Raw genomic sequence first — 56,734 nt, 5'->3', positions numbered from 1 at the left:
CTCGGGTCCGTCCTCGAAGCCGCCGACGGCGCCTTCAACACGCTCCTGGAGCTAGGTTTCGCCTCCGCGATCCGCAAGGAGTACGCCTGGCGGGTGTCCCGTGGCGAGTCCACGCGCAACCTGGACGCGTTCGCGAACCTCACCCAGAGACCCTCGGCCTGATCCCGGGCCGCCCGCCCGCGGCACCGACGCCGAGGAACTCACGAGCGCCCGTACCGTCCCGGCGGCACCCCCACCAACCGGCGGAAATGACGGGTGAGATGGGACTGGTCGTAGAAGCCGGTCAGGGCCGCCACCTCGCCCGGCGGCCGTCCGTCGAGTAGCAGGCTGCGGGCACAGTCCACCCGACGGGACATCAGGTACTGGTGCGGGGCGATGCCGAACGCGCCGCTGAACGCCCGGACCAGGTGCGCGGGGTGAGCGTGTACGAGCCCCGCGGCCTCGTCGAGGGCGATCCCTTCCACGATCCGTTCGTCGAGGAGTTCGCGCAGCCGGCGGGCGAGCGGCCGGTCGGCGCGCGATGCCTCCACGGCCGGGCCGGGGGCGAGCAGTCCGCGCAGCCGGTCCGCGATCAGCGTCAGGCGGCTGTCGGCCTCCAGCTCGTCCCCCGGATGGGTCAGCGCCGTGTGCAGCCGGGCGACCCGGTCCCGCAGTACGGGATCCGCCAGATCGGGTCCGTCCACCGCGGGTCCGATGAGGTCGTCGGCGAGGCGTGAGCCGTCGAGGTAGAGGACCCGCTTGCGGAAACCGTGCTCCGTGGCGGGCTCGCCGTTGTGCGGGATGTGCGGCGGCAGGAGCGTCACCGTGTCGCGCGGGGTGCCGTGCTCATGCCGGTCGAGGTCGTAGCGGACGGCGCCGTCGTCGACGATCAGCAGGGTCCAGGCCTCGTGGACGTGCATGGGGTACGCGTACTCGGTGTAGTGCGCGTGGAAGACCTCGACGATGCCCGGGACGCCGGGGCGCCACGCGGACATCTCACGCTGAGGGGTCACGCAAAGAACGTACAAGACGACGGCGGGCGCCGGTCGGCAGTCTCATGACATGAGCAGCGAGTACGAGACGAGCCCTTCCGGCGGCGGCGCGGTGGGCGGCGAGAGCCTTCCGGCCGCCGCGCCCGTCCGCTTCGACACCAAGATCACCGTCGTCCTGCGGGACGATCTGGAGCCCTGGCAGCGGCTCAATGTGACCGCCTTCCTCGTCAGCGGCCTGGGAACGGTCGTCCCCGAGGTGATCGGCGAGCCGTACGAGGACGCCGACACGGTCTCCTATCTGCCGATGTTCCGGCAGCCGGTGCTGGTCCTCGAGGCGTCGAAGGAGACGCTGACCGCCGCCCACGGCCGGGCACTGTCCCGGGCGCTGCCCCGCGCGGTCTTCACCTCGGACCTCTTCGCCACGGGCAACGACCGCGACAACCGCGCGGCAGTACGGGCCGTGCCCACCGCAGACCTGGACCTGGTGGGACTGGCGGTGTACGGACCGCGGAACGCGGTGGACAAGGTGGTGAAGGGGGCGCGGATGCATCCGTGAGGTGCGGTGCGCTGTGGCCGCGGGGCTGCCGGGGTGGGGGTTTTGTGGCCCGGCAGGTCCCCGGCCCGGAGTGTCCATGGTCAGGCCGGGGACCCGAGCCCGGAGTGCCGCTGGCCTTGGCGGGAGTCTTCTGGTCTGCGAGGGCCCTGCCTGGGGTGGTGCCCCGGGTCGGGGGCCCGAGCCCGGGGTGCCGCTGGCCTTGGCGGGAGTCTCCTGGTCCGCGAGGCCCCGCCCGGGGGATGTCGCGGGCCGGGGGATCCTTCGGGGCCGGGTTCGTGTCCCGGCCGTGGGGCGACCCCGGCCGTGGGCTGTCAGGCCGGGGTGGCTCCGGCGTGGGGCGACGTGGTGGGCGCGTCCGTCGTGGCGGGCACGGCGGTGACCCCGAGCCCGGCCCCGATCGCGGCCCGGAGGTCGGAGTCGACGCCGTCGGCACCCTGCGAGATCTCCGGGACGGACACCCGTACCGGTTCCCGTACGGCCTCCGGGACGGATCCCCGAGCCGACTCCCTCACCGGCTCCTCCGCCGGGAGCCGGCGCATGAGCAGCCCGTACCCGAGACCCGCCGCCGTGCCGACGACCGCGCACAGTCCCCAGAGCCAGGCCGCGCCGAAGCGGTCGATCACGACGCCGGACATCACCGGGGCGACGAGCGAGGCCAGCGCCCAGGAGAGGGTGTACATGCCCTGGTAGCGGCCCCGGCCGTGGACCGGGGAGAGGCGGACGACGAGGCCGGTCTGCGTCGGGGCGTTGACGATCTCGGCGAGGGTCCACACGCAGACGGTGAGCGTGAAGACGCCGACCGAGCCGGCGAAGGCGGTGAGCCCGAACCCGTACCCGGCGAGCAGCGACGAGATCACGAGCAGCGACTTGGGGTCCCGGTGCTCGATGAAACGGCCGACCGGGATCTGGAGCGCGACGATCATGACGCCGTTGACGGCGATCGCCGTGCCGTAGTCGGCCGGGGTGAAACCGGCCCTACCCATGGCGACCGGCAGTCCGACGGAGCCCTGCTGGAAGACGAGGGCGACGAGGAACGACAGCCCGACCACGCTCATGAAGCGTCCGTCGCGCAGCACGGTCCCGAGCCCGACCGGGGCCTCCGCCTCCTTGGCGGCCTGCACCGGCTTGGACTCCGGCAGCTTCGCGAAGACGACGAGCGCGCAGGCGAGGGTCATGCCGGCCTCGATGAGGAAGCCCGCGAGGTAACTGAACTCGGCGATGAAGCCGGCGCCCATCGAGGAGACGGCGAAACCGAGGTTGATGGCCCAGTAGTTGAGCGAGAAGGCGCGGACGCGGTCCTCGGGCCGGACGATGTCGGCCATCATCGCCTGCACCGCGGGCCGGGAGGCGTTGCTGGCCATGCCGACCAGGAACGCGACCGCGGCGATGGCGACCGGGTCGTGCATGAATCCGAGCAGCGCGACCGAGGCGGCCGTCGACCCCTGCGCGACGAGCAGCGTGGGGCGGCGGCCGAACCGGTCGGTCATCACACCGGCGACGAGCGAGGAGATGACACCGCCGAGGCCGTGCAGGGACGCGACCAGACCCGCGTACGAGGCGGAGTAGCCGCGATCGAGGGTCAGGTACAGCGCCATGAAGGTGGCGACGAAGGCGCCGAGCCGGTTGATGAGGGTGCTGGTCCACAGCCACCAGAACTCACGGGGGAGTCCTGAGACGGTCTCGCGGACGGCACGTCTCATGACGGCGGCAGGCATGGATCCCCCACGGATGTAAGCGGCTCGGGCGGTGAGCACAACTTACGAGTCGGTGGCGTCCGAGAGCCACTCAATTAACAGATGCCGTCAACTGAAGGTCGCCGAAGGGAGTGGGGGACGGCCGGACGGAGACTCCTGTGTCCGACTGCTGACCGAGGGAGCGAGCGGTCGCGGGGTTCGATTACGCTCGGAGCCATGGCCGACGCACCGTACAAGCTGATCCTCCTCCGCCACGGCGAGAGCGAATGGAACGCGAAGAACCTGTTCACCGGATGGGTGGACGTCAACCTCAACGAGAAGGGCGAGAAGGAGGCAGTCCGCGGCGGTGAGCTGCTCAAGGACGCCGGCCTGCTGCCCGACGTGGTCCACACCTCGCTCCAGAAGCGCGCGATCCGCACCGCGCAGCTCGCGCTGGAGGCCGCCGACCGCCACTGGATCCCGGTCCACCGCAGCTGGCGCCTGAACGAGCGTCACTACGGCGCCCTCCAGGGCAAGGACAAGGCCCAGACGCTCGCCGAGTTCGGCGAGGAGCAGTTCATGCTCTGGCGCCGCTCGTACGACACCCCGCCGCCGGCGCTGGACCGCGACGCCGAGTACTCCCAGTTCGACGACGCGCGCTACGCGGCCCTGCCGCCCGAGCTGCGCCCCCAGACGGAGTGCCTCAAGGACGTCGTCGTCCGCATGCTCCCGTACTGGTTCGACGGCATCGTCCCGGACCTGCTGACCGGCCGTACGGTCCTGGTCGCGGCCCACGGCAACTCGCTGCGCGCCCTGGTCAAGCACCTCGACGGCATCTCCGACGCCGACATCGCGGGCCTGAACATCCCCACCGGCATCCCGCTCTCCTACGAGCTGGACGCCGACTTCAAGCCCCTGAACCCGGGCGGCACCTACCTCGACCCGGACGCGGCCGCGGCGGCGATCGAGGCGGTCAAGAACCAGGGCAAGAAGAAGTAACCCGACACCAGTAAGCCCCCGACCTGTCGTTTCTTGGCAGGTTGGGGGCTTTTTGGTGGGTTGGGGTGGGACGTTTCCTGCCGTGTGTGGGCGTGTCGGGCGGGTGCGTTCGGGGGGCGGCGGAAGAGTGGCGGGCGACGTCTATTCGAAGGAGCGCGCATGCCTGAAGTCACCACTCCGTACGCGGCCGGCACCCCGTGCTGGGTCGATCTGATGGCGAAGGACCAGCGGGCCGCACTGGACTTCTATGCCGACCTGCTCGGCTGGAAGGGGCAGCCGGGGCCTGCCGAGTTCGGCGGGTACGCGGTCTGCGAGCTCGGTGGCAAGGCAGTGGCCGGCATCGGGCCGGCGATGGCCCCCGAGGGCGCGCCGGAGCCGCCGACCGTCTGGACCAGCTACCTGGCCAGCACCGACGCCCAGGCCACCCAGGACGCGATCGTCTCCGCCGGCGGCACTCTGCTCGCTCCGGTCATGGACGTCGGCAACCTGGGCCGCATGCTGATCGCCGCCGACCCGCAGGGCGCGGTCTTCGGCGTCTGGCAGCCCGGCGAGTTCTTCGGTGCCCGGGTGGTCAACCAGCCCGGCGCGCTGACCTGGAACGAACTGCACACCAGCGACGTCGAGGCCGCCACCGCCTTCTACGGTGCGGCGTTCGGCATCGCGATCGAGCCGATGGAGGGCGCCGACAGCTACTGGGAGCTGCGGGTCGGCGGTCGCGCTGTCGGCGGTGTCACCCTCCTCGCCAACGACCCGCCCGGCACTCCCGCGCACTGGCTGACCTACTTCGCCGTCGACGACGCCGACTCCACCGTCGACGCCCTGGTCAAGGGCGGCGGCACCGTGCTGGTCCCGCCGTTCGACATGATGGCGGGCCGGATGTCGGTGGTCGCCGACCCGCAGGGCGCCCCGTTCGCGCTGATCAAGCCCCAATCGCGGTAGGTGCGTTCAGTGTGACCTGTCGCGGACGCCGGGCAAATCGTCCGGCGTCCGCGGTCCTCCCGTCTCCGCCCAAAACTCGTTTGGCGGGCCGGGGTGGCCACTGCTACTTTCTCGGGAGCCGTGCGAGAGAACGAGGAGGTGGTACCCGTGAACGCAGTATCGACATGGGTGCTCTCCTCCGTGGTCACGGCCGGGCGATAGGTCGTCCGGGAGCGCCGTTCCAGCGCATTCCCGAAGGGCACGACCATGCAATTCACCTCCGAACAGCGTCTCGACGACGGCGTCCTCGAGCGCGAGTTCATCCTCGGCGACATCCCCGGCATCCTGTGGACCCCCGCGTCGGCGTCCGCGGACGCGCCGACGCCGCTGATCCTCATCGGCCACCCCCCGCTCGGACTGAAGAAGATGTACCCCCGGCTGGCGGGACGGGCCCGGTACTACGCGGCGGAGTACGGCTTCGCCTCGGCCACCATCGAGCTTCCCGGGAGCGGTGAGCGACCCCGGTGGGCCGCCGTCGACCAGGCCCGTGCCGACCTGCGCCGGGCGATGCAGGCCGGGGAGCCGGTCGGCGGCGAGATCGTCGACGCGCTCGTCCTCCCGCTCGTCGACAAGGCGGTCCCGGAATGGCGTGAGGCCCTGGACGCCCTCCTGGCGCTGCCCGGGATCGACGGTCCGGTCGGGTACGAGGGTGGAGTGATCTCCATCGGTATCCGGCTGGCGGTGACCGAGCCGCGCATCGTGGCCGCCGGCCTCTTCGCGGGGAGCCTCGTGCCCTCCGTCATGTTCGAGGAGGCCCGCCGGGTCACCATTCCGCTGCACGTCCTGTTGCAGTGGGACGACGAGGGGAACGACCGGCAGGCGGCCCTTGACCTGTTCGACGCCTTCGGTTCCAAGGAGAAGACGCTGCACGCCAATCTCGGCGGTCACACCGGCGTCCCGCAGTTCGAGATCGAGTCCGGGTCCCGGTTCTTCGCCCGCCATCTGAGGTGAGGCCGGGGCGTCGGGCCGACCGAAGCCTGTGGGCGACGGCCGGCCCGACGCCGACCGGACGGCGCCGCGAGCGCGATGCCGTCGGTCAGCGGTCAGCGGTGAGCGGGTCAGGGGGTCGGCGGGTCGGCGGGTCCGTGGTCAGTGGGTCAGTGGGCGAGTCCGTCAGTCGGTCAGTCGGTCAGGCGCAGGGCCGTTCGGGCGTCGGGGCCGTGCCAGCCCGAATCCGATCGCCATACGACGTGTACGCCGAAGGCCTCCCGGATCGCGTCGGGAGCCCAGGCTTCCGCGGGCGGCTCGGACAGGACCAGGTAGCGGATGTCCGCGGAACGGCCTTCCACCCGGTCGAGTTCCATGAGGCGGGCGGCTCCCGCGCGCAGTTGCGGGTAGCCGGAGTGGTCGGCACCCAGCACTTCGTAGCGGGAGAGACCGTCCGGGCCCTCCAGGGTGGCGTCGGAGACCCGGGAGTCCGAGGGCCGCAGTCCCGCTCGCAGGAGGGCGGCCTTCAACTCGTAGCGCACGGCCTCGTGCGTGTTGCAGTCCCGGTCGGCCTGGGCCTCGACGTCGAGCCGCCGCGCGAGTGCCTCGCTCCACGCCTTCCGTCCCTCGGGCGGGGCGGGGTCGGCTTTCAGGAGAGCGACAGTGTTCATGGGGTCGGTGTCCTTCTTTTCGAATGGTGTGCGCGGGTCGGTCGGCGGGGTGGTGGTCGTCCTGGTCGGGGCCGCTTCCCCGGGCGCTCCGGACTCGGGCGGTGTTCCGGCGTCGGACTCGGGTGGTGTCCCGGACTCGGGCTCGGGTGGTGTCCCGGCTTCGCGTGGCGTCTCGGGTTCGCCTGGCGTTCCCGTGCCGGGCGGCGTTCCCGTGCCGGGTGGCGTCATCGCCTCCGCCTCCGCCCCCGTCTCCGGTCCGGTCTCGATGCGATGGCGGAGGTCGGCCCGGGCCCGGTCGAGCGTGTCGGCCCAGTGGCGGAACGCCGGGTCGCTCGCGAGGGCGGCCCGCAGGCCGGGTGCGTCCGCCCCGACCGCCTGGCGGGTGCGCTGGGCGAGGTCCGCCAGATCGCTCAGCCGGTCACGGTCGGCGGAGTCCAGCAGACGCCAGACGCTCAGCCAGTCGACCCGGTCGCGTCTGAGGCAACGGGCCGCCATGCCCTTGAGCTCGGAGAGGAGGGCCATGCTCTCCGGTGGGGGCGCGCCGTCGCCGTACGCGATGTCCCGCAGGACACCGAGCGCGGCCTCGTACCGCGGGGCCATCCGGGACGAGATGGACCGGCGGCCGAACTCGCCCGCCGAGACGAGGCTCAACTGGCCCTCGTTGCGGGTCACCCAGCCGTCCAGCCGGGAGCCGGTGGCCGGGGTGGGTTCGCCGTGCCGGGGGACGAGGAGGACGGTCCGCTCCGTGGCGGGGGCCAGGACCCTCACCTTCAGATGGGAACCCGGGCCCGGGCCGAGCACCTGTATCTCGACGGGACTGCCCACCGGCAGGTCGTCGGCGGCGGAGCCGTGGGGACCGGAGGGGTCGCCGTCGGGGGCGGCACCGGTTTCCGCTCCCCTCGCCGACGGGCCGGTCAACGCCGTCAAGCCCGACAGGCCCGACAGGGGCGCCAAGTAGGCGTAGGCGGAGGCGACTTCACCGCCGTCCTCGTCGGTCGTCGTGTCGAGTTCGGCGGGGAGCGGTGTCGTGTGGAGGACCGTCAGCGTCTGGGTGCTGCGGGACAGGGCGACGTACAACTGGCGCAGTCCGGCGGGACCCCGGTCGGCGATGGTCGCCGGCTCCAGGACCAGGACGTGGTCGAACTCCATTCCCTTGGCCTGGGCGGCGGGGAGTACGGACACGGTCCGCAGGGTCTCCTCGGTCATGCCGTCCACGAGGTCGACGCGCCGGCGGACCTCCTCCAGCCAGTCGGAGTCGTCCGGGACGATGACCGCGATCGACCGCGGGGACCGGCCGTCGTTCGTGCCCGCGAGCCGTGCCGCACGGGTCGCCGCGTCGTCCAGCAGTTCCCAGGGGGTCGTGGCGACGAGCCGTACGGCCCCGTCGCCGGCCCGTCGTACGGCGGCGGGGTAGGGCAGGGAGGGGGCGACGGAGCGGGCCAGCGGCGCCACGAACTCCATGATCTCCGCGGGGACGCGGTAGCTGGTGTTCAACTCGGCCACACGCCAGTCCCCTTGACCGGACAGGATGGCGCCCAGCCGCTTCCAACTGGTGTAGGAATGCGGCCCGGTGGCCTGCGCCAGGTCGCCGAGCACGGTCATCGAACCGGTCGGGCACCGCCTGCGCAGGGATCGCGCCTGCATCGGGGTGAGGTCCTGCGCCTCGTCGATCACGATGTGCCGGTATCTGTGCGGACTCTCGCCCGCGATGAGGAAGCGAAGCTCCTCCAGGCACACCAAGTCGTCCGCCGTCCACGGCTCTTCGGCCGCACTCTCGGCCTTCTCCCTTTGCAGGCAGGCCTGTTCGCCCTCGTCGAGGATTCCGTCGGCGCACGCGCGCAGTCTGGTGGGGGAGTTGAGCAGGCCGCGCAGTGCCTCCTCGGGGCTCAGTGCGGGCCAGATCCGGTCCACGAGCGTGGTGACCTGCCGGTTGCGCTCCAGGTCGCGGCGCACGCTCGCGTCCCTGCCGCGGTGCGGGGCGATCAGGACGAGTTCGGCCAGCAGCCGGTCCACCAGCAGGGTGCGGAACCGGTCCCTGCGAGCCCGGTAGCCCTCGGTCCCCTCCCGGGTGCCGTCGAGGAGACCGAGTACCTCCGAGCGCGGCAGACGCAGGGACGTACCGCCCACGACCACGACGAACGCCGCCTCGTCCTGGGTGTGCGACGGGGCGGAGACCACGGTGTCGAGTGCCTCGGGCCGGCACTCGCCCTCCACCCGTCGGCGCAGCACGGCCGCCATCCGTTCGCCGGACTTCACCAGCCGGGCGGCGGCGGAGTCCGTTCCCCGGATGTCGCCTTCCCACAGGCGGGACAGCTGTACGGCGGTGACGTTCCGGGTGCCGAGGGTCGGCAGGACGCGTCCCACGTACTCCAGGAAGTTCTGGTGCGGTCCGACGACCAGGATGTCCTGCGCGCGGAAGTGGTCGTTGCTGACGAGCCAGGTCACCCGGTGCAGACCGACCGCGGACTTTCCGGTGCCGGGGCCGCCCTGGATGACGAGGACGTCGACGGGGGAGCGGGTGACCAGGGCCATCTGGTCGCGTCTGATGGTCTCGACGATGTCGCGCATCCGGCCGTTGCGGGACCGGCGCAGCTCCCGGAGCAGGAACTCGTCGACCGGCTGGGGTCGTTGGCGCCGTCTGCCGGCGGGGTGGCGGGGGGAGGGGATGGTGCGGGGCCGTGCGTGGCGGCCTCCGGCGGGCGGGGTCGTGGCGCTCTCCGCCGTCCCCTCCGGCTCCTCCTCCGAGAGGTCCTCGTCCCCGCCTGTGTCGGTGAACTCCTCGGAGTCGGGGGGCGCGCCGGTCTCGTGTCCGGGGTCCGGTGAACCGGGGTCCGGCTCCGCCGCCGGGGCTATCTCGTCCAGGAAGTCCTCGACCTGGCGTCCGGCGCACCGTAACCGCCGTCGCAGTTGCACTTCGCCCGGTGTCTCCGGCAGGGCGTTGTGCCAGCTCACGGCGAGTGGGTTCGTCCAGGAGACCACCACCTGATCGCGGGTCTCGGTGTCGAAGACGTGGCGTCGTCCGACGTAGAACGTCTCCGGCTCGGTCTCGCCCTCCTCCTGGACGTCGACGCGGCTGATGACCAGGGCCTCGCCCCCGAGGCCTCCGTACTCCGCCGCCGCGCACTCCGCCTTCTCGCGGAGCGCCATGCCGTCCTTGCCGCTCGCGGAAGCCGTGGCCGTCGACGGAGACGTCATCTCCGCGAGGCGGGCCTCGTAACAGTCGTAGGCGCGGTCGACGGCCTTCTGCTCGATGGCGATGACCGTGTTCCGTGGTGTCGTGCTCACGTGTGTCCCCTCCTGGCGACGCCCCTCGCGCCGCCGCGGGCCAGGGCCCGCCTCCCCTGTCCCAGAGGTAGCAGAGTTCGCCGGTCAGACCACGGTCAATCGGACAACAGCACCACAATCGCGCAGATATCGGTCCGCTCCGAGCACATCCGGTCCTCGCGTGTGCGGGTTCGTCCGCGGGGGCGCGACGGCGGATCGGGGGCCGGGACGGGTGGGGGAGAAGGGCGAAGGGCCCCGCCGTGGTGGCGGGGCCCTTCTGTACGTGCGTCTGCGATCAGCCGCACTGGCAGGGATTGCCCGACTGGCAGCCGCAGCCGCAGCCTGAGCCGCAGCCGCAGGCGCCGAACAAAGGGAGGCTTTTGATCTCGGCGGGCTGTTGGGTGTCGCGGTCCTGGGTCGGGTCGGGCGTGCTGGGGGATTCGGCCATGGGTCCCTCCTTCTGGCACGGAGGCGTCGGCGCACACCGCGCCGCACGGCTCCTGTCGCCCATCTCATGCCCAGCCCGGCGGGCGCATCAACGGCGCACTGAGGCGTCCCGTGCGCCCGGAGCACTTTTCGCCGGCGGGGGCGCCCCAAAACCAGCCCGCGCCGCCCCGCCCCCGGAGTTCCCCGGCCGGGACGGGCTCACGCGCCCGACGCACACCATCCCGCTCGGAGAAGCCCGCACGCACCCCGGGCGGGGCAGGGGAAGGCGACCCCGGGGCCCGGCCGACGGGACGCGCTTGCAGGCCGACCGTGCCACCCGGCCCACCTCGGCGAGTGCCGGGTCCGGCGGGGGGCGGTCCTGGGCGCCGGGCCCGTTCGGGGCCCGGGCCGGTAGGGGGACCGGTCTCGCTGGTGAGGTCGGGGGCCGGTGGGGCTAGGCGCCTTCCACTCCCGTGACCGGCTGGATGTCCGACTGGAGATCGTCGGCGTGTTCGCCGGTGACCAGGTACACGACCCGCTTGGCGACCGAGACGGCGTGGTCGGCGAAGCGCTCGTAGTAGCGGCCGAGGAGCGTCACGTCGACGGCGGTCTCGATGCCGTGCTGCCACTTGTCGTCCAGCAGGTGCTGGAAGAGCGTGCGGTGAAGCAGGTCCATGTCGTCGTCGTCCTGCTCCAGCTGCATCGCCAGGTCGACGTCCTTGGTGATGATCACCTCGGCGGCCTTGGCCATCAGGCGCTGGGCGAGCTGGCCCATCTCCAGGATGGTGGCGTGCAGGTCGTGCGGGACCGCGCGGTCGGGGAAGCGCAGCCGGGCCAGCTTGGCCACGTGCTGGGCCAGGTCGCCGGAGCGCTCCAGGTCGGCCGACATCCGCAGCGAGGTCACGACGATCCGCAGGTCCGTCGCCACCGGCTGCTGCCGGGCCAGCAGGGCTATCGCGCGGGCCTCCAGCTCGTGCTGGAGATCGTCGACCCGCTGGTCGGCGGCGATCACGCTCTCGGCCAGCTTCAGGTCGGAGTCGAGTATGGCCGTCGTGGCGCGCCCGATCGCCGACCCGACGAGCCGGGCCATCTCGACCAGGCCGTCGCCGATCGAGTCAAGTTCCTCGTGATACGCGTCACGCATGTGGTCGTCCCTCTCGTACGTCAGCTTCCGGGGTCCGGGGTCCGGGGTCCGGGACCGGGCGGCCGCGACCGCCGGAGGGACCCTGGAACCCCACGCTCCCACGTTCGGCCCCGTACGCGTCCGTTTCCGGCATCTCAAGTGAATCAGTACTGGCTCCTGGGTGAACTCTGGGCGACGAGTGTTCGAGCTCGCACTCGGATGGCTGTGGCCAGGAGCTACGCCATGCCTAACCTGGGTGCATGGACGTGAACGCGGCGGTCGCCGCAGCGGCAGCGATCGCCGGAGTGCTCACCGGTGTCATCGCCATGCTGGCGTTCCGCTGGAGCGAGCGCGACCAGAAACGCCCGACCCGCACCTCCCTGCACACGGACGCCGTGCTTCCGCCCGGCGTCGACACCGTGCTGTCCGTGCTCAGGTCGTCCGCGGTCGTACTCGACGAAGCGGACGCCGTGGTCAAGGCCAGCTCGGCGGCGTACGCCCTCGGACTGGTGCGCGGCGGGAAGCTGGCCGTCGAACCGATGCTGCACATGGCGCGTGACACCCGTCGTGACGGGGAGATACGTCAGGTGGAGCTGGACCTGCCGAGAAGGGGCACGGGACGGGGAGAGGCCCTCGCCGTCTCGGCCAGAGTCGCCCCCCTCGGATCCAGGCTGGTCCTCCTGCTCGTGGAGGACCTGACGGAGGCGCGCCGCATCGAAGCGGTACGGCGGGACTTCGTCGCGAACGTGAGCCATGAGCTCAAGACTCCCGTAGGGGCGCTGTCCCTGCTCTCCGAGGCCGTCATGGACGCCTCGGACGACCCGGAGGCGGTCGAGCGCTTCGCCGGACGCATGCAGATAGAGGCCACCCGGCTCACCAACCTGGTCCAGGAGCTCATCGACCTGTCCAGGGTGCAGAACGACGACCCCCTCGAGGACGCCGAGCCGGTCCGGGTCGACGAACTGGTGGCCGAGGCGATCGACCGCTGCCGCCACCAGGCCGGCACGAAGCAGATCACCATGGCGGCCGGCGGCACCGCCGACCTGAGCCTGTGGGGGAACAGGGGCCAGCTCGCCGCGGCCCTCGGCAACCTCGTCGAGAACGCCGTCAACTACTCACCGGCCCGCACCCGCGTCGGCATAGCCGCCCGCCGGGTGACCGCGCCCGGCGGAGAGCACATCGAGATCGCCGTGACCGACCAGGGCATCGGCATCTCGGACAAGGACAAGGAGCGCATCTTCGAGCGCTTCTACCGAGTCGACCCCGCCCGCTCCCGTGCCACCGGCGGTACGGGCCTCGGGCTGGCGATCGTCAAGCACGTGGCCGCCTCGCACGGCGGGGAGGTCACGGTGTGGAGCTCCGAGGGTCAGGGTTCCACGTTCACCCTGCGGCTGCCGGAGGCGACTGCGGCCCGCGACCGCGTCACCGATCACCACATGCCCGGACTCGACGAAGAGCACGAGACCGGGCAGCCCGACGGGACGACCACCGTCACATCCCCGTACGAACCGCTTCCTGCCCCGGAGGTCCTTCCGTGACCCGTGTGCTCGTCGTCGAGGACGAGGAGTCGTTCTCCGACGCCCTGTCGTACATGCTTCGCAAGGAGGGCTTCGAGGTCGCCATCGCGACCACGGGGCCCGACGGACTGGACGAGTTCGAGCGCAACGGCGCCGACCTCGTCCTCCTCGACCTGATGCTGCCGGGGCTGCCCGGCACCGAGGTCTGCCGTCAGCTGCGCGGCCGCTCCAACGTCCCGGTGATCATGGTCACCGCCAAGGACAGTGAGATCGACAAGGTCGTCGGGCTGGAAATAGGAGCCGACGACTACGTCACCAAGCCCTTCTCCTCCCGGGAGCTGGTCGCCCGTATCCGGGCCGTCCTGCGCCGCCGCGGGGAGCCCGAGGAGGTCGCCCCGGCCGCCCTGGAGGCCGGTCCCGTCCGGATGGACGTCGACCGCCACGTGGTCACCGTCTCCGGCGGCAAGGTCGACCTTCCGCTGAAGGAGTTCGACCTCCTGGAGATGCTGCTGCGCAACGCGGGCCGCGTACTGACCCGCATGCAGCTCATCGACCGGGTCTGGGGCGCCGACTACGTCGGTGACACCAAGACCCTCGACGTCCACGTCAAGCGCCTGCGCGCGAAGATCGAGCCCGACCCGGGCGCGCCCCGCTACCTGGTGACGGTCCGCGGTCTCGGCTACAAGTTCGAGCCGTAGACCGGCCCCCGTCGCCCGGCGGCGGAGCCGTGGACCGGCCCGTCGCCCGGCGGCAGGACACGGAGCACGACACGCCGGTACGACACGGCGTCACGCGAAAGGGCGGGATCCCCGGAGAGGGGGTCTCGCCCTTCGGCGTCGGACTGCTGTGCGCCGGGCCGTACGCCCGGCAGGGCCGTACGCGGACCGTGCGCGCGCCGTACGTGGGCCGCGCGAGGGTCCGCGCTAGCCCGCGTCCGGTGTCACTGGCCGGCGGACGCCGACGCGGTGGCCTTCGCACTCGACGAGGCGGTCGTGCCGGGCTTGCCCGACGCGGACCCCGACGGGGACGGGGAACCCGAGACAGACGCGGACGGCGAGCCGGCCGGGGCGGAGGGGGAGGCGGGCGCCGACGGGATGTCGCTCGGGCCCCACTTCGAGAAGTAGCTCTCGGCCGGGACGATGTAGGCGCCCAGGCTCACGGCACCGGTCTGGCTGAAGGTGAACGTGACCTTCTGGACGCTGCCGTTCAGAACGGTCTGGGAGGGGCTGGACAGCGCCGCGGAGGCGTTGCCCTTGCCACCGAGGACGACCGAGCCGCCGGGCGGCAGGGTCAGCTTGCCCTTGCCGCTCGCGGGGGTGATCTGGGCGGTGCCCTCGCCCTCGACGCTGACCGAGTCGAGCGTCTGCGCGGTGGTGCCGTTGTTGAACAGCGTCGCGGAGATCACCGCCGGACCGGTGGCCTTCACGTCGGGCTGGGTGATGACGAGCGCGTTCTGGACCTTGATGACGCCGACGGAGGTGGCCGCGTTGTCCGGCTTGACCTCCAGCGTCTGGGCGTCGCTGCCGGCGCCACACGCGGCGAGCGAGGCGATCGAGAACGCGATGACGGCGGCGGCGAGAGTGCCGCGTCGAAGGCTGCTGCTCACGGCGGCGGCAACTCCTTGAACGTGGGCGAAGCAGGACGACCTCTGTGTAAAGCCGCCCTAAGGGTCTGTCAGCGGCCTTAGGTTACCGATCCGTTCCCGCGCGACCGCACCCGACCCTCCCCAAGCCGCCGACTTTGCTCGTCCGGGGGGATTCCGGGGGCCGCCCGGCGGCCCCCGGCGACTTCCCGGCGGTCGGGCCGGGGCGGCGGGCATGCGCCGGCGGACCCCCTTGCGCCGGGTGTGCGCCCCGTCCGCCACGGTCCGCCCCTGTCGCCACGGTCCGCTCCGGCGGACCGTCCGCTCCTTTGACCGCGCCCCCTCCGTCATTCACATAAGTTCCGCCGACTGTTCCCCGGACTTCGGCTTGCGCATTTCGTGGAATGAATGTCCGGCTCTCCGGGAAAAGGATCACAGGGTCATCGAGGGCCGATGAGCGCGTGATCACCGAACTTCTTGATCAATTCCGGATTCGTCTCGTACTCGGCTCCGTCCATCGAACGGAGTAGCGGAAGTCGCGCTCTTGGAGCAGGACAAAACGGGATGTTCGGACCCTGGCGGCGGGTCCCGGGTGTGTGTAACGTACGCGTTTCACTCCGCATGGACAGCCGCTCCGACCTGCGAATACCCTCTTCCGCTCGCCCCTCGCAGCACGTTCCTGTTGCGGTTGTCAAGCCCCGAGATATGCCCTGACCTGCGAAAACGCCATTCAGAAGACGCCGTTTCCGTGTTACTCTGGATAGCCACGGAAGGGGTACCTGTCACATGACGTTCAAGGTTGGCGACACCGTGGTCTATCCCCATCACGGGGCCGCGCTGATCGAGGCCATCGAAACTCGCCAGATCAAAGGCGTGGACAAGACCTACTTGGTGCTGAAGGTCGCCCAGGGTGACCTGACGGTACGTGTGCCAGCGGACAATGCGGAGTTCGTCGGCGTGCGTGATGTGGTCGGTCAGGACGGGCTGGACCGGGTCTTCGAGGTGCTGCGTGCGCCGTACGCCGAGGAGCCCACGAACTGGTCGCGTCGCTACAAGGCAAATCTGGAGAAGCTCGCCTCCGGCGATGTCATCAAGGTCGCGGAAGTCGTGCGCGACCTGTGGCGTCGTGAGCGCGAGCGTGGACTCTCCGCAGGTGAGAAGCGCATGCTCGCCAAGGCGCGCCAGATCCTGGTGAGCGAGCTCGCCCTCGCGGAGAACACCAACGAGGACAAGGCCGAGGCCCTGCTCGACGAGGTCCTCGCGTCCTGACGCCGGCTCAGTCGCCGAGACGCCCGTCGTCTTGACGTACGCCCAAGCCCGCGCAGCAGCGCAATGAAAATGCCGCGGTGCCCGATGACGCAATTACCATATTGCTGTCGCCGGGCGCTGCGGCATGTTCGTACCCGCACCCATTCGGTAAACCGGGTGTTCACCCGGCATCGGCTTTCCCGAGGTATACCGACGTAGCCGATACTCGGGACACCGACCCAGGCGGTCGGCTTGACCGGATGTCACGGAAGGGTCCGGTCAAGGCGTCGCGCCCGGCGATCCCCCAGCTCCCCGAGCGGGGGGTACCCCCAGGCCATACCCATCCCGGTCGAGCACACAAACCTGACAGGAACCGATGTCTGACGTTTCGCTCCCTTCGCCGTCGGAGGCCCGCACCGCAGCCGTGATTCCGGCCGCCGGACGAGGTGTGCGCCTCGGTCCGGGCGCCCCCAAGGCGCTCCGCGCGCTGAACGGCACGCCCATGCTCATCCACGCGGTGCGTGCGATGGCCGCGTCCCGGGCCGTCTCCCTGGTCGTCGTCGTGGCTCCGCCGGACGGCACGGCCGAGGTCAAGACGCTGCTCGACGCGCACGCGCTGCCCGAACGCACCGAGTTCGTCGTCGTCCCCGGCGGTGACAGCCGCCAGGAGTCGGTGAAGTACGGCCTCGACGCGCTGCCGCCCGGCTTCGACATCGTCCTGGTCCACGACGCGGCCCGGCCGCTCGTGCCCGTCGACACCGTGGACGCCGTCATCGAGGCCGTACGGGACGGCGCGCCCGCCGTGGTGCCCGCGGTGCCGCTCGCCGACACCGTCAAGGAGGTCGAGCCCGCGGCCGTCGCCGGGGAGCCCGAGCCCGTCGTGGCCACTCCCGAGCGGGCGCGGCTGCGTGCCGTGCAGACGCCCCAGGGGTTCGACCGCGAGACGCTGCTGCGGGCCCACGAGAGTGTCACCGAGGACGTGACGGACGACGCGAGCATGGTCGAGCAGCTGGGCCTGCGGGTCGTCGTCGTTCCGGGCCACGAGGAGGCGTTCAAGGTGACGCGCCCGCTGGACCTCGTGCTCGCGGAGGCGGTTCTGGCGCGGCGGAGGCTGAACGATGGGTTCTGAGACGCCGGAGACGACGGCCGGGACCCTCGGAGAGGGACAAGGACGGGCCCAAGGCCAAGGACAGGGCCCGGTGCTCCCGCTGGTCGGGATCGGCACCGACATCCACGCCTTCGAGGAGGGCCGGGAGCTGTGGTGCGCCGGCCTGAAGTGGGAGGGGGAGGGGCCCGGACTCGCCGGGCACTCCGACGCCGACGTCGTCGCGCACGCCGCGTGCAACGCGCTCTTCTCGGCGGCGGGCCTCGGTGACCTCGGCGCCCACTTCGGCACCGGGCGCCCGGAGTGGTCCGGGGCGCCGGGCGTCGTGCTGCTGACGGAGGCGGCGCGGATCGTGCGCGAGGCCGGCTTCGTGATCGGCAATGTCGCGGTCCAGGTCGTCGGACCCCGCCCGAAGATCGGCAAGCGGCGGGACGAGGCCCAGAAGATCCTGTCGGACGCGGCCGGGGCGCCCGTGTCGGTCTCGGGCGCCACGACGGACGGCCTCGGGTTCCCGGGCCGCGGCGAGGGCCTGATGGCGGTCGCCACGGCACTGGTCGTACGCGCGGGCTGAACCCCCGCCGCCGGGACGGCCGGAACCTCGTACGGGCGGGCTGAACCCCTGCCGCCGGGGCGGCCGGAACCTCGTGCGGGCGGGCTGAACCCGCGCCGTCAGGACCGCCAGAACCTCGTACGGGCGGGCCGGACCCCCGCCGCCGGGGCGGCCGGAACCTCGTGCGGGCGGGCCGAACCCCCGCCGTCAGGATCGCCGGAACCGGGGCGGGGAGCGCCCGGCGCTCCCCGTCCCGGGCGCCGTGCGCGGGCGGAACTCCCGCCCGGTCCGGGCGCCGTTCGCCCGAGGGGCTCCTCCCCGGGCACCGGGCGGACGGCGAGCGCCCCCCGTATGTCACGAATACATGGCCTTGCCGGGGAAAGGGGCGCGGGGCACTACCCGGGGCCCACTACCCTGGAGTGGTGACCATTCGCCTGTACGACACCAGCGCCCGGCAGATCCGTGACTTCACCCCGCTCGTGCCGGGTTGCGTCTCGATCTACCTGTGTGGCGCCACCGTGCAGGCCGCACCGCACATCGGGCACATCCGCTCGGGCCTCAACTTCGACATCATGCGCCGCTGGTTCGCGTACCGCGGCTATGACGTGACGTTCATCCGGAACGTCACGGACATCGACGACAAGATCATCGCCAAGTCGGCCGACCAGGGCCGCCCCTGGTGGTCCATCGGCTACGACAACGAGCGGGCCTTCAACGAGGGTTACGACGTGCTCGGCTGCCTGCCGCCCACGTACGAGCCCCGTGCCACCGGTCACATCCCCGAGATGATCGAGATGATGCGCGGCCTCATCGAGCGCGGTCACGCCTACGCGGCCGACGGGAACGTCTACTTCGACGTGCGGTCGTTCGAGGGCTATCTCCAGCTCTCCAACCAGGAACTGGACAATCTGCTCCAGCCCTCGGGCGAGGGCGAGACCGGCAAGCGCGACCCGCGCGACTTCGCCATGTGGAAGGCCGTGAAGCCGGGCGAGCCGAGCTGGGAGACGCCCTGGGGCCGCGGCCGTCCCGGCTGGCACCTGGAGTGCTCGGCGATGGCCCACAAGTACCTGGGCAGCGCCTTCGACATCCACGGCGGCGGCATCGACCTGATCTTCCCGCACCACGAGAACGAGATCGCGCAGGCCAAGGCCTTCGGGGACGAGTTCGCGAAGTACTGGGTGCACAACGCCTGGGTCACCCTGAGCGGCGAGAAGATGTCCAAGTCCCTCGGGAACTCGGTCCTCGTCTCCGAGATGACCAAGGTGTGGCGCCCGATCGTGCTGCGCTACTACCTCGGCACCCCGCACTACCGCTCGATGATCGAGTACAGCGAAGGCGCCCTGCGCGAGGCCGAGTCGGCGTTCGCGCGCATCGAGGGCTTCGTGCAGCGGGTGGTCGAGAAGGCGGGGGGCGTCGTCGAGCCCGCCGCCGAGGTGCCGCCCGCGTTCGCCGAGGCGATGGACGACGACCTGGGCGTCCCGCAGGCACTCGCCATCGTGCACACGACGGTCCGCCAGGGGAACTCCGCGCTGGCCGCCGACGACAAGGAAGCCGCCGTCGCCCGCCTCGCCGAGGTACGGGCCATGCTCGGCGTCCTCGGACTCGACCCGCTCGACCCGGCCTGGGCCGAGGAGAGCGACCGGGGCGACGATCTGCACGGAGTCGTCGACACCCTCGTCCACCTGGTCCTCGACCAGCGCGAGGCCGCCCGGGCCCGCAAGGACTGGGCCGCCGCGGACGCCATCCGCGACCAGCTCAACCAGTCCGGCCTGGTCATCGAGGACGGTCCGCAGGGGCCGCGCTGGACGCTCGGGCCGCGCTGACCGCCCGCTCCGGCGGGCCCGGCCGACCCCGGTCGGCCTTGATCGATTGTGCCGCCCGGACCTCCGGGCGGCACACTTCATTACGTACGCACGCACGTCTCACACAGACAGGTAGGTCATGGCTGCTAACAACCGCCGCATGTCCGGCAAGAAGGGCGCGCAGGTCGGCAGTGGCGGCCAGCGGCGCCGGGGCCTGGAGGGCAAGGGCCCGACCCCGCCCGCCGAGATGCGCAAGGGCCACAAGAAGAACCGCGTCGCCAACGCCAAGGCGAAGCAGATCGTCCGCAAGCCCGCCCCCCGGGGCCGTGGCGGCAAGGGCACGTCCGAGATGGTCGTCGGCCGCAACCCCGTCGTCGAGGCGCTGCGCGAGGGCGTTCCCGCCACCACGCTGTACGTGCAGCAGTTCATCGACAACGACGAGCGGGTCCGCGAGGCGCTCCAGCTCGTCGCCGAGCGCGGCGGCATCCACCTGATGGAGGCCCCGCGTCCCGAGCTCGACCGTATGACCAACGGGCTCAACCACCAGGGTCTGGTCCTCCAGGTCCCGCCGTACGAGTACGCGCACCCCGAGGACCTCGCCGCCGCCGCGTACGACGAGGGCGCGGACCCGCTGATCGTCGCCCTCGACGGGGTGACCGACCCGCGCAACCTCGGCGCGGTCGTCCGGTCCGCCTCCGCGTTCGGCGGCCACGGTGTCGTCGTGCCCGAGCGGCGCGCGGCCGGCATGACCGCCGGTGCCTGGAAGACGTCGGCCGGTGCCGCCGCCCGTACGCCCGTCGCGCGCGCCGCCAACCTGACGCGCGCCCTCGAGGCGTACAAGAAGGCCGGTCTCGTGGTCGTCGGCCTGGCCGCCGACGGCGAGGTCGAGGTCGGTGACCTGGAGGCCCTCGGCGGCCCCGTCGTCATCGTCGTCGGCAGCGAGGGCAAGGGCCTGTCCCGGCTCGTCGGCGAGACCTGCGACTTCCGGGTGCGGATCCCGATGCCCGGTGGCGCGGAGTCCCTGAACGCCGGTGTGGCGGCGGGAGTTGTGCTGTACGAGGCGGCGCGCCGACGCGCCTGAACGGGCCTCCGGGCGCTCACCCTCGGGGAGCGCCCGGACCCTCCGGAACGATCTTGACGCGGTCCGGACAGTTCGGCGTGGTCAAAGCAGTGTCCTAACCACACGTCACTCGGTTAGATGAGTGTGGACACCAGAACACCCCGCACACCCACGGGGGACCGCTCGTCGGGATTCGACGACGTTCCCGCGCTGAGCATGGTGAAGGTGCCGAGCGATCCGGCGCAGGTCATCGTCAACCATGCGAGCTTCCGCGTCCAGCTGGCGGGTGCGTCACGGGGCCAGTCCCCGCGCATCGCGCGGCACCTGGGCCCTCCCGGCGTCGGCGCTCCGGGCCGAGCGGGCGGGGCGGGTCCGGCCGGCGGGGCCCGCCGCCGTGCGCCCGTCGTCTGGAGCGGGAAGTCCGCGCCGGACGACACCGGCGCCCATCGCCTGCTCCAGGCCGTACGGAGCGCGGGCGTACCGCACGGCTCCAACAGGCCGACCGCGGACGCCGGTTCGACCCAGGTCATCCCACGGATCGGCGAACAGCCGGGCTACGCGGGCGACCTGGGCGTCGACACGGTCGAGACGCCCCTCGTCGGCAGCCAGCGCGCCCCCCTCGGCGACGAGCAGCGGCTCCTGCCCCAGATGCGCAGCGTGGGCAGCGCGTACGACGAACCGCGGTACGGCGGGCCGCCGTACGGCGAACCCGCCTACGGGGACGCCGGTTTCGGGGACGACGACGGCTACGAGGACGACCGCTTCGACGAGTCGGAGGGGCGTGCCCCCGTCAGGCGGCGCGGCTCCGACACCGTGCGGCACGCCTATCACCCCGGGCGCCGGATGAACCTCGGCGTCGTGCTGCTCCCGCTGCGCGTCTTCCTCGGCTTCATCTCCGTGTACGCGGGCATGGGCAAGCTCTGCGACCCCGTCTACTTCGACGGCGGCAAGCGCGGCTCCATGGTGAAGTGGCTCAACACCCTGCACCCGTGGGAAGTCGCCGAGCCGCTGCGGCAGTTCGCGCTCCAGCACCCCGTCGGCTCCGGGCTCGTCATCGCCTTCTTCCAGGTGATCGTGGGCGTCCTGACCGTCCTCGGGCTGTGGCAGCGGGTGGCGGCGGTCGTCGGCGCGGCGCTGTCGGCCGCGCTCATCGTCACCGTCAGCTGGAAGACGGTGCCGGTGTACGACGCGCCCGACATCATCTACCTCGCCGCCTGGTCCCCGCTGATCATCGCGGGTGCCCCGGTCTACTCCGCCGACGGGCGGCTCGCCGGCGAGGCCTGGCGGACGCTCGGGCCGCGCGCCGACATCTGGGACCTGCGCGCCCGTGTGCTGCGGCGCGGCGCGCTGCTCACCGCCGTCGTCGTGGGTCTGACCCTGCTCGTCGGCTCGCTTCTCGGCGGTGCGGTCCGCGACTCCAGCCGGATCGTCGTTCCCGGTCCCGGTGAGGCTCCGCGCAACGAACTGCCGGGCTCCCCGCTTCCCGAGACGCCCGGCGCGCGGCACCAGAAGGCCACTCCCTCGGCCTCCCAGGCGCCCACGCACAGCAGTTCCGCGACCCCGTCGCACTCGGCCACCCCGGGAGCGACCCAGGAGACCGGTGGCCCGTCCGGCGGCGGGCAGCAGCCCAGCCAGACCCAGGGCGCCGGCCAGGCCCCGCCGCAGCAGTCCTCGCCGGTCGGCAGGGCCCCGAGCACCAGCGCGGGTCCCTCCAGCGGCGGCGGCACGGCGACCGGCGGCAGCGCGGGCGGTGGCGCCGGCGGTACGGGCGGTACGGGCACGTCGACCGGTACGTCGACCGGCGGGAGCTCCTCCACCGGCCAGCCGGGCCTGGTGGGCGGCCTGCTGGGCTGAGACCGACCGTCCCCTCCCGGGAGGGCACCACGACGGCAGGGCCCCGCACATGGCGTGCGGGGCCCTGCCGTCGTGTGTCCGCTGTCCGGGGCCGCTGGGGGATTTCCCCGCCTCCCCGGCCGTCTGTGACCTCCGGGTGGGTCCTAGCGGCCCAGGGCGGCGAGTTCCTTCGCCGCCTCCGTGAGGTCCTTGGCGGTGTCGATGGCGCGCCAGTAGGCGCCCTGCGGGATCGGGAAGCCGGACAGCCGGCGCTCGCGGGCCAGGCGCGGGAAGGTGGTGCGCTCGTGGTCGCCGCGCTCGGGGAGCATCTCGGTGAACTCGGGCGAGAAGACGTACACGCCCGCGTTGATCTCGAACGTGGAGGGCGGGGCCTCGATGAAGTCCGTGATGTGCCCGAAGCCGTCCGTCTTGACGGCGCCCCACGGGATGCGCGGACGGGCCAGCGCGAGCGTGGCGACGGCGTCGCGCTCGGTGTGGAAGGCGGCCATGTCGCGCAGCGAGAAACGGGTCCAGATGTCACCGTTCGTCGCGTACCAGGGCAGGTCGGGGTGCGGCAGATGCGCGGCGGCGTACTTGAGACCGCCGCCGCGGCCGAGGGGCTCCGACTCGACGACCGTCGTGACGGAGAGCGGGAGGTCGGCCGAGTCGAGCCACTTCTGGAGCACCTCGGCGAGGTGCCCGCAGGAGACGACGACGTCGGTCACGCCCTCTTCGGCGAGCCAGGTCAGCTGGTGGCCGATGATCGGTGTCCCGGTGCCGGGGATCTCGACCATCGGCTTGGGCCGGTCGTCGGTGTACGGACGCAGCCGGGAGCCCTGGCCGCCGGCCAGGACGACGGCTTGAACGGGGCGCGACGCGGCGTTCGGATCGGTCATGTCCGAACTGTACGTGGCGCCCCGCACGCGCTATCGCGTGGCGGCCGTTCCTTAATCAGCTCCTACCGGGCCGCCCGGGAGCGGCCCGGTGCCGCCGGGAGGCCGTGACCTCGGAGCTGTGGCCTCGGAGCCGTGACCGTGGAGCCGTGGCCTCGGAGAGGCGGCCTCAGAGATGGCCGGCCGCGACCCCCGAGGCGAACGCCGTGTCGCAGACGGGCCGCGCGAAGGACTGGGCCCGCGTCGGCCCGTACGCACGGACCGCGGCGCGGCCCAGGGCGCGGGCGATGGAGACGCAGTGCTTCGCGAGCGACGGACGGCCGTTCACCGCCTCCTGGAGGTGGGTGAGGGCCACGCCCGGGTTCTTGTCCTGGAGTTCCAGGAGCAGCTTGTCGCGCAGGACGTCCTGCGGGGCGCGGGAGACGGCTCGCGTCGAGACCTCCTCGGAGGACGCGGTGAGCACCGAGCTCGAGGGGTTCCCCGACCAGTTGACTTGGGTGACCGCGAGAGTCCCGGAGAGCACCAGGACGACAGGCAGAACGAGGGCGAGGGTGCGGCCGATCTGACGGGCCGGGCCACGGCCACGCCGGGGCCGCTGGTTAGTGGTGGAGTGCTTCACGCGAGTGAGGGTAGCGCGGGGTGATGATTTGGCGACATTTAGTCACCGGTTCGGGGGATGGGGAAGTTGGTTTTTCCGGGTAGCGGGTTGACGCGGGGCGCCGTGCGGGGGTCTCGCGGTCATCGCGAGAGGGTCGAAATGCCCGGTCTGCCGGGGTATTTGTCGACAACGAAGAGGGCCCCGCGGTCGTCCGCGGGGCCCTCTTCGTCAACGTGGGTGAATTCGACCCTTACGGGGGTGTGTGCCGTCGCCCGGCTGACGCGGACGTCAGTCGGACAGGCGCTCGCCCGTCGAGGTGGAGAACACGTGGATCTCGCCCGGACGCGGCACGACGTGCAGCGTGGCGCCCTTGTCCGGGACGGAGCGGCCGCTGACGCGGACGACGAGGTCCTTGTGCTCGTCGCCGACCTTGGCGGAGCCGTAGACGTAGCCGTCGGCGCCGAGCTCCTCGACGACGTTCACGGAGACGGCCAGGCCGGCCGGGGCGTCCTCGGTGTCCTTGGAGAGCGACTTGGCGGCCTCGCCGTTGTGCTCGACGACGTCGAAGTGCTCGGGGCGGACGCCGACGGTGACCGTGCGGTCGCCCTTGTCGGCGGCGGCCTTCAGGGCCTCGCGGTTGACCGGGACGACGCTGTTGCCGAACTTCACGCCGCCGTCGGTGATCGGGACCTCGACCAGGTTCATGGCCGGGGAGCCGATGAAGCCGGCGACGAAGAGGTTGGCCGGGCGGTCGTACATGTTGCGCGGCGAGTCGACCTGCTGGAGCAGACCGTCCTTGAGCACGGCCACACGGTCGCCCATGGTCATGGCCTCGACCTGGTCGTGGGTGACGTACACCGTGGTGATGCCCAGGCGGCGCTGGAGCGAGGCGATCTGCGTACGGGTGGAGACGCGGAGCTTGGCGTCGAGGTTCGACAGCGGCTCGTCCATGAGGAAGACCTGGGGCTCGCGCACGATCGCGCGGCCCATGGCGACACGCTGGCGCTGACCGCCGGAGAGGGCCTTCGGCTTGCGGCCGAGGTACTCGGTGAGGTCGAGGATCTTCGCCGCGTCCTCGACCTTCTGGCGGATCTCGGCCTTGTTGACGCCGGCGATCTTGAGCGCGAAGCCCATGTTGTCGGCGACGGTCATGTGCGGGTACAGCGCGTAGTTCTGGAACACCATCGCGATGTCCCGGTCCTTGGGCGGCAGGTGCGTGACGTCGCGGTCGCCGATGCGGATGGCGCCGCCGTTCACGTCCTCGAGCCCCGCGAGCATGCGGAGCGAGGTGGACTTGCCGCAGCCCGAGGGACCGACGAGGACGAGGAACTCGCCGTCCGCGATGTCGATCTCAAGAGCGTCGACGGCGGGCTTCTCGGAACCCGGGTAGATCCGGGTCGCCTTGTCGAACGAGACAGTGGCCATGGTGATGGGCCCCCTTCACCGGCAGGAACGTGCCGGACGATCCGTTGTAAAGGTGGTGATCCACTATGGAAACGCCCATAGTGGTGTAGTCCACATGGGTGAACTGGGTCAGGACGCTACCTGGCGTTCATGTGTTCTGTCAGCACCCCGGCACCGGTGAAGTTCGCGGAAACTCCCGACGGCCCCTCGCCGTGACGTGGGTACACTGCACGGGCACGCACGCCCCGGCGCGCGTCAGGCCTCCTTAGCTCAGATGGCCAGAGCAACGCACTTGTAATGCGTAGGTCGTCGGTTCGAATCCGACAGGGGGCTCCCTTGCAAGCCCAGCTCAGACGGTGTCTGAGCTGGGCTTTTGGTTTCTTCGCGAGGTGGGAGCACCCCGGCTCGTGACGTCGGCGCGGCAGCCTCGATCGAGCTGGCCGGTGGGAGTGCGAGGGCGTAGCGTTTCAGGTGAGGCGAGGTGAACCCAACCCATCGACACGGGGAGTGGTCATGATCGGCGCCACCGTCACTTTCTCCTACGCCGGCGACTTCGATCGCTCACGGATAACCAAGGTGGCCGAAGAGGCCCGGGGCATGTTCGAAGGCATGCCGGGCGTGCGGTTCAAGTTCTTCACCTTCGACGAGAAGCGTCAGCAGGCGGTCAACTTCTACGTCTGGGAATCGAAGGAACAGGCGGAGGAGTTCTTCTCCGAGGAGCTGCGCGAGCGAGTCACCGGTCTGTACGGCGTCGCGCCGGTCGTCGAGTTCGTGGAGATCGCGGAGATCGTCGACAACTCGGCGCCGTAGCGGCAAAGCCCAGCTCGGACCGTGTCCGAGCTGGGCTTTTGTGTTCCGTGGGTGTGTCAGGTCCTGACCGTCAGGTACTGCCAGCCGCCCCACGTGGTCGCGTTGGTGGTGTCCTTCGAGCTGTGGACGTATTCCGAGCGCACCCGGAATTTCTGGTTGACCGCGTGGGTGAGGCTCAGCTGCACCGTCACGGCGCTCTTGGAGCCGAGCGTGAAGCAGCCAGAGGTGCTGAGCGTGTGCCAGGCGCCGCTGTAGTACTGCTGGACCTGGAAGTGCACGCACTGGCCGGCCTTGTTCGGCGACACGGTCGTGGTGACCGTCGGCCGCACCGTGTGGTGGTAGACGCGGTAGGTGGTGCCGCTGTACGTGGTGGTCGTGTAGGAGCCGCTCAGGGCCTGCGCGACCTTCGCCTGGCCGCTCACGGCGCGGGTGGCCGTGGCCGGGGCGTAGAGGTAGTCGCCCGCGTAGGACGCGGTGAACGTCGTGTTGCCGACGAGCTTGTACGTGGCCGCCAGGTTGCCCTTGCCGTCCACGGTGCCCGTCTTGACCAGCGTCTTCTTGCCGCCGGCGGGGGTGGCGTAGAGGGAGACCGTACGGCCGTTGCTCGTGGTGCCCAGGTGGGCGGTGACGGTGGCCGTCGCGCCGTACGCGTACGTCGAGGCGTTGGCGGCCACGGTCAAGCTCGTCGTGGCGCGCGAGACCTGGACGGTCGCGGAGGCGGTGGCCGCCCGGTGGCGGGAGTCGCCCGCGTAGCCGACCGTGTAGACGTTGGCGCCGCCGATGGTGGGGGTGTCCTTGACGGTGATCGTGCCGTCGGCGGCCACGGGAGCCGTCCACGTCACGGGCGTCGTGGTGTGCGCCGCGTCCGTGCGGGTCACGGTGACCTTCTCGCCGCTGCCGTACGGGCCCTCGCTCAGCACGGCGCCGAAGCTCAGCGCCTTGCCGCGCGTGGCGGTCGCGGGGGCCTTCAGCGTGAGCGCCGGGGCGTAGGGCGAGACGGTGACGCTCGCGTCGTTCGAGACCGGCTGGTGCGTGATGTCACCCCCGAACGACAGGCGGTAGGTGAACCATCCGGCCGTCCCCGGGGCGTCGGCGACCGTGAACGTGCCGGTGGCCGGGTCGAGCGGGGACGCGGGGAGCTGGACCGACTCGTGCGTGTCCTCGTTCGTCCGGGTCACCTGGACGGTGTCGCCCTGGGCGAAGGGGCCGCGGGTCAGGTCGGTCATGACCGTGCCGGTGAAGGCCACCTTGTCCGGCGCCCGCGAGCTGAACTCCGGGAACGGGCCGGAGGTTGGGACCCTGGACACCCACACCTTCTGCGAGGTGGTCGCGGGCCGGTGCGTCGCGTCGCCGGCGTACGACACCTCGTAGGTGTACCCGCCCTCGTCCTGGCGGGTGTCGGTGATGCCGAACGAGCCGTCCGCGCCGACCGTGACGTCGGGCAGGGCGGTGCCGTCGCGGCTGACCTTCAGCGTGGCGCCGGCCGGCACGAAGCCGTGGCCGCCCACCGTCCCGTTCACCGTGAACCGCTGGGTGGGGATCGCGTACGGCGAAGGGGAGTTCAGGGTGAGCGTGGTGTCCGTGAGCTTGGCGTCGCCGAGGACGTCGAGGGCGTAGGACCCGTCGTCCTGGGTGACGGCGTAGAGCGTGCGGCCGTCGGTGCCCCAGACGAGACCGTCGGGGGCGAGGGTGCCGGCCGGGAAGGCGATGTGGTTCTCGGCGATCTGGTCGGCCGCGTAGAGGTAGGCGCCCGCGCCCGAGCCGGCGGTGGCGCCGAGGGCGATCGTGCCGTCGGAGTCGATCGCGACCGAGTCCGGGGAGGAGTTGACGCCGCCGGTGAAGTACCCGTAGGGCTTGGCGGCCATGAGGTCCGCCGTGCCGTACACGTACACGGAGGCCGACTGCGGAACGAGCAGTTTCGTGCCGTCGGAGGTGACCTGGACAGGGCCCGTCGCGGCGCCGCCGAGGCCCATGTCGACCTTGAGGGAGGGGGTCCCCGAGTAGACGTCGTAGGTGGCGATGTGGGTCATGGACGAATGGGCGTCCTGCGCCGCGTTCACCGCGAGCACCCCGCCGCCCGTGCTGAGAACGGGGGTGCCCTGCCAGTGCGGCATGACGGGCTGCGGGGTCGGGGCGGGGTCGGCCGCGGCGGGGTCGAGCGAGCCGACGGTGCCCTTGCCGTCGTCGGCCGTGTAGCTGTACCAGACCTTGCCGCCGGCCTGGACGACGGAGACCGGGGCGCTGGCGGTACCGGTGCCGAAGCGGCCGGTCTCGGTGAGCGTCGCCGTGTCGACGGCGGCGATCGCGTCGCCGTCGGTCAGCGCCGCGTACAGCGTCCTGCCGTCGGCGGACAGCGCGAGGCCGTCGGCGCCCTGCTCGCCGTCGATGGTGGTGACGGGTGTGCCGGACAGGTCGGTCACCACGATGCCGGTGGTGCCGGCGCCCTGGCTGAAGAAGAGGTGCTGGTGAGCACCGTCGACCACCATGTGGGCGTAGTGCGACAGCGGCAGCGCGGCCGTGGTGGCGCCGTCGGCCCAGGCTGCGGGACCGGTGAGGCCGACGGTGGCGGTGGTCAGACCCGCGACGACGGATATCGCCGCCGCGAGCGAGACCTGCTTGAGGCGCATGGGGCTCCTGGGGGGAGAGCGGACAGGCGGCCGTACGAACACGCCTGTCGCCGACAGAACGGCCGGCGGACGAGTGCCGGCCACGCGTGAGACCGCTGACCTCTCCCTTTGGTTGTACTGCCGCGCCGTGGGGTTCGGGTCCGTTCCCATGAGGCGGGACGGGCCCCGGACCGTAACCGGGTTGTCAGACCGTGAACTTGACCGCCTCCAGCCAGCGGTCGTTCTCCAGGGCCCCGCCGAAGACGTAGCCGGGTCGGGCGTCGGCGCAGCCCTGGGCGCCCCAGTCGAAGCCGTGGACCTTGGCCGTCTGGCAGATCCGGCCGCTGCCGATGTTGATGGCGAAGCCCGACATGACGGGCGCGCTCTTCTTCGTGCTGCCGATGTAGTTGTTCCTGCCGTCGGCGATCACCGCCGTCCACCGCGGCTCCCAGGTGCCGCGTCCGTCGGTCGAACCGGGCTTGTGGACGAAGGCGTTCGCGGCCGAGCCCCCGCCGCCCGACACCGCGATGTTCAGGGCCTTGATCGGGCTGTTCCGGCCCGAGGTGCCGGCCATCGTGCCGTCGCACACGGGCTTCTGCCAGCCCTGTCCGGAGACGTAGGCGCGGTAGCAGATGTGCCGGCCCGAGGGATCGTTGCGGGCGAGGCGGTTCACGGCGGTGGCGGCGGTGTCCTGGGCGGGTGCCGCCGTCACCGTGGCCCGTGGCGGCTGGGCCGTCACGGTGACCGTGACGCCACCGCCGCTCCCCGGGCCGTCCGCGCCGCCGGAGCCCTTGGAACCCTTGGACCCCTTCGCGCCCTTGGGCTTCTTCGGCGAGGCCGACGGCGAGGCCGAGGCGCCGGAGGACGGCGGAGCGCTCACCGACGCGGTGGCGACAGGCCCCGACCGGTCGGCCTGCGGGCTCGCGCTCGACTCGTCGCTCGACCGGGCGGCCTCCTGACGGTGTCCGCCGTCCTGCGAACCGCCGGTGCCGAGCATCACCAGCGGGACGATCACGAGTGCGGCCGCGACGAGGGCCACCGGGCCGACGACCAGCGGCCTGTGCAGCAGCCCGGGCCCCTTGTACTCGTCGTCCGACTGACGTGCCCCGGCCCGGCGGACGAGGTGCGGTGCGGGGCGGGACTCCGGGGCCGGGGCCGGGGTCGCGGCGGGCGGCGGGGGAGGAGGTACGGACTCGCGCAGGCGCTGCTGCTCCAGCGTGTACGCCTCCATGTCGAAGTCGTCGTCCTCGTCGTCGACTTCGGCCCCGGCCGGGTATTCGTCCTCGGTCGGATACCCGTCCTCGTCCTCGCCGTACACGGGGGCATCCGGCCCGTCCTCGTCCTCGCCGTACACCTGGCCGTCCGGACCGGCGTCGGCCTCGGTCTCGGTCTCGCCGTGTACGTGGTCGTCCCGCCCGGCGTCGGCCCGGGCCCCGGCCGCGTGGGCGTCGGACTCGACCCCCGCCCCGGGAGCCGTCGGCGGCCCGGGCCGCTCCGGCCGCTCCGGTGGCTCCTGCGCGTCGGCAACGGCCGGCGGGGCGCTCGGCTGTTCCCGCTGGTCCACGAGCGTGCTCGAACCGTCCGGGGCCACCTCCACGAACGCCACGTACCCCGCGGCGGGGTCGGAGATCGTGGCGGTCACGGTGGTGCCGCGGTCGCGTGCGTACCCGTGCAGCGCGTCGAGGATCGCGGCGTCGACCGTCACCCCGTCCGCAGACGGTACGGGCTCGCCGTCGATGGCCGCCGTGCCGTCGCCGGAGATGACCACCGCGAAGCCGGCGGCGGGGGCCGGCTCGTCGGGCACGGCGGGTTCGTCCCCGCCGGTCTCTCCGGGTGTCCGTTCGCCCCGGCTCATGGCGCTTCCTTCCTGACGTGTCCGGCCGCGTCGCGCCTGCCGGGCCCGTCGTCTCGGGTCCTCGTAGCGCAACGGGAGCCGCCCGCGAACGGTTCAAATCCGGGACAGAGCGAGACGGAACCGGAAGGGATGTGTGGCCCCTCGCACACACCCAACATCCCTTTGTGGAATGGGGTGTTCAGTAGAGTGCGGAGAGTGAACGCCTATGAGGAATCCGTGCGCTTCGCGGTACTGGGGCCGGTCCGGGCATGGCGTGGCGAGCGGGAGGTGGACGTCGGCTCCCCGCAGCAGCGGGCCGTGCTGGCGGCGCTGCTGCTCCGCCGGGGCCGCCCGGTCATGCTCGGCGAACTCCTCGACGCGGTCTGGGGCGAGGGACCGCCGACGGCCGCCGTGTCGGTCGTACGGACGTACGTGTCACGCCTGCGCAAGGGGCTGGAACCGGAACGGGACGCGGCCGACGGCCCCAGCGTGGTCGTCTCGGTCGGTGACGGATATCTGCTCCGCATCCCCGAAGGCGCCCTGGATCTCGGGGTGTTCGAGCAGCGGGTGGCCGACGCCAGGAGACTGCGCTCCGCCGGTGACCCGGCCGCGGCGGCGGAGCTGCTGCACGCGGCGCTCGGCGGCTGGCAGGGGGCCGCGCTCGCGGGAGTCCCCGGACCGCTCGCCGAGTCCGAGGGTGCCCGGCTGGACGAACAGCGGCTGAACGCGCTGGAGTTGCGGATGGACGTCGACGTCGAGCTCGGACGCCACGGCGAGGTGATCGCCGAACTCGCCTCGCTGACCGCGAAGCACCCGCTGCGGGAGGGGCTGTGCCGGCTGCTCATGCTGGCGCTGTACCGGTCCGGGCGGCAGGCCGAGGCGCTGGCCGCCTACCGCTCCACGCGCGGCACCCTGGTCGCCGAGCTGGGCATCGAGCCCGGCGCGCGGCTGAGGGACCTGCACGACCGCATCCTGGCCGCCGACGCCTCCCTGGCCGCCGATCCCTCCCCGGGCGCGGGACAGCCGCGGGCGCCCGAACCCGAGCCGGCCGTGCCCCAGGCCCCGCCCGTCGTCGCCCACACGGCCACTCCGGCCCAACTGCCCGCCGACTTGCCGACGTTCGTCGGCCGGGAGGCGGAACTCGACCGCGTACGGGCCCTGTTGCCGCGGACGGGCAAGGCGCCCGCCGCCGTGGTGATCGGGGCGATCGGCGGCATGGCCGGCATCGGCAAGACCACCCTGGCCGTGCACTGGGCCCATGAGATGACCGACCGCTTCCCCGACGGACAGCTCTACGTCAACCTGCGCGGCTTCGATCCGACCGGGGTGGTGGTGACGCCCGAGGACGCCATCCGGACCTTCCTCGACGCGCTCGGCGTCCCCCCGATGCGCATTCCCGCCAGTCTCGACGCCCAGGCCGCGCTCTACCGCAGCATGCTCGCCAGACGGCGGGTGCTCGTCCTGCTGGACAACGCCCGCGACACCGAGCAGGTCCGCCCGCTGCTGCCCGGCTCTCCCGGCTGCCTGGTCATCGTCACCAGCCGCAACCAGCTCACCGGACTGGTCGCCGCGGAAGGGGCGTACCCGCTGACGCTCGACCAGCTGACGCCCGCCGAGGCGTACGACCTCCTGGCACGCCGCCTCGGCGCCGACCGGCCGGCCGCGGAACCGCGGGCGGTGGACGAGATCGTCGAGCGGTGCGCCCGGCTGCCGCTGGCGCTGTCCATCGTCGCCGCCCACGCCGCCGCCCACCCCGGCTTCCCGCTGAGCGCCATCGTCGACGAACTCCGCGAGAGCCACGGCAGCCTCGACGCCTTCGCCGGGGGCGACGACCTGACCACCGACGTACGGGCCGTCTTCTCCTGGTCGTACAAGGCGCTGTCCGCCCCGGCCGCGCGCCTGTTCCACCTGCTGAGCCTGCATTCCGGGCACGACATCTCCGCGCCCGCCGCGGCCGCCCTCGCCGGGCTCCCGTCCCGGGAGGCCCGTGGCCTGCTCGTCGAGCTGACGCGGGCCCATCTGCTCATCGAGCACTTCCCCGGCCGTTACACCCTGCACGACCTGCTGCGCGTGTACGCCGCCGAACGGGTCCGGGCCGAGGAGACGGAGCGGGAGCGGGACCTGGCGGTGGAGCGGCTGCTCTCCTGGTACCTGCACAGCGCCGACGCCGCCTACCCGCACATCACCCCCAGACGGCGTCGGATCCCCCTCGATCCGCCGCCCCCGCTGTGCCGGCCGCGCGCGTTCACTACGCACGACGAGGCCCTCGACTGGTGCGAGACGGAACGGGGCAACCTGGTCAGCGCGGTGCACCAGGCCGCCGCCTCCGGGCAGCCCGGTATCGCCTGGCGGCTGCCCGCGGTCCTGTGGGGGTTCTTCTACCTCCGCAGCCACATGCACGACTGGCTCGACACGGCCGGGGTCGGTCTGGCCGCCGCCCGCGCCGCCCAGGACCGTGAGGGCGAGGCCCAGGGGCTCGCGGACATGGCGGCCGCCCTGCGCAGCTCGGGCCGGTTCGACGAGACGATCGAGCACCTGCACCGGGCGATGGCCGCCTACGAGGCGCTCGGGGACGACGACGGCACGGAGTCGGCCGTGGCCAACCTGGGCGACGCCTATCTCCAGTCCGGACAGCTCGACGAGGCCGTCGAGTACATCCGGCGGGGGCTGGACTTCGACCGGGTCGTCGGCGGTGCCTGGGGCGAGGGGATCGCGCTCAGCAACCTGGGCGACGCCTACCAGCGGCTCGGCCGGTTCGACGAGGCCGCCACGATCCTGGAACAGGCGCTGGCCGTCCTGCGGGTCAACGGCAACCGGTGGGTCGAGGGCATCGCCCTGGACATCCTCGGCACCGTCCACCGCCGGCTGGGGCACCACGAAGCCGCGGTGGCCCACTACCGCCAGGCGCTCGGCACCCACCGGGACATCGGCAACCGCTGGGGAGAGGGCCACACCCTGGGCAACCTCGGGGACGCCCAACTGGACGCCGACGAACCGGAGGCCGCGCGCGACAGCTGGCGGCAGGCCCTGGCGATCTTCGTGGAGTTCGACCATCCGGACGCCGAGAAGATCCGCGCGCGGCTCGACCGGCTGGAGGACGGGCCGCCCGGTGCCCGCGCCGCCCAAGGGGCCGCCGAGCCGGAGCGGACCGCCTGACATAGGACTCCTTCGGTGCCGTGAGGTTCACCCGTGAGGTTCACCCGCACAACGGGACACGGGAGCGGACGGTTCAACCCGCGCCGGACGTCAGGCGCGCCGCGGGGCGGGCGTGCTGTGGGCCGAGGGCGACGGAACGACGGCCCTGGACCGTGCCGGGGAGCCGGCGCTCCGGGGCGAGGGGGAGCCGGAGAAGACGTCGAGCGCATCGCTCAGGGCGCGATGACCGTCACCGCTGATCGGGGAGGGCACGGGGGCGGAAACGGACGACGGGAAAGCCGGGGTGCTCCGGCCGGGCAGGGGTGACACGGGGACCGCCTGGCTCTGCGGCGGCGAGACCGGGGCCGCCAGGTACGGCGTGGGGGAGACCGGAGTGGCCGCGTACGGCATCGGAGAGAGCGGAGTGGCCGCGTACGGCAGGGGGGAGACCGGGGAGGTCAGGTCCAGCAGCGGGGACTCCGGAGCGGTCAGGTCCAGCAGGGGCGACTCCGGGGTCGCGTGGCTCGACGACGGGGACACGGGGGGTTCCAGGCCCGGGTGGGCGGGGAACCGGGCGTCGCTCCCCGAGCGCAGGTCCCGCACGGTGTCCTGGGACTGTTCGAAGTGTGCGGAGCGTTCGGCGTGTTCGGCGGCGAGGAAGCCCTGGCCGTCCACGACGCTGCCCGCGCGGGGAACCCAGCCGGCGCCGGTGGTCCGTTCCGCCAGCGCGGCGCGCTCGGCCTCCTGGAAGCCGAACGCGTCGGTCGTCTCGCCCGGTCCCGGCGCCCCGAAGCCGGTCCTGGGCGACGCGGGCGTCATCTCGGCGGCGGGTACGTCCCGGATCCGAGCGGGGCGCTCCCACCGCGACCGCGGGTGCTCGTCCCGCCCCCGGGCACCAGGGTCCCGCCCTCCCGTACCAGGGTCGCGCCCCGACGGGACGGCCGCCCCGGGCGCCTCCCGCGCCATCTCCCGCTCGTACGCGTTGGCGGCGCAGCGCGCGACCAGCGGCATGCTCTCCGGGGACCTCTCGAACGCCTCCCGGTACTTCCTGTCGTTCCTGACGAGGTCCAGGACCGCGTCCTCGAAGGCCTCGCGCTCGTGCGCCGGCAGCCGGAGGATGCGCTGTTCGAGCAGCGCCATGCCCTCGTGCACGGGTCGCTGCGGGCCGGGGTGTTCCGCGCCCGGGTGCCCAGGGCCGGGACGCGGTCCTGCCTGGTCGAAGGAGCCGCCGTCCTGCCCGCTCGCCGGTCCGCCGCCCTGGTCGTTCCCCGGCCCGCCGGCCGTCCCGCCGCCCTGTCCGCCGCCCGGCGCGGAGCCCCCGCCTCCCGGCGCCGAGCGCGAACCGCCCATGAGGGGCCGCATCAGACGCCGCAGTTCGGCGAGCAGCCGTTCCCAGATGCTGTCCGCGTCGGCCGGGTTCGTCCCGCCGCGCCCCCGGTTCCGCAGGCCGTACTCGGTCCTGAGCAGCTCACGAGCCAGCCTGGCCTGCGGGTTTCTCCTGGTCAGCCGGGCCGGGGGCCGGGGAGCCACGTCAGGCCCCGCGCAGTTCGAAGCCGCTCGGCAGCGGCAGCAGGCCCGGGGGCAGCGGAGCGTCGGGGAACCAGGGGGCGCCGTCGGCCGGGCGCCGCGGGGCCTCGCGGTCGTAGCACCCGTTCGCGGTGGGAGCGGACCTGCGGCGTTCCAGCAGACCCTGAGCCGCGAACCGCCGTGCGTGGGCAGTGGACATCGGCGTACCTCCGGACCTCTCGGCCGTGCGGCGTCGGCCGGGTGCCGACACGGTTCGGGAAGCACAACGGGCCGCGCGCGCCCGGCAGTTCAATCGCGGGTGCCGCGACCGGCGGACGCCCGTGATTGAACCCCCGGGTGGTACGCCCCCGTTGTGCCCACGACTGGGTGACGCGAGCACCGGCCGAGGCATCGAAACCGGCACGCAGCACGGGCCGGGGCGACGGCGACCGGGGCAGAGCAGCACCGGGGAGAGGGAGCGGCACCCAGACCAGCGCGCCAGCGACGCAGGAAAGGAAGTCCGCACATGCCACGGAGTGACCAGGGCTCGGACAACGAGTCCTTCACCACCGCCGAGAGCGGTGGCTCCACGATCGCCTACACGGCCGCCGTCGGGTCGTCGACGTTCCAGCCGGTCACCACCACCCCGCCGCCGGGCCGGGTCACCCCGCCGGGGGTGTCGGCGAGCCCGGAGGCCGTCACGGCCAGTCCCGCGGTCAGCCTGGCGGCCACCCCGCCGGCCAGCCCGCCGCCGCCCGTACCGGCGACCGACCCGCCCCTCCAGAACCCGGTGGGCGTCTTCGACGTGGAGGCGCAGACGTTCCTCGCGGCCGACGCCCAGAAGGGCGCCGTGTACCGGTGGAGCCAGAACGCGCAGGAATGGCTCGGCGAGAACCGGGAGCACATCAAGCGCTTCGCCTTCGAGGCCGTCCCGCTGGTCCTCCAGGCCGCGGGCAAGGGCGCCGACAACAACCACCTCAACATGGCGGGTGTCGGGCTCGCGGGCGTCAAGAACGCCGCCTACATGGTCCAGGCGGGGGTGAACTACTACAACACCGGCGAGAAGGCGTATCTGGCGCAGGGGGTCGCCGCGGCGGTGGGGATCGGCGGTGCCGTGGCGTCCGGCTACGGCAACGACACCACCCTCCCGCAGTCCAGCCAGAACAACTGGCAGTCGGCGGGAGCGGCGTTGCAGGCGGGGTCGGCCTCCTGGAGCTACAGCTCCCCGACGGCGCAGCAGACGCCGGCGCCCACCACCTCCGCCGCGGGCTCCCGTACGACGGTGAACCCGACGTCCGTGCCCGCTCCCACGGCGCCGACGTCGTCCTCGTCCTCGTCGCTTCCCGCGGACCAGCAGCAGTCTCCGATCCTGCCCGCCGGACGCGCGGTGGTGGGACGGCAGGACTCGGTCGCGACGGGTGTCTCGACGAGCTCGACCACGAGCCGCCCCGCCGTGGTGCGCCGGACGACGACCATGGTCCAGCGGACCAACTCCACGAACGGCGCCAACGGCACCAACGGTGCCGGCCGTGCCCGGGGCAACAGCTGACGCGCCCCGTGCGCCAGGCGGCGGCCGCCGGCCGGAGAACGCTCCGGCCGGCGGCCGCCGTCGGTCACGCCGGCTACTTCCTGCTGGAGCCGCCGGGCTTCTTCTTGTACTGGTCGCCCCGCACCCAGGCGGCGAGGCCCCCCGACTTCGCCTGCTTCGCCTCCTTCTTCGGTTCCTTCGCCTTCTGCTTCCCCGACGACGTGCTCTGCGGCGGCGCCTCGGACGGCGGGCTGGGGTTCCTCGGGACCTGGGTCAGGGGCTCGCCGAAGTCCGAGGACGCCGAGCCCGTGCTCGGGGTGTTGCGCTGCGGGCTCGTGTACGAGGGGTGGTACGCCTCGGTGTTGCCGACCGGCGACGGCGGATGGGCGAACGAGTCGTCCTGGACGGGTGACTCGCTCAGCGGGTAGAAGCCCGTTCCCGTGCCCGTCGGCTGGAGGGAGTAGGTGTACAGCGGCTGTTCGGTCCGCACGCCGCCGCCCTGGAAGTAGTCCCCGGCCGCGGGCGCGCCGCCCGTGGGGGAGTAGTCCGACGTCGGGGAGTACCGCGCGGCGGAGGACCCGAGGTCCATGGTGGACATGCCCTGGGAGAGCTGGGCGCCGTAGTCCGGTGTGCCGGGCCAGGCCGAGGTGCTCGCCCTGCGCTGCTGCTCCGCCTGGAACGCCGTGAGCTTCCGCTCCAGGGAGTGCGCGCCCGCCGCCTGGGCCCGCAGTTCCTCCCGCACCGCCGCCACGGTCGCCTCCCTGCTCGCCCCTTGCAGGGAGGCGTTGGTCTCCGCCCGGGTGAGCTGGCGGCTCACCACCTGCGAGAGGTCGTTCGGGCTGTCCGTGCCGGCCGTGTGTCCCGTCACGGGGTCCGACAGCACGATGACCGCGTTGGGGTCGTCGAACGCCTTGTGGAAGGTCTTCAGCGACAGGCCGCTGGCCGCGCTGTCCTGGGAACTCGACGAACTGGAGGAGGACTTGCTGGCGTTGCGCGCCTTCTCCTGGTTGCGCCAGCGGTTCTGCTTGTCCGCGAACTGCGGGTCGTCCGGTGAGGGGATCTGGTCGAAGGAACCCTGCGAGTGGACGTTGTACGTCGCCCTCGTCTCCAGCGACCACGCCCCCGACTCCTGCGAGTCGTTCCTGAAGCCCATCACCTTGATGTGCAGGTTGGAGACCAGACCGGCCTCGATCCGCTGCTTCAGGTGCGGCCACTCGTACTTCGTCAGCACGCTGTTCTCGACCCTGCCGCCGAGCATCACGCCCTCGACCGGGCCCCGCGTGCCGTCCACGTAGTGGTCCGACATGTACGTCCAGAGGTCGGCCTGGACCGGGGCGTCCGACCACCTCTCGAACCCGCAGTCCCTGCCGTTGAAGAGCTCCCCCGGGGGAGAGACCTCCAGGATCATGCCGCCGGCCTTCGCGGCCTCCCGGGCCGGGTAGTACGGCTCCGTCTTGCTCCACAGGTACTTCTTCGAGAAGGTCTCCTGCGCCTTCGCGTCCCGGAGCCTGTCGAAGTCCTTGTCCCTCTTGTGGGCCCGCCACCAGTCCGCCGGGACGTGCAGCGCGTTGAGCCGGTCGAACTGGGCGATCAGGTTCGTCGCCGCGTCGCCCGACCACGAAGGGGCGGGCGTGTGGTTCTCGTTGAGCCACAGGCCGTTCAGGTGGAGCTGGTTCATGTAGCCGTCGAAGGCCTGCATGAAGACCTTGTCCTTGTGCAGGCCGTACTTCTTCAGGTCCCTTCTTATGTCCGCTTCGTCGGACCTGAATTTCGTCTCGTCGAAACGCGCCATCGTGAGGTCCTCCTCGCCGTCGGCGAGTGACTGCCGTCCACTCGCGCTGTCGAGCCGCCGCTGGGGCGGACCGGACGCTCCCGGTCCGCCCCGACGGCCGTGACAGCTGCAACGGACGCCGCGTGCGGGCGGTTCAACCCGTCCCCGGCGCCGCCGATCCGCCGGATCCGTGAACCCCGTACGGCACGGGCGCGTTGTGTGCCCGGACGGGAGGCCGGGGCTTCGCGCTCCACGGCCTCGCCGCCGACCACAGTCCGACGCGGCTCCGCCGCGCATCCGGAAGGAGTGCCATGACCGTCCAGACCCCCGACGCCGAGCAGGCGGCGGTGCCCGAGACCCAGGCGCCGCCCCCCGCCCCGAAGTTCATCCTCTACCTGGAGGCGCCGGAGTACGGCCGGGCGCTGCGCCAGCTGACCCTGTGGGTCCACCATGTGCTGCTGCCGGTCTACGGCCGCGAGGTCACCTCCATGGCCCCGTGGTGCTCGCGCTGGTGGGAGCACCCGGAGGCGGTCGCCCAGCTGCACGGGCTGTGGCTCGCCTGGGGGGAGCTGAGCGACACCGGCTCCGACGCCGGTCTGAGCGGTCCGGCCGGCTGGCACCGGGACTACCTGGCCCCGATCATGCAGAACCTGCGGGATCCGTCGGGGGTGTTCGCCGGCTGCAAGCCCGGCTCGCACCGTCCCAAGGAGGTGCCCGCCGTCGACGCCGTCGACCCGTTCGGACCGCCGCCCGGATCACCGCCGGCCCAGGGCTGACGGGGCCGGCGGGACGGCCCCGCGCGGAGCGGGGGCGGACCGCACCGGTCCGCCCCGCGTCCGTGCCGTGTCTCAGGCGTCCGGACGGACCACCCCGAGGATCTCCATCGACGCGGCCGGGGAGACGTACACCCAGCGGCCGGGGCGGGGAGCCTGGATGATCTTTCCGTCGCCGATGTAGAGGGCCACGTGGCTGGCGTCGGAGAAGTAGATGATGAGGTCGCCGGGCCGCATGTCCTCGATGGGGACGTGCTTCAGCCGCCGCCACTGTTCCTCCGAGGTGCGCGGGATCGGGTGGCCCGCCGCGAGCCAGGCCTGCGAGGTGAGGCCCGAGCAGTCGTAGGAGTCGGGGCCCTCGGCTCCCCACACGTAGGGCTTGCCGAGCTGACGGGTGGCGAACGCGATCGCCTTCCTCCCGGCCGGGGTCGCCTCGGTGCCGACCCGCTTCAGGATGCTCGTGCCCACCCATTTCGCCTGGGCGTCGTCGGCCTCCTTCTTCTCCAGCGCGGCGATCCGCTCGACCTCCTTCTTCTCCAGCCGCGACTCCAGCTCCTTCGCGTCGGCGATGTGCTTCTCGATCGCCCGCCGCTCGGTGTCACGGGCGCCGCGGCTCGCCCGCAGCCGCTTCAGCTCGGCCGCGGCCTCCTCGGTCCGGGTCCCCAGGTCCTCGCGGGTGCTGCTCAGGGCGGTCAGCACCCCCTGGGTCGCCTGCTGCGCCTGACGGGCCAAGGAGGCGTCGTCCAGGGCGCGTTCGGGGTTGTCGGAGAGGGCGAACTGCATCTCGGCGGGCAGGCTGTCCCCCCGGTACTGGGCCCGGGCCGCCGCTCCCGCCAGGGAGGTGAGCCGGTCGAGCCGCGTCTGGGCCGACTCGATCCGGGACCGCAGCGCCCGGACGCGCTTCTCCTGCCCGGTCACCTTCTCGTCGGCGGCGTCGTACTTGTTCGTGGCGACCTCCGCGTCGTGATAGAGCCGCGCGAGTTCGGCGCGCACCTCGGTGAGGGTGCCGGGCTCGGCCCGGGCCGGCTGCGGGGCCGTCGCCGTCAGGGCGAGGGCCAGGGTGACGGTCGCCGCCGTCCGCCGGCCGTGTGCGCGCAAGGTCCGTCTCATCTGTGCCGAAGCTCCTTCCATGGGCGTCGCACGAGGTGTGCGGGGCGGGGTCGTTCCCACAACGGGGCGGTGGCGTCCGGTGGTTCAAAGGGCGGGTATGAACCGGTGGGACGCGGGCCCCGTTGTGCGTCCCAGGTGCGGTCGGCGGACGAAGGGATCGGTATGGGCGCGGAGTTGGTGCTGCTGGCGCTGTGCACGGGGTTCGGCCTCGGCTTTCTGACGCTGGCGACACGGTCGGCGCTGGGGGCCGTGACACTGTGGGTGCGCGGACTGCGGGTCATGGGCCGGGTGACGCCCCGCGGTGCCTCGGACCGGCGCCGGGGCGGACTCGTCGTGTTCTCCGACCATCTGGGGCGGGGGCTGGTCCTCGACCCCGGATGGCGGGGTCCGCTGTGCGGGCTGCCGCCGGTCGGCGGCAGCGTGCCCGTGGTCTACGCCCAGAACCGGCCGGCCACGGCCCGGCTGTGGACGCTGCGGTATCTGCTGGCGCCGTCGTTCGGATGGTTCCTGTCCTCGACCCTGGCGTTCGGCACCGGCGTCCTGGTGTCCTCGTGAGCCCTGGCCCGGCCGCGCTCGGGAAGACCTCGGGAGGGTCCGGCGGCTCCGGGCGGGTGGACGGGATCGACGTGCTGCGCGGCTTCGCGCCGCTGGGCATCCTGCTCGTCAACGCCCAGCTGATGGCCGGCCCCTACACCGCGTTCGGCGGTGGTCCCGGCGCCTCCGCCGCGGACCGGGCGGCCGCGTGGGCGGTGACCGCGACCACCACCGTCTACCAGCTCTTCTCCTTCCTGTTCGGCTACAGCTTCGTCCTGCACCGGCGGGCCGCCCGGCGGGCGGGCGCCGTGTTCCCCGCGCTCCATCTGCGGCGCACGGCGGGCCTGTTCGGCCTCGGTCTCGCGCACGCCGTGCTGCTCTACCCCGGCGACATCCTCATGACGTACGCCGCCCTCGGGCTGATCCTCTACGGGCTGCGCGACCTCACGCCCGAGGCCGCCGTGCGCCTCGCGGCCGCCCTGGTGGCGGGCCTCGCCGTGCTGCTGCTCGGGTACGGGCTGCTGACCGTCGCCCTCACCGAGCCGCTGACCCCGGCCGCGTACGCGCCCCGGGTCGCGGACACCGTGGCCGCCTACCGGGGCGGCGCCCTGTCGGTGATCGGGGCGCATCTGCGCGAGCTGCCCACCGCGCTCGGCGCCAACCTGATGTACGCCCCGGACATGCTGGCCGCGTTCCTGGCGGGACTGGCGGCGGCCGGGGCGGGTCTGGTGGAGCGGCGCGGCCGGGACCGGCGGTGGCTGCGGCGGACCCTGACACGGTGGCTGCCGGTCGGCCTGGCCGGCGGGGTCGTGACCGCGTGCTGTGCGAACGGGCCCCTGGACAGCCGGTGGTTCCTGGTCGGGCACGCGGTGTCGCTGCTGACCGCACCCGCCCTCACGGCGTCGTACGCGTGCGCGGTGCTCCTGCTGGCCGGTGCCGCGCGCCCGGTGGCCGACGTGCTCGCCGCCTCCGGGCGCATGGCGCTCAGCCACTACCTCACCCAGTCGCTCGTCCTGGCCCTGGTGTTCACCGGCTACGGCCTCGGGCTCTACGACCGGGTCGGCACCGCCCTCGTCCTCGCGGGCTGCGTGCCGCTGTACTGCCTCCAACTGGCCTTCGGCGCCTGGCTGATGAGCCGGGTCCGCTACGGGCCCGCCGAACTGCTGCTGCGCACGCTCACGCTGGCGCGGCGTCCCGGCCGGGTGCCGGCTTGCCCAGACTCACGCCCGGCAGCGCCCGTTCGGCCGCCCGTCGTGTGATCGCCTCCGTCTCCGCCCTCGCCGCCGCCGAGATGGCACCGGCCCCGGGCTCCTTGTACCAGGGGCGCAGCCGGATCAGCGCGGGCCTGACGCCGGTCGCGAGGAGCAGCGCGGTCCCCTTGGGCAGGGCGCGGATCCGGTCGGGCGGCAGGACGGCCTCCTGGCGGTAGGAGTACGAGCGTGACGTGCCGTCCTTGCTGCGCGAGACGCTCGGGGTGCGGACGTCGTGCTGGCCCACGAGGGTGGAGATCTTCTGGACGAAGTCGGCGTCGTCCAGGCCCGCGCCGAGGAGCTTGACGGTCGCCGCGCTCCAGAGCGCGTCCATGCCGACCTCGCCCCACACCCGGGCCCCCTGGCGGTAACTCTGGAGCAGCGTCACGACGTTGATGCCGCGGGAGCCGAAGTGCGAGTACAGGTCGGGGAGATCGGAGATGCGGCACACGTTGGCCGCCTCGTCGAGCACCGCGGTCAGGGGCGGGTCGAGGCGTCCGCCCATGCGTTCGGCGGCCACGACCCCGGCCCGCATCGTCGCGTCCGCGAGCCCCGCGATGACACCGGCCGCGGAACCGCCGCCGTCCTTGGACAGCAGGTAGAGCGTGTCGTGGCCGAGGACGTGCCGGTCGGGACGGAACTCGGGAAGGTCGGGGTCGGGGGTGACCCAGGCGAGGATCTCGGGGTCGAGGAGACAGGAGACGGTCTGCCGGGCGGTCTCGTAGATCCCGTCCCGTGTCTCCACCGCGCCCCGCACCGTGCCTTGCAGCTGCTCGGCCATCGCGACGAGCCCGACCTCGCGGAGCAGGTCGACCGGGGTGCGGTCGGCGGGGTCGGCGAGCCAGCCGAGGAGTTCGGTCAGCGGGGTCCCGGCGCGGGCGGCCGCGAGGAAGAGCGCGGTGAGGGTGTTCTGCGCGGCCGAGATCCAGAAGTCCTTCTTCGCGGTGTCGTCGTTGACGGACGCGACGAAGTGGCCGGCCATCCGGCGGGCGCCCTCGATGGTGTGGCACTCGCCGAGGATGTTCCACCACATCGCGCGCGGGGTGTGGGCGATGCCCTGCGGGTCGAACGTCCAGACCGTGCCCGCCTTCGCGCGTTCGGCGCGGGTGACGGCGTACACGTCGGACTTGTTGGAGGTGAGCAGCACGGCGCCCTGGGCCCGCAGCACCCGGGGCACGGCGATCCCGGTCGACTTGCCGGCGCGGGGCGCCATGAGGTCGAGCTCCACGTCCTCGTAACTGCTGCGCAGTTCGGGGCCCTTGGGCTCCAGGTCGCCGAGGAGGTTGCCGGTCTCGTCCGGGTGCACCTGGTCGCGGCCCTTGAGACCGGGACGCAGCTCGCGGGCGCGGGCCTCGATGCCCTTGGGGCACATGGCGGCCAGTTCCCGCCGTCCGGCCAGGCCCTTGGGGCGGGCGGAGCGGCCCATGAGCAGGTGTACGAGGAGGGCGACGGGCAGCGCGAGGAGGGTCAGCAGGCCGAGCATGCCCGCGTAGACGGCGGCGGCCGGCGCGTCGGGCCAGAGCGCTCCGGGACCGCCGGAGACGAGACGGGTGACGGTGGACAGGGCGAACGGGGGCGCCGCCCAGCCGCTGCCGGAGAGCCCGGAGCCGAGGGTGCCGCCGGACCAGACGACGGTGAACACCAGCAGACCGGTGCCGGCGACGGCGACGACGGCCCACGGCAGCAGGTCGTGCGGGTCGCTCCCGCCGCGGGGGCCGCTCACGCGGTCCACCGCCCGGCCGCCGCCTCTGTCCCCGGGGCGCCGGGGGCGCCGGGGAGCCCGTGGAGGCCTTCCCGCGCGGCCCGTGCCACCTGTTCGGCGGCCCGGGCGGCGGCCTTCTCGACGGCGTCCTCGTTGGGCGTCCAGCGGGTGTTGGTGTTGTGCAGCCGGCGTTCCGCGTCGGTGATGGCGACCTTGATGGGGATGCCGGGGCGGCCGCCGACCTTGATGAGGAAGCGGCCGCGGCCCGGGGGTTCCTCGTTGTCGCCGTTGACGCCCCAGCCGGGCGGCGACGACCAGGACGACACGAGCTCGATCTCGCGCCGGGAGAGGCCGACCACCTTGCCGAGGTCCTCCATCTCCGTCTTCGGCAGCCCGGCGCACACCACCATCCCGGCCCGCTCGACGAAGCCGCGGGCCTTGGCGCGGTCGGCGTCCGTGCCGAGGGCCTCGGCGTCCTTGAGGGTGTGGGTGATCTTCGCGTCGCCCAGGCCGAGCGAGCGGTTCAGCCGGGTCAGCGCGTCGATGCGGTCGACGATGCCGGAGGCGGCGCGCAGCGGGCGCCACAGCTCGTCGAGGACGGTGAAGAACCAGCGCCTGGGCGCGAGTCCGGCGTCCGCGAGGGCGTGCGAGGCGGCGACCGTGCCGAGCCCGTCGGACCAGGCGGCGAGCATCGCGGCGGCGGTGAGCTGGGTGTCCGCCTCACCGATGCCGGAGATGTCGATGCACACGGCGGGCGCGTCGGGGTCGATCCGGGTGGACGTCTCGGAGGCGAAGGTGTCGCCGAGCGGGCCGTCGAGGATGCCGAGCAGGGAGCGGTGCAACGGGTCCACGGCGTCCCGGTAGCGGGCGTCGTCACCGCGGTCGAGGGTGACCGCGCGTACCCGGGGCGGGCCTTCGGTCAGCACCCGCAGCACGTCGGGCAGCAGCACCGCCCGGCCTTCCGGGGTCCGTTCGCGCAGATGGTGCAGGACGGCGGAGAGGACGGACTGCTCGTGGTCGTCCATGGGGCGGCCGCGGACGATGGTGATGAGGGCGGCGACCATGTTCAGCACGCGGCCGTGGGCCTCGGCCTTCAGGACCTCCCCGGCCTCGCCGCCGATCTTCGCGGCGGCCTCGCCCATGGCGCCGGGGTCGAGGACGTTGATGCCGCCCCGGCCGCGGCCGATGGAGATGACCTGGCCGCCGAGCGCCCGGACGGTGTCGGCGTAGTCGGGCTTGAGGTCGCCGAGGACGAGCGGGACGACACCGGTCGCGGCGAGCCCGATCAGCATGCGGTTGACCAGGGTGGACTTGCCCAGACCCGGCATGCCGAGCATGAACAGGGAGGGGTTGGAGATGTAGCGGGCCCGGGTGAACCAGTTCAGCGGGTCGCCGCACACGGTGGCGCCGGTGAACAGATGCTGCCCGAGCGGTACGCCGGTCATGGGCGAGCCGGAACCGGCGGCGAAGGGCCACATGCCGCAGGCCTGCACGGTGGTGGCCCGCCACATGGTGGGAGGGTCCATGTAGCCGACGCGGCCGCCGCCGACGCCGTACCAGCCGCGGTGCGGGACGAAGAGTTCCCTGGGTTTCGCCTGAGCCTTGGACGCCTTCTTCGCAGCGCCCTTCGAGGTCTCCTTCGCAGCGCCCTTCGCCGTGCCCTTCGCCGCCCCCTTCGAGGCCCCCTCGGTCAGGGCGCCCGCCGTGCCGTCTCCCCCGTCCGCGCCCCCGCCCACGGCCGTGAGCGTCTGCCGCTCCTCGGCCAGCCGGTCGGCCCGTTCGGCCTGCTTCTGCTCGCGCCGGCTCACAGCGCCTCCTGGAGTTCGTGCGGGACGAGGGTCTGCTCCCAGGGGAGGATCCCGGCGGGCAGGGTGCAGCTGAACGCCGCCGCCTGCATCCGGTCGGCGGGCCGCATCAGCACGCGGGAGGCCGCCGTCAGGTTGCGGACGGTGACGCTCGCGTCCGCCAGTTCCTCCATGCTGTCCACGGTGACCGTGAGCATCAGGGAGAACTCCACGAGACCGGCGCCCGAGGCCTCCTCGGCCGCGGTCTGCTCCGCCGCCCTGACCTCGGAGGCCGCGCGGGCCTGCACCATGCCCTTGCCGGACGAGGCCATGAACTGGGCGCTGCGCCGGTCCGCCTCGACGATGCGGGCCGAGGTGGCGGGGTCGATGGGCCGGTAGACCAGGGCGACCCGCTTGCGGCGGGTGCCCGGGGCGGCCTCCAGCATGCCCCGGAGCACGGAGGAACGGATGGTGCCGCGCGGCGCCAGGGTCAGCAGCCAGGTCCGCGAGACACCGGAGTCGTGCTGGTAGCTGTTCACGGTCTCGACGGCGGCCGCGGGGCCCGCGTCGTCCCACTCCAGGCCCGTACCGCCTTCCAGCGCACGGGCGTTGAGGACGTCGGCGGCGACGGCGGGGTCGTAGGCGACCCGGACGACCTCGGCGATCCGCTCGGCCGACAGCGGGTAAGCGGCCCCGCCTCCGGCCGCCACGAGTCCGCTGAGCAGACCCGGGATGCGGATGGCGAGATCGGAGATCACGTCGTCCTTCTTGCGCCGCTGGCCCGGCGGGACGCCGTAGGTCAGGGTGACGTAGGTGTGCATCTCGGACGACGCGCTGGGGTAGCGGTCGACGACCTCCTCCATGACCGCGCGGGCGGCCGGCGGGGCGTCGGGGTGGATGCGGGGCAGCACCTCGTGGGCGAGCCGGGTGCCCGGGTCGGGGGCGGTCTCCACGATCACGGTGGCGCCGCGCAGCCCCGGTTCGTGGGCCAGCCGCGCCAGCCACTCGCCCCACAGCGCGACCCACACGTCGACCTGGTCCGGGTCGATGAGCGAGCCGCCGTCGGGGTCGCAGCCCAGGACGATCGTGTACAGGTTGCGGACCGGGTGGTGCAGGACGCCGAAGGGGCGGTCGTAGGCGTCCCGGCCCTCGGTCGCGGTGACCTTGTTGAGCAGGCCCGGCGGGCGGAACCGGCCGCCGGGGCGTGCGGACAGCGGGCCGGACACGTACAGGTGCGCGCCCTTCGCCTTGCGGCGCCACCAGCCGATGCGCAGGGTGATCAGCTGGTAGACGTTGCGCCCGTCCTGGGTGCGGACGGCGAGCGGCACCAGGAACACGACGGTCGGTACGAGCACGACCAGCGCCGCGTACAGCGAGATCAGCGACGCCAGCAGGGTGACGACGAGTCCGCCGAAGACCCCGAAGGTGCCGACGAGTCCGAGCGGCCCGAGCCCCGGCCGTCGTGGCCTGCGCCAGTTTCCGTAGGTCGGATGGATGACGGCTTCCGTGGACATGGGTCCGGTTTCCCTTCGGGAGGTGACGGGGGTCGGGCACGGCGTGGTGGGACCGCCGGGTTCCCGCGGGGGGAGCGGGAACCCGGCGGCCGTTCATGGAGGGGGAGAGGAACGGCGGGGGCGGGTCAGACGGCGGGGATCACTTGTTGTGGCCCAGTTCGCCGTCGGCGCCCTCGACGGCGCCGGTCACCGTGGCGCCGGCCACCTGCGCCGCGGCCACCGCCGCGAGGACGGCGACCCCCGCGGGTCCGGCGGCCGCGGCCGCGCCGCCCGCCGCCGAGGCGCCTGAGGCACCCGAGGCACCGGCCCGGCCCGCCGCGGCCGCGCCGTTCGCGCCGCCCGAGCCCGTGGCGCCCGACTCGCCGCCCGCACCGGCCGAACCGCCCGCGCCGGAGGAGCCGCCCGAGCCGCCGGACCCGGTCGCACCGCTGGGCCCCATCCCCCCGCCGGAGCCGGAGGCGCCCCGGCTGCCGCCGAGCTGGACCGCGCCGCTCGCGAGGCTGGAGCCCGCCTGGCCCATGGAGGACATCGGGTTGCCGGTGCCCATGGCCGCGGTCGCGGGCACGATGAGCTTCAGCAGCGCGGGCAGGGCGATGGCCGACAGCAGCATGACCCCGATGCCGGCGATCCGGGTGTTGATCGTGCTGACGTCACCCGTGCCGCTGTTCTTGCCCGAATTGATCATCGCCATACCGGCGTTGAGCACCAGGGCGACGGCGGGTTTGTAGAGCAGCCAGGCGATCATCCAGCCGATGTGCTTGCGCCACCAGCCGGCACCCCAGTCGGTCATCGAGGCGGCGGCGGCCAGCGGGAGGGTGCCGAGCAGCAGCATCATCACGCCGAGCCGGATGTACATCAGGACCGTGTGGACGATCCCCGCGATCAGCAGCAGGAACGCGAGGACCAGCAGCAGGAAGGACTGGATCCCGCTGCCGTCCGAGCAGGCCCCGACGTTGTTCAGCGAGTCCCGTACGGCGTTGTTGAAGAGGTAGTTGGAGTAGCTGTCCCCGACGGCCGCGGCGGCCACGACGACGGTGGTGGCGGCACCCGAGACGAGCACCACCCGCATGATGCCCTTCAACGCCGTGCGGCCCGCGTCGCCCTTGCGCTCGATGGCCATGCGGCAGGCGGCGAAGAGCAGCGAGCCGACGGCGAGGTAGACCACGATCCACTGCGTGTCGCTGCTGATGTCCTTCGACGTCTGGGTCTGTTCCAGCGTCGGGACGTTGGTGGTCAGCGCGGCGAACACCGCGACCGCGCCCGCGAGGATGGTCTTCGCGATCAGGTCGACGATGGTCCCGATGGGATCGCCGAGGAAACTGAAGAACCCCTTCACCAGGTCGATGACCGGATTCCCGGACGTGCAGTTCACGTCAAACCCCCCACAGGACGAAGCCGTTGGTGCTCTGGACGGCCGACACCGGCGAGTGCAGCGATCCGTTGTCGTCGGCCACGACCTTCCAGTCGCCGCCGCTCCAGCGCAGGGAGATGTCGGTCGCCGCGTATCCCTGGGCACTCTTGATCAGCAGCCGGACGGTCGCGGCCCGGTCCGCGTACGAACTCACCGAGAAGCCCGCGTACGTGGCGACCGTGGTGCCGCTGTTCTGCGTGTCGGTGCTCTGGACGGTGGCGCGCTGGAACTCGAACATGTCGCGGCCCCGGCCGGAGACGACCTGCTGCTCGGTGACGGTGCGCCAGTCCGAGCCGCTCATCTGCGAGGGGATGACATGGGCGGCTAGCGCGGCCCCGGTGGGCGTGTGCGCGTAGCACCACCACAGGGGCCCCTGGATCCGGGTCGGCCCCGCGGAGGCGGACACGGGCACCCGCGCGACCCCGAGCGTGCGCCAGGCGATGTCCTTGGGCGCGGCCTTGGGCGGTTCGGATCCCGCGCTGTCGTCGGTACGGCAGCCCCGGGGCCGGCCGTCCTGCACGGACGGGCCGGCCAGCGGGCCGGAGGAGGCCGCGGCGTTCGCGTGGGCCGTGGTCGTGTCCGGGCCGGACAGCACGGTGACGACCCCGCCCACCACGGCCACGACGGCCAGGAATCCAGCCGACAGCTGCCAGCTGCGCTGCTTGTAGTACGGCCCGGATTCCGCGAGCCGGCGCTCCCTGCGCTTGAACATCACGACCGTCCGCCGGGCCTACGCGAAGACGAAGCTGATCAGCGGGCCCGCGGTGGCCACGAGGACACAGCCGCCGAGCACCATCCCGAGGCGGCTCATGTGCTCTGAGCTCTCGCCCCGCTTGACGGACACCGCCATCATCGCGCCGGTGATCAGCACCCCGGCGACACCGGCGGCGGTACCGGCCCAGGCGGCTATGCCGAGGACGGTGTTGACCTTGGAGGTGAGCTCTCCGGGCGCGTTGGCCGCGGGCTGCGGGACGCCGGCGGCGAGGACGTTGGAGGCTGCTTCGAGCAGAGAGGACATGACGGTCTCCGAGGGATTCGGCGCCCGCCGGAAGCGGTGGGCGCGGGGTGACTGGCTTTGCGGGAGGGCGTGCCGGGGCCGGGGGCCGGGAGGCCGTGTCCGCGTGGTGGGCGGTCAGGGCCGGCACGCCCGGGATCAGGGGCCGAGGAGCTGGAGGCTGCCCAGGGCCGCGACGAGCGGTCCCGCGCACGTGGCGACCAGGCAGCTCAGGGTGACGAAGAAGACGCCACGGAAGTGCTCGCCGCCCTCGCCCGGGTCGCCCCGGCGCAGCTGGAGCGCCATCTGGATGCCGACGATGATCAGCCCGCCGACGCCGCAGGCCGAGGCGCACCACGCGAGCAGGCCGAGGATCGTGTCGGCCTCCACGGGCGGGGTGTAGGCGGCGAGGAGGCGCGGGTCGAGGGGGGAGGGGTTCACGAGACGGCTCCCTCGCCGTAGAGGTCGGCGCCCACCAGTGCGGCGAGCGTGGCGAGTTGCCTGGGAACGGACTTCGGGTGCCCGCCGGTGCGCCAGGCCGGTATCCACGGCACGCGGTGGACCCGGGCGACGGAGCGGAGTACGCGGATGCGGCGCAGCAGGCCGAGCGGCAGCCGTCCGGGGGCGTCGGCGACGAGGACCACGCCGAGCAGTTCGAGTCCCTGGGGGGCGTCGCCGTCCTTGAGCGCGCCGAGCGCCTGGGAGACGGACCGCAGTCCGCGCGCGCTGGTCCGGCCGACCAGGACGACCCGGCGCGGCTCGCCGCGGGAGGGGTCCGGCCAGCGTGCTCCGACCTCGACGCCGCCGAACACCTCGGCGAGCGAGGTCGCGCCGGAGCCGCCGTGCGCCTTGACCCAGCCGATCTCCTCGCGGGACGTGCCGCGCGCGGCCCTGGGCCGCTTCGGCCGGCCCCAGGACGGCTCCTGGGCGGGAGCCTGTGCCGTACGCCGCCCGGGAGCGGACCGCGCCGGGACGGCCTTCGGCCGGGGCGCCGCGGCCTGTGCCGGGCCCGCCGCGCTGAACGTTTGCTGTCCTGCGGGGACTTGGGCGTGACCGGACGCGGGCGCGGCCCCGACGCCGGGGGTCGGGGCGGCCTGAACGGTCGCGGCCGGTGTGACCGGAGCCGCGGTGGCCGGAGCCGCGGTGGCCGGGGCGGCCGGAGCCGGGGCGGCCGGAGCCGCGGCGGCCGGGGTCTGAGGTGCCGGCGCCGGGCCGGTCCCTTCCGCCCCGGGAGCGGCGGGTCGTGCTTCCGGTGACGTCTGCCGCGGGTTCTTCGGCCCCCGTACCCATGCCCCCGGGCCCGACGGCATCGCCGAAGGAGTGCCCATGTGTGCCCCGCCCCCCTCTTCGCTCGTTGATCGGCTGCTCTGGCTCATCTGGTTTCCACTGGTTTGAACTTCTTTGCCCCGGGGCCCGTTTGGATCTGTCGAGCCCGTCGGACAGCACAACGGGCCGTGTGGCCACAGCGGTTCAAGGCGAGGGGAAGAAGGCGGGCGCCCATGAGCGAGGAGAGCGGGGAAGGCGGTACGTCGGCCGCCGTACGGAACGGGATCATCGCGGGCACCGGCTGCGGCTGCCTGCTGTCACCGCTCGCCCTGGCCGGGACGCTGGTCGTCGTGGTGATCCTGGGCGGGTTCGGCGTCCTGCTGGCCCCGCTCATCGCGCTGTATCTGCTGTTCCACGGAGGCGGGGGCGATCCGCCCAGTCAGGACACGGCGGACCAGACCCTCGGCATCTTCCAGGGGGACGGCAAGGGCGAGCTGGACACGTCCACGGTCCCCTCGGACCTGGTGGACCCGATCCAGAAGGCCGGTGAACTGTGCGGCGCCATCGGCCCCATCGTCATCGCGTCCCAGATCGAGAAGGAGTCGGGCTTCAACAGCGCCCTGGTCGGCCCGAACGGCGAGAAGGGCCTCTCGCAGCTGCCGCCCGACGTCTTCACCCAGTACGGCAAGGACGACGACGGCAACGGCAAGACCTCGGCCCTGGACGCGAAGGACTCGATCATGGCGCAGGGCCGCTACCTGTGCGAACTGGCCAAGCAGGGCCAGCAGATGATCGACGCGGGCGAGGTGGACCAGAGCGACGGGAACGGGACCACCAACACGGTCCTGGACCTCGCGCTGGCCGGCTACGACGTCGGGATGGACGCCGTCCGCGCGGCCAGGGGCGTGCCGCGGACGAACGAGGCCCAGGGCTATGTCCTCGCCATCCGGGCCCAGTTCGCGAAGTACCAGGGCATCGGCGCACCTCCCTCCGGCGCCACCCCGGGCGTCACGCCCGACCCGGACACGACCACGGCCGGCCCCTCGCCGGCCACCACCTGAGGAGGACGGCCATGACCCGCTTCGATGTGTACATCTCCGGCGACGGGCTCGCCGAGATCGACGGGAACACCCTGGTCCCCGAGCCCGGCGAGTCCGTGCACGAGGCCGTCCTCGACCGCCTGGAGGGGCACGCGCGGGAGCGGGGCGCCGCCGTCGTGGCGACGGTGTACGACAGCCCCGGCGCCGCCCGATTCCTGCTGGAGGTCCGCCCGGACGGATCCAGCCGAGTCCTGGACCCGGACGACGAACCCCAGCCCGAACCCGAGCCCACCACCGCACCCGGGTCCGCGCCCCCGGAGACGGGAGTCGGCACGGCCGCCGGGCCCGATCCCACACCCCCGGCCACCACCGCCGGACCCGGGTCCGCGACCCCTGAACCGGGAGCCGGGACGGCCACGGGACCCGGTTCCGCGACCCCGGAGACGGGTCACGCCACGGTCGCTGGACCCGGGTCCGCGCCCCCGGAGACGGGAGCGGGCACGACCACCAGGCCCGTGTCCCCGGCCCCCGCGGGCGTTCCCTCCACCGTCGTCGTTCCCGCGCCCTCCCCGGAAGGCGCCTCCGCCGTCGCCACCGCGGTCGCCCGGGCGCGGGCCACGGCCGCCGCACGCGCCGAGATGCCGGACCCGGCCGCCGTCGCGGCTCCCGCCCTCACCACGGCTCTCCCCGCCGACCTCACCGAACGGATCGCCCGCGTCAACGCGCTGGCCGCCGACGGCCGCCTCGACGAGGCGTTCGCCGACGCGAGCGAGCTGCGCGAGAGCCTGACGGACGCGCTGGGCGCCGAGCACCCGTACGCCGTGGAGGCGCGGGCCGTCGAGGCGTACCTCGCGCATCTGCGCGGCGACCACCGGGAGGCCATCGTGCTGGCGCTGGCCGTGGCCCGGATCCGCTGCGGGGCCAGGGACGGCCGGGCGCCCGCGGAGGTGGCGCGGGCCGCGGCGGCCTGGCAGCAGCTCGACGACGACCGCGCCGTCGTCGCCCACGGACGCGAACTCCTGCACATGTGGGCCATGTTGGACCGCAACGGGCTGCTGCCCCCCGGCTACGCGGCCCTCATCGGGCAGGTCCGCGGACAGGTCGACGACCTGGAGGCGTACGTCTGATCCCCGGCCCCGCCCCCGCGACCTCACGTCCCGCGCCCTCACGTCCCCGCGACTGCGCGGCCCGCGGCCCGGACCCCCGCGCCCCCGACCCCACGGCCACCTCTGGCCACACCCGCCCCGACCAGCGCGTCCATCGCTTCGTAGACCCGACGTCAAACGAACGTGGAACGCCCCTCGGAACACTCCGTTCCCCCGGAGGCCCCGGCCCCAGGTCCCTCTGCCGGCCCGGTCGTCCCAAGGAACAGGAGCACCACCATGAACGTCACCGTCATCGGATCGGCGAGCGCGGCCTCCTCCGAGGAGCGGGCGCTGCGCGACCTCTACCTGGAGCACGGCCCGGCGCTCTACACGTACGTGCTGCGCATGCTGGGCGGGGACACACACCGTACCGAGGACGTCATCCAGGAGACGCTGCTGCGCTGCTGGAACAAGCGGAACCTGGTCGACGACGAGGGGATGGCCGTACGCCCCTGGATGTTCCGGGTCGCCCGCAACCTCGTCATCGACGCGCACCGGACGCGGATGGCGCGCCCGCTGGAAATAGGCGGGGCCACCTGGCTGGGCGAACTGGGCGCCGAGGTCGACGACATCGAGCGGATGCTGTCGTCCATCGTGGTGCAGGAGGCGCTCAGGGCGCTCACACCCGCCCATCGCGACGTCATCCGGGCGACGTTCCTGGAGGACCGCACCACCCAGGAGGCGGCGGAGGCCCTGGGCATCCCGCAGGGCACGGTCAAGTCCCGCGTGTACTACGCGCTGCGCAGCTTACGGCTGGCGCTGCGCGAGCACGGCGTCGTCGCGGACGCGGACGGCCGCCCGCGGCAGCCCGGGGCGGCCGACCGGACGGCCGCCTGACCCCACCCGTCCGCACCCGGCGGTGCCCGACCGCGCGGCCCGTGCCCGACCGCGCGGCCCGTGTCCGGCCGCACAGCCCGTACGGCGGGCCGCACCCCGGCGGTGGTCAGACCGCGGCGGCTCGTGTCCGGCCGCACGGCCCGTACGGCGTCCCGCACCCCCGGCGGTGGTCAGACCGCGTCGGCCCGTGCCGGTCCGCCCTCCCCGGGCCCGGCGGCGTTCAGGTCGCGCAGGGTCTCCCGGAGGTCGGCGGCCTCGGGGTGGGCGTTCTCCTCCAGGAGGGCCAGCGCCGCCCGGAAGGCGCCGATCGCCGCCTCGCGGTCGCCGGCGGCGAGCCGGGAGTCGGCGATGTGCCGCAGGGTGTCCGCCTCCAGATAGTGGTCGCCGACCTCGCGGTACAGCGCCAGTGCCCGCTCGAACCGTTCGACGGCGGCCTCGTACTGGCCGAGCTGGTGGTGGGCGTAGCCGACGCTGTCCTGCGCCGCGGCCTCGCCGATCGGATCGCCGGTCTCCTGGTGCAGCGCGACGGCCTTCTCGCAGTGCTCCATCGCCCTGTCGTGCTCGCCGAGCAGGATGTACGTCCAGCCGACCTCGTTCAGGACGACGGCCTCGCTGCTGATGTTTCCCTCGGCCCGGTACAGCTCGCGGGCCCGCGTGTAGTGGTCGAGCGAGACGGTGAACCGGCCCTCCCCGTTGGCCTGGTAGGCGAGGCAGCGCCGGGTGCGGGCCTCGCCGGGTCCGTCGCCCTCGGCGCGGAACAGCTCCAGCGCGCGGCCGAGGTCCCGCCGCGCCTCGGCGGAGTGCGCGAAGCGGGTGTGGAAGAAGCCCAGGCCGCGCAGGGCGTGCGCCTCGCCCGTCCGGTCGCCGACGGCCCGCGCGGCCCGCAGCGCGGCGCTGTTGATCTCCATCAGGTCGTGCCAGAAACCGAGCCGGTCGAAGTACAGGTCGAGGCCGGCGGCGGTCCGCCACGCGTGGTCCTCGTAGCCGTGGGCGGCGCCGTGCTCCACGACCGACCGCAGGACGTGCCGCTCGGTGCGCAGCCACTGCATGGCCTGCCGGCGTCCGGTGAACCGGACGGTGCCGCCGTCCGTTGTGCTCGTCGGCAGGGGAAGGGTCTCGCGCAGCGGGTTGATGATCGCGGAGGCGTGGTGGGTGGTGTGCAGATAGTGGTCGTGCATGCGCCGCAGCGCCTCGGCGCGCCGTTCCCCGGTGTCCTCGGTGTCGGCCAGTTCACGGGCGTAGGCGCGCAGCAGGTCGTGGAAGGCGAAGCGTCCCGGCGCGTGCTCGCCGAGCAGGCTGGCGCCGGTGAGTTCGGCCAGCAGAGCGCGCACCGGCCGTGCGGGTGCCGCGGCGAGGGCGGCGGCCGAGGCCGTGCTGATGTCGGGTCCCGGGTGCAGGGACAGCCGCCGGAACAGTTCCGCCGCGGGGGAGGGCAGCGCGTGGTACGACCAGGAGAAGACGGCGCGCGCGTCCGTGTGGGCGTCGCCGCCGGCGAACGCGTCCAGGCTCCCGTGCGTCTCGCGGAGTTCGCCCACCACGTCCGCGAGCCGGAAGCCGGGGTGGTGCGCGGCGCGGGCCGCCACGATGGCGAGGGCCAGCGGCAGCCGTGCGCAGAGCCCGACGATGGCCTCGGCGGCCTCCGGTTCGGCCTCCACGCGGGCCGTGCCGAGGCGGCGCGTGAGCATCGCGTGGGCCTCGCCCGCGGTCAGCGGGCCGAGGGTGAGCGGGTGGGCGCCGTGCCCGGCCACGAGTCCGGTGAGCCGGCTGCGGCTGGTGACGATGACGAGGCAGCCCGGGGTGCCGGGCAGCAGCGGCCGGACCTGGGCGCTGTCGCGGGCGTTGTCCAGCACGATCAGGACGCGCCGGCGGGCGAGGACGCTGCGGTAGAGGGCGGCCTGCGCGTCGAGTCCCTCGGGGACGGCCTGCGGGGCGACGCCGAGGGCGACGAGGAAGGTCTCCAGCGCCTCGGAGGGGTCCATGACGGAGCCGCCCTGGTCGTATCCGCGCAGGTTCACATAGAGGCTGCCGTCGGGGAAGCGGTGGGCGACCCGGTGCGCCCAGTGCACGGCCAGGGTGGTCTTGCCGGCCCCGGCCATGCCGTTGATGAGCCCGATGACGGCCGTCTCGGGATGGCCTTCGGCGGGCAGCAGCGCGTCCACCTGGCCGAGTTCGGTGTCCCGTCCGGTGAACAGGGGCAGATCGGACGGGAGTTGGGAGGGGTGTACGTCACCTCCGGCGTGCGGCGGATCGTCCCGGCCGGGGTCGTCCGCCGGTTCGGTGTCCGGGCCGTCCCCGGGGCGGGCGGCGCCGGTGTCCGTGGCCGGTACGGGGACAGGGGGCGGCGACAGGTCCGGGTCCCCGGCCAGCAGCCGGGCGTGCGCGGCCCGCAGGGAGGGGCCGGGTTCGATGCCGAGTTCGTCCACGAGCGTGCGCCGGGTGCTCGCGTAGACCTCAAGGGCCTCGGCCTGCCGGCCGCAGCGGTACAGCGCCACCAGCAGCAGTTCGCAGACCGCCTCGCGCAGCGGCTGGTCGGCGCGCAGTGCCACCAGTTCGGGCAGCACCGCCTCGTGGCGTCCGAGTTCGAGCTCGACGCGGAGCCGGTACTCGAGGGCGGTCAGCCGCCGCTCGTTCAGGCGTGTCCGCTCGGCCTCCGCGAAGGGGCCGGGGACACCGGCCAGGGGGGTGCCGTGCCAGTTCGTGAGTGTGGTGTCCAGCAGCCGGGCGGCGGCGCGGCCGTCGCCCCGGGCGCGGCGCCGTTCGGCCCGCGCGAGGTTCTCCTCGAAGTCGCCGAGGTCGCTGGTGATCCCCTCGGTCCGCAGCGCGTATCCGTCCCCGATGGACACCAGGAGCCGGGGCGGGGCGCCGGGGGACCGGCCGGGCTCCAGCAGCTTGCGCAGCCGTGACACATAGGTGCGCAGCACGGGGACGGCCCCGGTCGGCGGATCGTGCCCCCAGAGCCCGTCGACGAGTTCGCCGACGCCGACCGCGCGGCCGCGGCGCAGGA

General features: G+C 72.9%; 46 protein-coding genes and 1 tRNA gene (2 of these 47 running past the window's edge). 23 read left to right on the top strand and 24 right to left on the bottom strand.

The genetic code is table 11. The features are described from left to right. A protein-coding gene (locus WJM95_RS14715) for a YbjN domain-containing protein (RefSeq protein WP_339130177.1) crosses the window boundary here: on the top strand, positions 1–162 show its 3' portion. 330 nt of this gene lie to the left of the window's left edge; 162 of the gene's 492 nt are visible here — the last part of the coding sequence; its start codon lies off the left edge, out of view; it ends in the stop codon at positions 160–162. A gap of 38 nt (positions 163–200) precedes the next feature. On the opposite strand, the gene WJM95_RS14710 is transcribed toward WJM95_RS14715, so the two are convergent. After that, positions 201–974 carry an AraC family transcriptional regulator gene (locus tag WJM95_RS14710; RefSeq protein WP_339135567.1) on the bottom strand — a complete coding sequence of 258 codons (774 nt, stop codon included), beginning with the start codon at positions 972–974 and terminating at the stop codon, positions 201–203. Between the two features lie 67 nt (positions 975–1,041). Here WJM95_RS14710 and WJM95_RS14705 point away from each other — a divergent pair, with 67 nt between their 5' ends. Further along, a complete protein-coding gene (locus WJM95_RS14705; protein WP_339130176.1) occupies positions 1,042–1,527 on the top strand; it encodes a DUF2000 domain-containing protein in 486 nt (161 codons plus the stop codon). 311 nt (positions 1,528–1,838) lie between these two features. Here WJM95_RS14705 and WJM95_RS14700 read toward each other — a convergent pair whose 3' ends face one another. Then, complete coding sequence (locus WJM95_RS14700; RefSeq protein WP_339130174.1) at positions 1,839–3,242, bottom strand: MFS transporter; 1,404 nt, start codon at positions 3,240–3,242, stop codon at positions 1,839–1,841. A 195-nt stretch (positions 3,243–3,437) separates the two neighbouring features. Between WJM95_RS14700 and WJM95_RS14695 the strand changes: the two genes are divergently transcribed. The 3 genes from WJM95_RS14695 to WJM95_RS14685 all read left to right on the top strand — a co-directional run bounded on the left by WJM95_RS14695 (position 3,438) and on the right by WJM95_RS14685 (position 6,128). Beyond that, complete coding sequence (locus WJM95_RS14695; protein ID WP_339130172.1) at positions 3,438–4,199, top strand: phosphoglyceromutase; 762 nt, start codon at positions 3,438–3,440, stop codon at positions 4,197–4,199. A gap of 159 nt (positions 4,200–4,358) precedes the next feature. After that, complete coding sequence (locus WJM95_RS14690) at positions 4,359–5,138, top strand: VOC family protein (RefSeq protein WP_339130170.1); 780 nt, start codon at positions 4,359–4,361, stop codon at positions 5,136–5,138. A gap of 246 nt (positions 5,139–5,384) precedes the next feature. Then, positions 5,385–6,128 (top strand): alpha/beta hydrolase, encoded by a 744-nt coding sequence (locus WJM95_RS14685; RefSeq protein ID WP_339130168.1) that lies wholly within the window; start codon positions 5,385–5,387, stop codon positions 6,126–6,128. 170 nt (positions 6,129–6,298) lie between these two features. On the opposite strand, the gene WJM95_RS14680 is transcribed toward WJM95_RS14685, so the two are convergent. The 3 genes from WJM95_RS14680 to phoU form a co-directional block, all read right to left on the bottom strand. Beyond that, a complete protein-coding gene (locus WJM95_RS14680) occupies positions 6,299–10,060 on the bottom strand; it encodes an ATP-dependent DNA helicase (protein ID WP_339130167.1) in 3,762 nt (1,253 codons plus the stop codon). A gap of 274 nt (positions 10,061–10,334) precedes the next feature. Further along, entirely contained in the window at positions 10,335–10,487 is a 153-nt protein-coding gene (locus WJM95_RS14675; RefSeq protein ID WP_167455652.1) for a hypothetical protein, read from the bottom strand. A 432-nt stretch (positions 10,488–10,919) separates the two neighbouring features. After that, complete coding sequence (gene phoU / locus WJM95_RS14670) at positions 10,920–11,609, bottom strand: phosphate signaling complex protein PhoU (protein ID WP_339130165.1); 690 nt, start codon at positions 11,607–11,609, stop codon at positions 10,920–10,922. Positions 11,610–11,848: 239 nt separating this feature from the next. Here phoU and WJM95_RS14665 point away from each other — a divergent pair, with 239 nt between their 5' ends. Continuing rightward, the gene (locus tag WJM95_RS14665; protein WP_339130164.1) at positions 11,849–13,126 is read left to right on the top strand and encodes an ATP-binding protein; all 1,278 of its coding nucleotides are present in this window, start codon (positions 11,849–11,851) and stop codon (positions 13,124–13,126) included. Further along, entirely contained in the window at positions 13,123–13,803 is a 681-nt protein-coding gene (locus WJM95_RS14660; protein WP_037622332.1) for a response regulator transcription factor, read from the top strand. Before WJM95_RS14665 ends, WJM95_RS14660 begins: the two co-directional genes overlap by 4 nt. A 242-nt stretch (positions 13,804–14,045) precedes the next feature. Here the strand turns inward: WJM95_RS14660 and WJM95_RS14655 are convergent, their stop codons facing one another. Further along, positions 14,046–14,711, bottom strand: a complete 666-nt coding sequence (locus WJM95_RS14655; protein WP_339130163.1) for a DUF461 domain-containing protein — start codon at positions 14,709–14,711, stop codon at positions 14,046–14,048. Between the two features lie 762 nt (positions 14,712–15,473). Between WJM95_RS14655 and WJM95_RS14650 the strand changes: the two genes are divergently transcribed. The 6 genes from WJM95_RS14650 (at position 15,474) to WJM95_RS14625 (ending at position 22,306) form a co-directional block, all read left to right on the top strand. Continuing rightward, positions 15,474–15,956, top strand: a complete 483-nt coding sequence (locus tag WJM95_RS14650) for a CarD family transcriptional regulator (RefSeq protein WP_003953493.1) — start codon at positions 15,474–15,476, stop codon at positions 15,954–15,956. A 355-nt stretch (positions 15,957–16,311) separates the two neighbouring features. After that, the gene (gene ispD, locus WJM95_RS14645; protein WP_339130160.1) at positions 16,312–17,064 is read left to right on the top strand and encodes a 2-C-methyl-D-erythritol 4-phosphate cytidylyltransferase; all 753 of its coding nucleotides are present in this window, start codon (positions 16,312–16,314) and stop codon (positions 17,062–17,064) included. 70 nt (positions 17,065–17,134) lie between these two features. Beyond that, the gene (gene ispF, locus WJM95_RS14640; RefSeq protein ID WP_339130159.1) at positions 17,135–17,611 is read left to right on the top strand and encodes a 2-C-methyl-D-erythritol 2,4-cyclodiphosphate synthase; all 477 of its coding nucleotides are present in this window, start codon (positions 17,135–17,137) and stop codon (positions 17,609–17,611) included. Positions 17,612–18,012: 401 nt separating this feature from the next. Beyond that, on the top strand, positions 18,013–19,413 hold the full coding sequence (gene cysS, locus WJM95_RS14635) for a cysteine--tRNA ligase (RefSeq protein ID WP_339130158.1): 1,401 nt from the start codon (positions 18,013–18,015) through the stop codon (positions 19,411–19,413). Positions 19,414–19,531: 118 nt separating this feature from the next. Continuing rightward, positions 19,532–20,473: a 23S rRNA (guanosine(2251)-2'-O)-methyltransferase RlmB gene (gene rlmB, locus WJM95_RS14630; protein WP_339130157.1), complete on the top strand. Its 942-nt coding sequence runs from the start codon at positions 19,532–19,534 to the stop codon at positions 20,471–20,473. A 117-nt stretch (positions 20,474–20,590) separates the two neighbouring features. Further along, a complete protein-coding gene (locus tag WJM95_RS14625) occupies positions 20,591–22,306 on the top strand; it encodes a DoxX family protein (protein ID WP_339130155.1) in 1,716 nt (571 codons plus the stop codon). 143 nt (positions 22,307–22,449) lie between these two features. Here the strand turns inward: WJM95_RS14625 and WJM95_RS14620 are convergent, their stop codons facing one another. The 3 genes from WJM95_RS14620 to ugpC all read right to left on the bottom strand — a co-directional run bounded on the left by WJM95_RS14620 (position 22,450) and on the right by ugpC (position 25,201). Beyond that, positions 22,450–23,181: a nucleotidyltransferase family protein gene (locus tag WJM95_RS14620; protein ID WP_339130154.1), complete on the bottom strand. Its 732-nt coding sequence runs from the start codon at positions 23,179–23,181 to the stop codon at positions 22,450–22,452. Positions 23,182–23,347: 166 nt separating this feature from the next. Then, the gene (locus WJM95_RS14615; protein ID WP_339130152.1) at positions 23,348–23,797 is read right to left on the bottom strand and encodes a hypothetical protein; all 450 of its coding nucleotides are present in this window, start codon (positions 23,795–23,797) and stop codon (positions 23,348–23,350) included. Between the two features lie 267 nt (positions 23,798–24,064). Continuing rightward, on the bottom strand, positions 24,065–25,201 hold the full coding sequence (gene ugpC, locus WJM95_RS14610; RefSeq protein WP_339130151.1) for a sn-glycerol-3-phosphate ABC transporter ATP-binding protein UgpC: 1,137 nt from the start codon (positions 25,199–25,201) through the stop codon (positions 24,065–24,067). Positions 25,202–25,439: 238 nt separating this feature from the next. Here ugpC and WJM95_RS14605 point away from each other — a divergent pair. Beyond that, a tRNA-Thr gene (locus tag WJM95_RS14605) sits at positions 25,440–25,513 on the top strand. Between the two features lie 180 nt (positions 25,514–25,693). Further along, on the top strand, positions 25,694–25,990 hold the full coding sequence (locus tag WJM95_RS14600) for a hypothetical protein (protein ID WP_339130149.1): 297 nt from the start codon (positions 25,694–25,696) through the stop codon (positions 25,988–25,990). 56 nt (positions 25,991–26,046) lie between these two features. Here the strand turns inward: WJM95_RS14600 and WJM95_RS14595 are convergent, their stop codons facing one another. Both WJM95_RS14595 and WJM95_RS14590 read right to left on the bottom strand, forming a co-directional pair. Further along, on the bottom strand, positions 26,047–28,617 hold the full coding sequence (locus WJM95_RS14595; RefSeq protein WP_339130147.1) for a hypothetical protein: 2,571 nt from the start codon (positions 28,615–28,617) through the stop codon (positions 26,047–26,049). 184 nt (positions 28,618–28,801) lie between these two features. Continuing rightward, complete coding sequence (locus WJM95_RS14590) at positions 28,802–30,451, bottom strand: hypothetical protein (RefSeq protein WP_339130145.1); 1,650 nt, start codon at positions 30,449–30,451, stop codon at positions 28,802–28,804. A gap of 195 nt (positions 30,452–30,646) precedes the next feature. Between WJM95_RS14590 and WJM95_RS14585 the strand changes: the two genes are divergently transcribed. Next, positions 30,647–33,586 (top strand): BTAD domain-containing putative transcriptional regulator, encoded by a 2,940-nt coding sequence (locus WJM95_RS14585; RefSeq protein WP_339130144.1) that lies wholly within the window; start codon positions 30,647–30,649, stop codon positions 33,584–33,586. Between the two features lie 90 nt (positions 33,587–33,676). Here the strand turns inward: WJM95_RS14585 and WJM95_RS14580 are convergent, their stop codons facing one another. Together WJM95_RS14580 and WJM95_RS14575 are read right to left on the bottom strand one after the other, a co-directional pair. After that, complete coding sequence (locus tag WJM95_RS14580) at positions 33,677–35,095, bottom strand: hypothetical protein (protein ID WP_339130143.1); 1,419 nt, start codon at positions 35,093–35,095, stop codon at positions 33,677–33,679. A 1-nt stretch (position 35,096) separates the two neighbouring features. Beyond that, complete coding sequence (locus WJM95_RS14575; protein WP_339130142.1) at positions 35,097–35,291, bottom strand: hypothetical protein; 195 nt, start codon at positions 35,289–35,291, stop codon at positions 35,097–35,099. Between the two features lie 306 nt (positions 35,292–35,597). Here WJM95_RS14575 and WJM95_RS14570 point away from each other — a divergent pair, with 306 nt between their 5' ends. Continuing rightward, on the top strand, positions 35,598–36,620 hold the full coding sequence (locus WJM95_RS14570; RefSeq protein WP_339130141.1) for a hypothetical protein: 1,023 nt from the start codon (positions 35,598–35,600) through the stop codon (positions 36,618–36,620). Between the two features lie 73 nt (positions 36,621–36,693). Here WJM95_RS14570 and WJM95_RS14565 read toward each other — a convergent pair whose 3' ends face one another. Then, positions 36,694–38,391: a hypothetical protein gene (locus tag WJM95_RS14565; RefSeq protein ID WP_339130140.1), complete on the bottom strand. Its 1,698-nt coding sequence runs from the start codon at positions 38,389–38,391 to the stop codon at positions 36,694–36,696. Positions 38,392–38,681: 290 nt separating this feature from the next. On the opposite strand from WJM95_RS14565, the gene WJM95_RS14560 reads away from it, so the two are divergent. Next, complete coding sequence (locus tag WJM95_RS14560; RefSeq protein WP_339130138.1) at positions 38,682–39,146, top strand: DUF4913 domain-containing protein; 465 nt, start codon at positions 38,682–38,684, stop codon at positions 39,144–39,146. 72 nt (positions 39,147–39,218) lie between these two features. Here WJM95_RS14560 and WJM95_RS14555 read toward each other — a convergent pair whose 3' ends face one another. After that, positions 39,219–40,253, bottom strand: coding sequence for an NlpC/P60 family protein (locus WJM95_RS14555; RefSeq protein ID WP_339130137.1), 1,035 nt, complete (start codon positions 40,251–40,253; stop codon positions 39,219–39,221). Positions 40,254–40,415: 162 nt separating this feature from the next. Between WJM95_RS14555 and WJM95_RS14550 the strand changes: the two genes are divergently transcribed. Together WJM95_RS14550 and WJM95_RS14545 are read left to right on the top strand one after the other, a co-directional pair. Next, on the top strand, positions 40,416–40,808 hold the full coding sequence (locus WJM95_RS14550) for a hypothetical protein (RefSeq protein WP_339130135.1): 393 nt from the start codon (positions 40,416–40,418) through the stop codon (positions 40,806–40,808). Further along, positions 40,805–42,046 (top strand): DUF418 domain-containing protein, encoded by a 1,242-nt coding sequence (locus tag WJM95_RS14545; protein ID WP_339130133.1) that lies wholly within the window; start codon positions 40,805–40,807, stop codon positions 42,044–42,046. Before WJM95_RS14550 ends, WJM95_RS14545 begins: the two co-directional genes overlap by 4 nt. On the opposite strand, the gene WJM95_RS14540 is transcribed toward WJM95_RS14545, so the two are convergent. From WJM95_RS14540 to WJM95_RS14505, 8 genes are all read right to left on the bottom strand, one after another. Further along, entirely contained in the window at positions 41,964–43,760 is a 1,797-nt protein-coding gene (locus tag WJM95_RS14540; RefSeq protein ID WP_339130131.1) for a TraM recognition domain-containing protein, read from the bottom strand. The genes WJM95_RS14545 and WJM95_RS14540 overlap by 83 nt on opposite strands. Continuing rightward, the gene (locus tag WJM95_RS14535) at positions 43,757–45,547 is read right to left on the bottom strand and encodes an ATP/GTP-binding protein (RefSeq protein ID WP_339130129.1); all 1,791 of its coding nucleotides are present in this window, start codon (positions 45,545–45,547) and stop codon (positions 43,757–43,759) included. Before WJM95_RS14535 ends, WJM95_RS14540 begins: the two co-directional genes overlap by 4 nt. Beyond that, positions 45,544–47,037: an SCO6880 family protein gene (locus tag WJM95_RS14530; RefSeq protein ID WP_339130128.1), complete on the bottom strand. Its 1,494-nt coding sequence runs from the start codon at positions 47,035–47,037 to the stop codon at positions 45,544–45,546. Before WJM95_RS14530 ends, WJM95_RS14535 begins: the two co-directional genes overlap by 4 nt. Positions 47,038–47,176: 139 nt before the next feature. Next, positions 47,177–48,409, bottom strand: a complete 1,233-nt coding sequence (locus WJM95_RS14525) for a hypothetical protein (RefSeq protein ID WP_339130126.1) — start codon at positions 48,407–48,409, stop codon at positions 47,177–47,179. Position 48,410: 1 nt separating this feature from the next. Next, positions 48,411–49,160 (bottom strand): hypothetical protein, encoded by a 750-nt coding sequence (locus WJM95_RS14520; RefSeq protein WP_339130124.1) that lies wholly within the window; start codon positions 49,158–49,160, stop codon positions 48,411–48,413. An 18-nt stretch (positions 49,161–49,178) separates the two neighbouring features. Then, on the bottom strand, positions 49,179–49,466 hold the full coding sequence (locus WJM95_RS14515; protein ID WP_339130122.1) for a hypothetical protein: 288 nt from the start codon (positions 49,464–49,466) through the stop codon (positions 49,179–49,181). 135 nt (positions 49,467–49,601) lie between these two features. Beyond that, the gene (locus WJM95_RS14510; RefSeq protein ID WP_339130121.1) at positions 49,602–49,883 is read right to left on the bottom strand and encodes a hypothetical protein; all 282 of its coding nucleotides are present in this window, start codon (positions 49,881–49,883) and stop codon (positions 49,602–49,604) included. Then, positions 49,880–50,770: a hypothetical protein gene (locus tag WJM95_RS14505; RefSeq protein ID WP_339130120.1), complete on the bottom strand. Its 891-nt coding sequence runs from the start codon at positions 50,768–50,770 to the stop codon at positions 49,880–49,882. The genes WJM95_RS14510 and WJM95_RS14505 overlap by 4 nt, the downstream gene beginning before the upstream one ends. 171 nt (positions 50,771–50,941) lie before the next feature. Here WJM95_RS14505 and WJM95_RS14500 point away from each other — a divergent pair, with 171 nt between their 5' ends. The 3 genes from WJM95_RS14500 to WJM95_RS14490 all read left to right on the top strand — a co-directional run bounded on the left by WJM95_RS14500 (position 50,942) and on the right by WJM95_RS14490 (position 53,730). Next, complete coding sequence (locus WJM95_RS14500; protein ID WP_339130119.1) at positions 50,942–51,769, top strand: lytic transglycosylase domain-containing protein; 828 nt, start codon at positions 50,942–50,944, stop codon at positions 51,767–51,769. A gap of 11 nt (positions 51,770–51,780) precedes the next feature. Beyond that, positions 51,781–52,875 (top strand): hypothetical protein, encoded by a 1,095-nt coding sequence (locus WJM95_RS14495; protein WP_339130117.1) that lies wholly within the window; start codon positions 51,781–51,783, stop codon positions 52,873–52,875. A 255-nt stretch (positions 52,876–53,130) separates the two neighbouring features. After that, on the top strand, positions 53,131–53,730 hold the full coding sequence (locus WJM95_RS14490; RefSeq protein ID WP_339130115.1) for a sigma-70 family RNA polymerase sigma factor: 600 nt from the start codon (positions 53,131–53,133) through the stop codon (positions 53,728–53,730). 170 nt (positions 53,731–53,900) lie between these two features. On the opposite strand, the gene WJM95_RS14485 is transcribed toward WJM95_RS14490, so the two are convergent. Continuing rightward, positions 53,901–56,734, bottom strand: the 3' portion of a protein-coding gene (locus WJM95_RS14485) for a BTAD domain-containing putative transcriptional regulator (protein WP_339130114.1). The gene runs 124 nt beyond the window's last position; the window shows 2,834 of its 2,958 coding nt (coding positions 125–2,958); its start codon lies beyond the right edge, outside the window; its stop codon occupies positions 53,901–53,903.

Origin of the sequence: Streptomyces sp. f51, assembly GCF_037940415.1 — a bacterium.
GTDB lineage: Bacteria > Actinomycetota > Actinomycetes > Streptomycetales > Streptomycetaceae > Streptomyces.
This window is presented reverse-complemented; position numbering and strand designations above follow the sequence as displayed.

What these genes read in the sequence shown, in the direction of transcription:
- WJM95_RS14710 (WP_339135567.1), bottom strand. Translation starts at nt 974, where the DNA reads ATGTCCGCGTGGCGCCCCGGCGTCCCGGGCATCGTCGAGGTCTTCCAC.
- WJM95_RS14705 (WP_339130176.1), top strand. Translation starts at nt 1,042, where the DNA reads ATGAGCAGCGAGTACGAGACGAGCCCTTCCGGCGGCGGCGCGGTGGGC.
- WJM95_RS14700 (WP_339130174.1), bottom strand. Translation starts at nt 3,242, where the DNA reads ATGCCTGCCGCCGTCATGAGACGTGCCGTCCGCGAGACCGTCTCAGGA.
- WJM95_RS14695 (WP_339130172.1), top strand. Translation starts at nt 3,438, where the DNA reads ATGGCCGACGCACCGTACAAGCTGATCCTCCTCCGCCACGGCGAGAGC.
- WJM95_RS14690 (WP_339130170.1), top strand. Translation starts at nt 4,359, where the DNA reads ATGCCTGAAGTCACCACTCCGTACGCGGCCGGCACCCCGTGCTGGGTC.
- WJM95_RS14685 (WP_339130168.1), top strand. Translation starts at nt 5,385, where the DNA reads ATGCAATTCACCTCCGAACAGCGTCTCGACGACGGCGTCCTCGAGCGC.
- WJM95_RS14675 (WP_167455652.1), bottom strand. Translation starts at nt 10,487, where the DNA reads ATGGCCGAATCCCCCAGCACGCCCGACCCGACCCAGGACCGCGACACC.
- phoU (WP_339130165.1), bottom strand. Translation starts at nt 11,609, where the DNA reads ATGCGTGACGCGTATCACGAGGAACTTGACTCGATCGGCGACGGCCTG.
- WJM95_RS14665 (WP_339130164.1), top strand. Translation starts at nt 11,849, where the DNA reads ATGGACGTGAACGCGGCGGTCGCCGCAGCGGCAGCGATCGCCGGAGTG.
- WJM95_RS14650 (WP_003953493.1), top strand. Translation starts at nt 15,474, where the DNA reads ATGACGTTCAAGGTTGGCGACACCGTGGTCTATCCCCATCACGGGGCC.
- ispD (WP_339130160.1), top strand. Translation starts at nt 16,312, where the DNA reads ATGTCTGACGTTTCGCTCCCTTCGCCGTCGGAGGCCCGCACCGCAGCC.
- rlmB (WP_339130157.1), top strand. Translation starts at nt 19,532, where the DNA reads ATGGCTGCTAACAACCGCCGCATGTCCGGCAAGAAGGGCGCGCAGGTC.
- WJM95_RS14625 (WP_339130155.1), top strand. Translation starts at nt 20,591, where the DNA reads ATGAGTGTGGACACCAGAACACCCCGCACACCCACGGGGGACCGCTCG.
- WJM95_RS14620 (WP_339130154.1), bottom strand. Translation starts at nt 23,181, where the DNA reads ATGACCGATCCGAACGCCGCGTCGCGCCCCGTTCAAGCCGTCGTCCTG.
- ugpC (WP_339130151.1), bottom strand. Translation starts at nt 25,201, where the DNA reads ATGGCCACTGTCTCGTTCGACAAGGCGACCCGGATCTACCCGGGTTCC.
- WJM95_RS14600 (WP_339130149.1), top strand. Translation starts at nt 25,694, where the DNA reads ATGATCGGCGCCACCGTCACTTTCTCCTACGCCGGCGACTTCGATCGC.
- WJM95_RS14595 (WP_339130147.1), bottom strand. Translation starts at nt 28,617, where the DNA reads ATGCGCCTCAAGCAGGTCTCGCTCGCGGCGGCGATATCCGTCGTCGCG.
- WJM95_RS14590 (WP_339130145.1), bottom strand. Translation starts at nt 30,451, where the DNA reads ATGAGCCGGGGCGAACGGACACCCGGAGAGACCGGCGGGGACGAACCC.
- WJM95_RS14575 (WP_339130142.1), bottom strand. Translation starts at nt 35,291, where the DNA reads ATGTCCACTGCCCACGCACGGCGGTTCGCGGCTCAGGGTCTGCTGGAA.
- WJM95_RS14570 (WP_339130141.1), top strand. Translation starts at nt 35,598, where the DNA reads ATGCCACGGAGTGACCAGGGCTCGGACAACGAGTCCTTCACCACCGCC.
- WJM95_RS14565 (WP_339130140.1), bottom strand. Translation starts at nt 38,391, where the DNA reads ATGGCGCGTTTCGACGAGACGAAATTCAGGTCCGACGAAGCGGACATA.
- WJM95_RS14560 (WP_339130138.1), top strand. Translation starts at nt 38,682, where the DNA reads ATGACCGTCCAGACCCCCGACGCCGAGCAGGCGGCGGTGCCCGAGACC.
- WJM95_RS14555 (WP_339130137.1), bottom strand. Translation starts at nt 40,253, where the DNA reads ATGAGACGGACCTTGCGCGCACACGGCCGGCGGACGGCGGCGACCGTC.
- WJM95_RS14550 (WP_339130135.1), top strand. Translation starts at nt 40,416, where the DNA reads ATGGGCGCGGAGTTGGTGCTGCTGGCGCTGTGCACGGGGTTCGGCCTC.
- WJM95_RS14530 (WP_339130128.1), bottom strand. Translation starts at nt 47,037, where the DNA reads ATGTCCACGGAAGCCGTCATCCATCCGACCTACGGAAACTGGCGCAGG.
- WJM95_RS14520 (WP_339130124.1), bottom strand. Translation starts at nt 49,160, where the DNA reads ATGTTCAAGCGCAGGGAGCGCCGGCTCGCGGAATCCGGGCCGTACTAC.
- WJM95_RS14515 (WP_339130122.1), bottom strand. Translation starts at nt 49,466, where the DNA reads ATGTCCTCTCTGCTCGAAGCAGCCTCCAACGTCCTCGCCGCCGGCGTC.
- WJM95_RS14505 (WP_339130120.1), bottom strand. Translation starts at nt 50,770, where the DNA reads ATGGGCACTCCTTCGGCGATGCCGTCGGGCCCGGGGGCATGGGTACGG.
- WJM95_RS14500 (WP_339130119.1), top strand. Translation starts at nt 50,942, where the DNA reads ATGAGCGAGGAGAGCGGGGAAGGCGGTACGTCGGCCGCCGTACGGAAC.
- WJM95_RS14495 (WP_339130117.1), top strand. Translation starts at nt 51,781, where the DNA reads ATGACCCGCTTCGATGTGTACATCTCCGGCGACGGGCTCGCCGAGATC.
- WJM95_RS14490 (WP_339130115.1), top strand. Translation starts at nt 53,131, where the DNA reads ATGAACGTCACCGTCATCGGATCGGCGAGCGCGGCCTCCTCCGAGGAG.